The sequence below is a fragment of the Streptomyces sp. MCA2 genome, from assembly GCF_023544705.1.
GTDB lineage: Bacteria > Actinomycetota > Actinomycetes > Streptomycetales > Streptomycetaceae > Streptomyces > Streptomyces decoyicus.
In genome coordinates, this window is the sequence record NZ_JAMJFM010000062.1 from 1 (window position 1) to 53,006 (window position 53,006).

Here is a 53,006-nt window from a genome sequence, read left to right on the forward strand (position 1 = left end):
CTCGCCCCGGCCGCCCGCAAGGGAAGCCGCCGACCAGGCACGTGACCCATGTCACTTAGCCTCGCGCCACCTGGCCTCCCGCGAGACCCGAGTGACGGCACGTCATGAGGCGGCGCCCGAGCGAAGAATTCCCGGCCCGGCCTCTCACGACCCCCAAGAGCCCCGCACCCGGAAACGAATCAGGGGCCCGACCCGCTTTCGCGGATCAGGCCCCTGATCTCTGTTCCTTCAGTCGGGGTGGCGGGATTTGAACCCACGACCTCTTCGTCCCGAACGAAGCGCGCTGCCAAGCTGCGCTACACCCCGAAGCAACGAGCTCTACTTTAGCGGACTGATCCCCGTAGGTGAAATCCGGTTGTTGTGGAGCCGGGGAGCGGGCCTGACCTGGTCGATCCCGATGGCGGTCAAAGGGAGGGCGCAGATGGCGATGCCGATGGAGAGGGCGGTGGTGGCGGTGGGGGAAGGGGCGCCGGAAGTGGCGGGGAAGGCAAGGGCGAGAGCGAGGAAGAGAAGGGGATAGGCGGGCCACTGCCAGGCGTAGGGCAGGCGGAAGCCGCGGGGAGTGGTGAGCAGGAGCCAGTCGGCGAGAGCGGCGAGCGGGACGACTGTGTAGAGGAGCTGGTGGCAGAGGGCTTGGGTGACGCCCGGGGCGGTGGCGGCCGGCAGGGTGAAGGCGGTGGAGTCGGCGGCCGGGAAGGCGTGGTGGATGAGGGCGGGGAGCCAGAGGAACGGGAGGAGCGCGCCGGTGAGCCGGGGGCTTACGGGGCGGCGGCCGGTCCAGGCGCGGTGGGCGGCGCAGGCGGAGACCAACACGGAGGCGATATTGGCCTGCACGGTGAAGCGGGTGAGGAGCTGGGCCGGGCCGGTGGTGGCGAGGGCCGCGAGGAGCAGGCCGGTCAGGGTGGCCGTGGTGATGAGGACGCGGAAGGCGGCCGCCAGCGGGTGACGGCTCGTGGGGGCGACGGCGGCTGCCGGGGTGCGGGCGGCGGCGCCGGCCGGGCCGGTGGCATGGCGCGTGGACTGCGAGGTCCGGGTGGGTTCGGACATCCCCCCACGGTAGGGGGATGATCAACGACTGCGGGAGACCCCGTCCGGCAAAACCCCGGCCCGGGGCGAGCCGGGGCCCGGGGCGTTCGCGGACTCCAGAGGCCGGACTCCCGGAAGGCCGGATTCGAGGAGGCCGGATTCGGAGGAGGGGCGGGCTCGCGGAGGGCCGGACTCCGGAAAGCCCCACCCGCTCCTCACCCGCGGCCGCCTCTCACTCGCAGCCGCTCCCCGAACGCCGCTGCCGCCCCCCGAATACCGAGGCCCCCGAACGCTGGATCCCCCGTCTCCGCCCGGCTCGCCCGTCTCCGCCCCGCTCAGTCCCGTGCCGTCAGCGTCAGCAGCGTCGCTTCCGGGGGGCAGGCGAAGCGGACCGGGGTGTAGCGGTTGGTGCCGCAGCCGGCGGAGACGTGGAGGTAGGAGGTGTGGCCGGCGGCGGTGTGGGTGGACAGGCCCTTCACACGGTCGGTGTCGATGTCGCAGTTGGTGACGAGGGCCCCGTAGAAGGGGATGCAGAGCTGGCCGCCGTGGGTGTGGCCGGCCAGGATCAGGGGGTAGCCGTCGGCGGTGAACGCGTCCAGGGAGCGCAGGTAGGGGGCGTGGACGACGGCCAGGGAGAGGTCGGCGCCGGATTCCGGTCCGCCGGCGACCTCGGCGTAGCGGTCACGCTTGATGTGCGGGTCGTCCAGGCCGGTCAGGGCGATCTCGATGCCCTCCAGCTTGAGGCGGCCGCGCGAATTGGACAGGCCGACCCAGCCGGCCGCGTCGAAGGCGTCGCGCAGCTCCTCCCACGGGTTGTGGACGACGCCCACGGCGGGCGCGTTGCCGTTGAGGCCGTGCCGGCCCTGGGCCCGCTCGAGGAGGTAGCGGGCGGGGTTGCGCAGCTTGGGGCCGTAGTAGTCGTTGGAGCCGAAGACGTAGGCGCCCGGGAACTCCATCAGCGGGCCGAGCGCGTCCAGCGTCTCGGGGACGCCCTCGGGGTCGGAGAGGTTGTCGCCGGTGTTGATGACGAAGTCGGGGCGCAGCCCCGCGAGCGACTGCAACCAGCGCTGCTTCTTGCGCTGTCCGCTGACCATGTGGACGTCGGAGACCTGTAGGACGCGCAACGGCCGCATGCCGCGGGGCAGTACGGGCACGGTGACGCGCCGGAGGCGGAAGGAGCGGACTTCGAAGCCGGCGGCGTAGGCCAGGCCGGCCGCACCGACTGCGGTCAGGGTCAGGGGTACTCCGTATCGCGCGCGCATGCTCCCCATCGTCGCAGAGTGCGGGGGGTGGGTGCAGTGGGAGGGAGACGCCCCGCCGGGGCGGTGGGCGTGGCGGGGCGGGGGAAAAGGCGCGGCGGTTGTCGGTGGGTGGGGGCATACTCGACGGCATGACCACGCTCAAGTCCAAGCTGCACGACGACCTCACCATCGCGATCAAGGCGCGCGACGAGCTGCGTTCCTCCACCCTCCGTCTCACGCTGACCGCGATCCAGAAGGAAGAGGTCGCGGGCACCGAGGCGCGCGAGCTGTCCGACGGCGAGGTCGAGAAGATCATCGCGCGGGAGGCGAAGAAGCGCCGGGAGGCCGCGGACGCCTTCGAGAAGGGCGGCCGCGGGGAGTCGGCCGAGCGCGAGCGCGCCGAGGGCGAGATCCTCGCGGACTACCTGCCCAAGCAGCTGTCCGACGAGGAGCTGGAGCAGCTGGTCGCGGCTGCCGTGGCGGAGGCCAAGGGCGCCGGCGCCGAGGGGCCGCGGGCGATGGGCGCCGTCATGAAGATCGTCAACCCGCAGGTGGCGGGCCGGGCCGAGGGCGGCCGGGTGGCCGCGGTGGTGAAGAAGCTGCTGGCCGGCTGAGCCGCCGGACGGGTTTTTGAGGGAAGGACGAGGGGCGCCCCCATGGTGGGGCGCCCCTCGCCTTTCGTGATGTACCGGCATCTCCGCCGCCCGGGCCGGCCGGCCGTTCCTCCGGCCGTACGGCCCAACCGGCCGTTCCTCCGGCCGATCGGCCCAACCGGCCGTTCACCAGCCGCCGTTGCCGCCGCCCAGGATGTCGGGGAAGCCGGGGATGTGCCAGCCGCCGCCCGGCTTGTTGTGACCGCCGTGGCCGCCCCGGCCGGGCTTGGGCTTGCCGCGGCCCTTGTCGCCCTCGTCGCCCTGCTTCTTGTCCTTGGCGGGGTCGTCGATCGGGACGGTCGGCAGGGCGGGCGCGGGGCGTCCTTCCAGTGCGCCCGACATCGCGTCGCGCCAGATGGGGCCGGGGGTGTCGGCGCCGTAGACCTTGTCGTGGGGGACGCCGCCGATGGTGATGTTGAACATCTTGCGCTTGTGCTGCGGGTCGCCGACCCAGACCGCGCCGGCCGCGTTGGGGGTGTAGCCGACGAACCAGGCGGCGTAGCGGCTGTCGGTGGTACCGGTCTTGCCGGCGCTGTCGCGGCCCTGGAGCCCGGCCTCCTTGCCGGTGCCGTCCTCGACCACACCCTTGAGCAGCGTGTTGATGGTGTCCGCGGTCTTCTTGGACATGGCGGTACGGCAACTGGACTGCGGGACCTTCATCGCCCGGCCCCGCGCGTCGGTGATCGACTCGAGCGCCACCGGTGAGCAGTACTGGCCGCCACTGGCGAAGGTGGCGTAGCCGGCCGCCATCGTGAGCGGCGACATCTCCTGCGTGCCGAGCGTCATCGACGGCACCTGCTGGAGCGGCTTGCCGTCCGCCCGCTCGATGCCCATCTTCTGCGCCATCTTGACCGCGGGGCAGACACCCATATCGCTGATCAGCTGCACGAAGTAGGTGTTGACCGACTTCGCGGTCGCCTCCTTCATGCCGTACGGGCCGACCTCTTCCTTGTTCTCGTTCTCGACGTTCTCGGATCCGTTGCCCTGCCACTCGCCCTCGCAGGTCTGGACCGGGGTGGGATACGGCATCCGGTACGGCGACGGGTACTCCTGCTCCGGATTCGTCCCCTGCTCCAGCGCGGCCGCCGCGACCACCGGCTTGAAGGTCGACCCGGGCAGATAGCCGGCGCCCCCGCCCATGTCGTGGTTCACCGAGAGGTTGATCACGGTCTCGTTCTCGCGGAAGCCGTACGGGCGTGACTGGCCCATGCCGAGGATCTTGCCGGTCCCCGGTTCGACGATGGTGGCGGCGGTGGCGACCGGGTCGTCGTCGTAGACGTGCTCCTTTATCGACGCCTGTACAGACTTCTGGGCCTGCGGGTCGAGGGTGGTGCGGATGGTCATGCCGCCCTGGTTCCAGAGCTTGAGGCGGGTCTTGCGGCTCTTGCCGAAGGCCTTGTCGCTGAGGAAGACCGTGCGGATGTAGTCACAGAAGAAGCCGGCGCCGTCGGTGGCGGTGATACAGCCGTTCTTGGGGCGGCTGACCGCCAGCTTGATCGGCTTCTTGGCGGCCGCGTCGGCCTCCGCCTGGGTGACGTCCTTCATGTCGGCCATCCGCTGGAGGACGGTGTTGCGCCGCCGGGTGGCCTCCTGCGGGTCATTGACCGGGTCGTAGCGGCTGGGCGACTGGACGATGCCGGCCAGCAGCGCCGACTCCCCGAGGTTCAGGTCCTTGGCGTGCTTGCTGAAGTAGCGCTGGGCAGCCGCCTCGATGCCGTAGGCCTGCTGCCCGAAGAACGTGATGTTGAGGTAGTTCTGCAAGATCTTGCGCTTGCCGAGCTCCTTCTCCACCTGGATTGCGTACTTGAGCTCCTTGACCTTGCGGCCGAGGGTCTGCTGGGTGGCCTGCGCGACCTTGTCCGGGTTGTCGCCCGCCTCCTCGATGAAGACGTTCTTCACATACTGCTGGGTCAGCGTCGAGGCGCCCTGGGAGACGGCGCCCGACTGGGCGTTCTTGTTGAGCGCCCGCAGGATGCCCTTCAGGTCGATGGCGCCGTGCTGGTAGAAGCGCGCGTCCTCGATCGCGACGATCGCCTTCTGGATATACGGCGACATGTCCTTGAGGCCGATGACCGTGCGGTCACGGGAGTAGACCTTGGCGATCTCGCCGCCCTTGGAGTCCAGGATCCTGGTCCGCTGGCTGAGCGGCGGTGTCTTGAGGTTCGCCGGGATGTCGTCGAAGCCCTCGACCGATCCCTTGGCGGTGAGGCCGAGCGCCCCGGCCGCCGGGAGCGCGAGGCCGGCGAGCACCGCTCCGGCCAGGACGCTGACACCGAGGAACTTGGCGGCCTGCTGCGTCTTGGACAGACCCCCGCCATCGCGCTTCTTAGGCATGAGGGCAGCCTACGTTCTCAATCGCCGGACAGGGGCGCACCTGTTCGCCTAGCCTGTTCTCAGCTACCACAGCTGAACGGTTACGCCTCAGTTCGTCAACCCCTACTTTCGCGGGTCGCGCCCCCCACGCGCCTGTCCGTGTCGAGAGAAATCCCGTGTCAGGGCGGTGAACTGTCCCGTCTTGTGCGCAAAGTGACGTATGCCGTTCGGTCACTCCGTTGGGTGATCTGCCGCGTACGCATAGTCCGTTCGGGCCATTCAAGATTGGGCCCGAAGGGGGTGTTGCGCCCTGCCTGCCTTCCGTAACGTCCTCAACTGGCAACGGTGAATATGCCGATTGCCGCCGTGGGGGAGCCTCGATTCGGGAGAGGACGGCGCCAGCATGAGCTGGGTAACCGACTGGAGTGCACAGGCAGCCTGCCGCACTACCGATCCGGATGAACTGTTCGTACAAGGGGCGGCGCAGAACCGTGCCAAGGCAGTGTGCACCGGATGTCCGGTGCGTACGGAGTGCCTGGCCGATGCCCTGGACAACCGGGTGGAGTTCGGCGTGTGGGGCGGGATGACCGAGCGCGAGCGGAGGGCGCTGCTGCGCCGCCGCCCGACCGTGACGTCATGGCGTCGGCTGTTGGAGACAGCGCGTACGGAATACGAGCGCAGCACGGGCATCCTGCCGTTGGACTGCGAGGACGAGGCCTTCGATGTGTTGGCCGCGGTCGGGTAGCCGGGACCGGCCGGGAGATTTGGCCGAGAAGGTTCGGCTGGTGGCGCGTTCTGTCGAGTCGTGGCAGGGGCGCCAGTGCCGGTAACGCGCCTGGGAGTTGCGGCTCCAGGAGAGGCGGGGCGCGCTGTCCGGCGCGCCTCGTGAGGCGTGTGACACGGGAATGCGTGTGACACGTGAGATTCGCGTGGCACGTGAAATGTCGCGTAAGGAGTGCTTCGTGGGTGGTGAGGGGCGCTTCGTGGTGGGTGGCTGAGCCGGCCGTGGGTGCGGCTCAGTCGTCGGTGGCCGTGGGGTTCAGCGCCAGGCGGTCGCCGATGGCACGCAGTCCCGCGAGGTCATGGACGTCGCCGGGCAGCGCGGCGACCTCCGTCACCGGAACCTCGGGATGCAGCGTGGTGAAGCGGTCCCGGGTGCGACGTTCGCGCGCGAGGACCTGCATACGTTCCGCGTGCAGCCGTAGGAGGCCGGCGGCCAGTTGCGCCGCTGAGGCTGATGTGGGTGTCACATGCTCCGCCGCGGCAGCGGGGGAGGGGCTGCCGGCGGTACGTGAGCCAGCCTTCCCGTCGTCGAGATCCACAATGCCGGTGGCTTCAAGATTATTTTCTGCGCGGCCGGGGGGCGGGGCGGAGTCGGCGGCGGGGGCAGGGGCTGCGTCCGGGGCCGCACCGGCGTCGTCCGTACCGGGGTCCGCCTCCGTGTCCGGGTGGGTGTCCGCATGGGTGTCCTCCGCCATGCGGTCCGTCAGGGCTTCCGCGGCGGCCAGGGCGCGCTCGGCGCTCAGTTGGGCGGCGCCGCTGCCGTGCACCCGGTTCAGCACGAGGCCGGCCAGCGGCATCTGCTCGGCGGCCAGCCGCTCGACGAAGTACGCCGCCTCGCGCAGCGCGTCCCGCTCCGGAGCGGCCACCACGAGGAACGCCGTCCCGGGGGCCTGGAGGAGGCGGTAGGTGGCGTCCGCGCGGGTGCGGAAGCCGCCGAACATGGTGTCCATGGCGGCCACGAAGGTCTGTACATCGCGCAGCAGTTGACCGCCCATGAGCTTGCTGAGGGTGCCGGTCATCATCGACATGCCGACATTGAGGAACTTCATGCCGGCCCGGCCGCCCACCTTCGCCGGCGCCATCAGCACCCGGATGAACTTGCCGTCCAGGAAGGAGCCCAGGCGCTTGGGCGCGTCCAGGAAGTCCAGCGCCGAGCGGCTCGGCGGGGTGTCGACGATGATCAGGTCCCACTCGTCGTTCGCGCGGAGCTGGCCGAGCTTCTCCATGGCCATGTACTCCTGCGTGCCCGCGAAACCGGCCGACAGGGACTGGTAGAAGGGGTTCTCCAGGATGGCGCGGGCCCGGTCGGCATCCGCATGACCCTCGACGATCTCGTCGAAGGTGCGCTTCATGTCCAGCATCATCGCGTGCAGTTCGCCGCCCGCGCTCTCGTCGACGCCCTTGACCTGGCGCGGGACGTTGTCGAGCTCGGAGATGCCCATCGACTGGGCCAGCCGCCTGGCCGGGTCGATGGTGAGCACGACGACCTTGCGGCCGCGCTCGGCGGCGCGCACGCCCAGGGCCGCGGCCGTCGTGGTCTTGCCGACGCCGCCCGAGCCGCAGCACACCACGATGCGGGTGTGCGGGTCGTCGATCAGCGTGTCGACCTCGAGCCGCGGGGCCGAGGCGTCCAGCGTCGTGTTGTCCGAGGTCATATGGGCCCCTGTTTCCGCAGGTCTCTCGCCAGGTGGTAGAGCCCGGCGAGGTCCACTCCCTCGGGGAGCAGCTCCAACTCGTGGGTGGGCAGGCCGATGGCGGTGAGTTCGGCGTACTCGGCGCGCTCCAGCTCGACCCGCTCGGCGTGTTCGCGCGCCTGCTCCAGCAGGGGGTCGATCAGCCGGTCCGCCAGGCCGCCGCGGCGGGCGCCGCCCAGACCGGCCTGGGAGAGCGCCTTGGCGACGCCCGTACGCGCGCCGCGGGCGGCGCTGTCGAGGTCGCCGTTGTCCAGCAGCGCCGGGCGGGTCATGTTGATGACGATGCCGCCCACGGGGATGCCGGCGGCGCGCAGCTCGGCGACGCCGTCCGCGGTCTCCTGGACCGGCATCTCCTCCAGGAGCGTCACCAGATGCACCGCCGTCTCGGGCGACTTGAGGACCCGCATCACGGCTTGTGCCTGATTGTGGATCGGGCCGATCTTCGCGAGGCCGGCGACCTCGTCGTTGACGTTCAGGAAACGGGTGATGCGGCCGGTCGGCGGGGCGTCCATCACGACCGCGTCGTAGACGAACTTTCCGCTCTTGTCCTTGCGGCGCACCGCCTCGCACGCCTTGCCGGTCAGCAGGACGTCCCGCAGGCCCGGCGCGATGGTCGTGGCGAAGTCGATCGCGCCGAGCTTCTTCAGCGCCCGGCCGGCGCTGCCGAGCTTGTAGAACATCTGGAGGTAGTCCAGAAGGGCGCGTTCGGCGTCGATGGCCAGGGCGTGGACCTCACCGCCGGCCCGTCTCCCGCCACCGCCCCGAGAGGCCTCTCCCGCGGCCTCCGTCCGCGGGGATGCCCAGGGCGACGCGCCTTCCGACGCCGGGCCCACCGCGATCTTGCGTTCCTCGTAGGGAAGCGCTTCTGTTTCGAACAACTGGGCAATGCCCTGTCGGCCCTCGACCTCGACCAGGAGGGTACGGCGACCCTCGGTGGCCAGGGCGAGGGCGAGGGCAGCGGCGACCGTGGTCTTGCCGGTGCCACCCTTGCCGCTGACGACATGGAGCCTGCTCACGCCAAGGAGCCTAACCAGTCCGCGTCCCGGCTACGCACGGGATACGCCTGGGAAGCCCCGGAGAATCTGCCCGTGGTCCCTCCGGGAAGGCTCAGGGATGTCCCGTAGGGGCCCGGTGGCCGCGCTCGCGAACGCCGTGCGGGACGGGTGCGGGCTGCCTGTGGCGGACGGCGTCCACCGCTGTCGTGGACAGGCATTACGCTCGGCCCATGACCAAGTGGGAATACGCGACCGTGCCGCTGCTCGTGCACGCGACGAAGCAGATTCTGGACACCTGGGGCGAGGACGGCTGGGAGCTCGTCCAGGTCGTTCCGGGCCCGAACAACCCCGATCAGCTGGTGGCCTACCTGAAGCGGGAGAAGGCGTGAGCGCGGCGGAGGACAAGATCGCGGCGCTCGGCCTCAAGCTGCCGCAGGTCGTGCCGCCGCTGGCTACGTACCAGCCCGCGGTGCGCTCCGGCTCGTACGTCTTCACCTCCGGCCAGCTGCCGATGGTGGACGGCGCGCTGCCGGCCACCGGCAAGGTGGGCGCCGAGGTCAGCGCCGAGCAGGCCAAGGAGCTCGCCGCGACCTGTGCGCTCAACGCGCTGGCGGCCGTGAAGTCCCTCATCGGCGACCTGGACAAGATCCAGCGCGTCGTGAAGGTCGTCGGCTTCGTGGCCTCCGCACCGGACTTCACCGGCCAGCCGGGCGTCCTCAACGGCGCCAGCGAGCTGCTGGGCGAGATCCTCGGCGACAAGGGCGTGCACGCCCGGTCCGCGGTGGGCGTGGCGGTGCTGCCGCTCGACGCACCGGTCGAGGTCGAGATCCAGGTCGAGATCGCCGCATAGGCACCCCGTCAGGGCGCCGAAGCCCGGGGTGTGTGCCGTGCGCCCGGGGGCCCCTCGCCAGCAGGGGCCCTCCGGCGCGCAAGACACCCTCGAACATCCGCGCGTGAGCGCATAGCATCCGGCCATGTCGTCCACGACCAATGGCCAGTGGTACCCGCCCGAATGGCCGGACCGCATCCGGGCGCTCGCGAACGGCGAGCTGACCCCTCCCGAACCCCGGCGGGCCGCCACCGTCCTGCTGCTGCGGGACTCCGCTTCCGGCGGCCCCGCCGTCCACATGCTGCGCAGACGCACCTCCATGGCCTTTGCCGGGGGCGCGTACGCCTATCCGGGCGGCTCCGTCGATCCGCGCGACGAGCGCCCGGTGGCCTGGGCCGGCCCGTCGCGTGCCCAGTGGGCGGTCCGTATGGGCGTCGACCCGGCCACCGCCCAGACCATCATCTGCGCGGCGGTCCGCGAGACGTTCGAGGAGGCGGGCGTGCTGCTCGCGGGCGCCTCGGCCGACACGGTCGTCACGGACACCACCGGCGAGGACTGGGAGGTCGACCGCGCCGCCCTCGTCGCCCATGAGCTGTCCTTCGCCGACTTCCTGGGCCGTCGCGGGCTCGTCCTGCGCTCCGATCTGCTCGGTGCCTGGGCCCGCTGGATCACCCCGGAGTTCGAGCCGCGGCGCTACGACACCTGGTTCTTCGTGGCGGCGCTCCCCGAGGGCCAGCGCACCCGGAACGCTTCCACGGAGGCGGACCGTACGGCGTGGATCCGGCCGGAGGAGGCGGCCGCCGGCTACGACCGCGGTGAGCTGCTGATGATGCCGCCGACCATCGCCACGCTCCGCTCGCTCCAGCCGTACGCCACGGTCGAGGACACGCTGGCGGGCGCGGAGGCCCAGAACCTGACGCCGGTGCTGGCGCAGGCCCGCCTCGTGGGCGACGAGATCGAGCTGAGCTGGCCGGGACACGACGAGTTCACCAAGCACATCGCGCAGACCGACGCCGCCACCGGTGCTCCCGGGGACGCCGACGGCTCCTCGGACCGCCCCGGCCCCTCGGGAGGGACCCCCGCATGACCGAAGCATCCGCCCTCCCCGGACAGCCCCGTGGCGGAGTGATCTCGGGGCCCGCCACCGCGCGCGCCCATTGCGTCCTGGCCCCGAACCCGTCGCCGATGACGCTGGACGGCACCAACACCTGGATCGTCGCCGAGCCGGACTCCGATCTCGCCGTCGTCATCGACCCCGGGCCGCTCGACGAGGGCCACCTCCGGGCCGTCATCGACACCGCCGAGCGGGCCGGCAAGCGCATCGCGCTGACCCTGCTGACCCACGGTCACCCGGACCACTCCGACGGCGCCGCCCGCTTCGCCGAGCTGACCGGTTCGTCCGTACGCGCGCTGGACCCGGCGCTGCGGCTGGGCGACGAGGGGCTCGACGCGGGCGAGGTCATCACCACCGGAGGCCTGGAACTGCGCGTGGTGCCCACCCCGGGCCACACCGGGGACTCGCTCTCCTTCCACCTCCCGGCCGACCGCGCGGTGCTCACGGGCGACACGATCCTGGGGCGCGGCACCACCGTCGTCGCCCACCCCGACGGGCGGCTCGGCGACTACCTGGACTCGCTGCGCCGGCTGCGGTCCCTCACCGTCGACGAAGGGGTGGCGACGGTCCTGCCCGGCCACGGGCCGGTGCTGAACGACGCCCAGGGGGCGGTGGAGTTCTATCTGGCGCACCGGGCGCACCGGCTCGCCCAGGTGGAGACCGCGGTCGAGGCCGGCCACCGCACGCCCGCCGAGGTCGTCGCCGGCGTGTACGCCGATGTCGACCGTTCCCTGTGGCCGGCCGCCGAGCTGTCGGTGCGGGCACAGCTGGACTACCTGGGCGAGCACGGGCTGATCGAGGGCTGACGGGCGGGGCTGACGGGCAGGGGCCGGTGGCGGGGCTGTGCGTGCGGCCGATGGCGAAGAACGGCGGGTCGGCGGCCGGGGCTGACGGCCGTGACCGCGGGCCGGGCTGACGGCCAAGAACGGTCCTCCGTCGGCGAGAGACGCCGTCAGCTCGCCTACGGCCGGGGCGCCTTCGCCCCGTGGACGGCCAGATACTCGGCGGCCAGCCAGGGGGCGAGGCCGGTGAGCAGCTCGTCCAGCAGCTCCGGGTACGCGGCGGGCGTCCGGGCGGCGTGCACCGCGGCGCACATCTGCTCGGCGTACGCCGGGTAGTAGCGCCCGAACACCGCGGCGGACTCGGCGAGATCACTCGTCCAGCCGCCCCAGCGCGGCATGACCAGGGTCAAGCCGGTGCGTACGAGCCGGCGCGCCACACCCCGGGTCAGCCGGATGCGCTCGGCTTCCGTGGTGGCCGCCGCGGCCTTCTCGCGCAGACCGGGCAGGTTGTGGATCAGGTCGCCGTTGGTCTCGCGGGCGAGGAGCGACGTGGGGCGGTAGCGGGGCAGCTCGGCGGCGAGATCCGGGCCGCTGAGCGGGGTGCACAGACAGGCGACGAACCAGCCGTGGTCGTACCGCTCCCGCTCGCTGCGCAGGCGGTCCACGCCGAACAGCAGGATCCCCACGCCGTCGACCTGCGGGAAGGCGGCATCCAGGCCCTGCTCGACGGCGTGGACGGCGGCGCGGTCGGCGTCGGTGGGCTCGTCCCGCAGCGCGAGCAGCGCGTCGAGGTCGGAGACTCCGGGGACGGCGGTGCCGCGCGGGACGCTGCCGAAGAGATAGCTGCTGTGCAGGCGGCCGGGGCCGAAGCGCTCGCGGATCCGGGCGCCGAGCTCCGCCACGACGGGCGCGAACGGCGCGGAGACGCGGTCCAGGGCCCCTTCCCGTACGAAGCAGCCGTCCCGGTCCAGCCCCGTGCCGTTGGTCATGGCGCCACTATGGCGAGGGGGCGGGTGGTGGGGCGACCTGATTACGGGGGCAGCCAGCGGTCCTGGTTACCGGGGGAGCCAGTGGCCCCGATTGCCGAGGGAGCCAGTGGTCCTGCTTACGGGGCGAGCCGGTGGTCCCGCTCGGAGGGCGGTCCAGTGGTCGCGCGGCTCCATGGCGGAGCGGCCGGCGGGGCCATGACGAAGGGCCCCGCCGGAGCGGGGCCCTCGCCAGGCTGTGTACGAGCCGGATCAGCGCGAGCGCTTGGCCAGCCGCTCGACGTCCAGCAGGATCACGGCGCGCGCCTCCAGGCGCAGCCAGCCGCGGCCCGCGAAGTCCGCGAGCGCCTTGTTGACCGTCTCGCGCGAGGCACCGACCAGCTGCGCCAGCTCCTCCTGCGTCAGGTCGTGGACGACGTGGATACCTTCCTCGGACTGCACGCCGAAGCGGCGCGACAGGTCGAGCAGGGCGCGGGCCACACGGCCCGGCACGTCCGAGAAGACCAGGTCGGACATCTGGTCGTTGGTCTTGCGCAGTCGGCGGGCGACTGCACGCAGCAGGGCCGTGGCCACCTCCGGGCGGGCGTTCAGCCAGGGCTGAAGGTCGCCGTGTCCCAGGCCGAGGAGCTTGACCTCGGTGAGGGCGGAAGCCGTGGCCGTACGCGGGCCCGGGTCGAAGAGCGAGAGCTCACCGATCAGCTCGCCGGGACCGAGGACGGCGAGCATGTTCTCCCGGCCGTCCGGGGAAGTGCGGTGCAGCTTCACCTTGCCCTCGGTGACCACGTACAGGCGGTCGCCGGGGTCCCCTTCGTGGAACAGGGCGTCGCCGCGGGCGAGCGTGACCTCTCCCATTGAGGCGCGCAGCTCGGCCGCCTGCTCGTCATCGAGCGCCGCGAAGAGCGGTGCGCGCCGCAGAACGTCGTCCACGAGATCTCTCCTTGTCGACATGCTCCGGGGGACTGTGGTCCCCATCATGCCGGAATGCAAAACAGTGCGATCAATCACAAGTTTGCCGGACCGGTGCCGCGAGCCGTAAGGCAGGGGGCCGATTGGGGTCAGGAATCACAGTGATCAAGCCGGATGTCAGTGGCTGGCCTTAGTCTGGCCGAGTGTCCAATACGCCGGTGAGAGCAGAGGAGTGGGGGGCCGGAAGAGTGAGTGCAGGGCGTGATTCCGCTGTGGGCGAACAGCGGTCCGGCCGCACCTCGAATTCCGATAAAAGTAACAAATCGCCCTCCGGGGTGACGTCCGGCCGGAAGCCGGCCGTCCGCAAGCCCGGCGCGTCGCGACCGGCGGCGCAGGACACCACCGCGCAGACCTCCGTGAAGAAGACCTTGGTAGGCAGGACCTCGGCAGGGAAGAAGGCCGCCGTGAACGAAACTCCAGAGAAGCCGGCGGCGGCCACGAAGGCCGCAGCGAAGAAGGCCGTCACGAAGAAGGCCACCGCACAGAAGGCCGTCGCCAAGCAGGCGACCGCGAAGACCACCGCGAAGAAGGCCACCGCGAAGAAGACGACTGCGGCCGCCGAACAGGCACCCGCCAAGAAGCCGGCCGCCAAGAAGACCGCCACTGCCAAGACCGCCACTGCCAAGACGGCGACGGCCAAGACCGCCACCGCCAAGAAGACGACGGCGAAGAAGACGGCGGCCAAGACGGCCACCGCGAAGGCCCCCGCCAAGAAGGCCCCCGCGCGCAAGCCCGAGTCGCACGCCGCCATGGTCCGGCGGGCCCGCCGGATCAATCGTGAGCTGGCCGAGCTGTATCCGTACGCCCATCCCGAGCTGGACTTCACCAACCCCTTCGAGCTGCTGGTCGCGACGGTCCTGTCCGCGCAGACCACCGACCTGAGGGTCAACCAGACCACCCCGCGCCTCTTCGCGGTCTGCCCGACGCCCGAGGACATGGCCGCGATGGATCCGGAGCGGCTGGAGGAGCTGATCCGGCCGACCGGCTTCTTCCGGGCCAAGACGAAGTCGCTGCTCGGTCTGTCGGCCGCGCTGCGCGACCGCTTCGGCGGCGAGGTGCCGGGCCGCCTGGAGGACCTCGTCACTCTCCCCGGGGTCGGCCGCAAGACCGCCAATGTGGTGCTGGGCAACGCCTTCGGCGTTCCGGGCATCACCGTCGACACCCACTTCGGCCGTCTCGCCCGCCGCTTCGGCTGGACCACCGCGGAGGACGCCGAGAAGGTCGAGGCGGATGTCGCCGAGATCTTCCCCAAGAGCGAGTGGACGATGCTCTCGCACCGGGTCGTCTTCCACGGCCGCCGTGTCTGCCACTCCCGCAAACCCGCCTGCGGAGCGTGCCCCATCGCCCCCCTGTGCCCCGCGTACGGCGAGGGCGAGACGGACCCGGAGAAGGCGAAGAAGCTGCTGAAGTACGAGCTGGGCGGCCAGCCGGGGCAGCGGCTGAAGCCGCCGGCCGACTATCCGGGGCAGCCCGCTCCCCCGATGGCGCCCCCGGTGGCCGCTTCATGACGGCCGCCGTCCAGAACTGACCGACGATCGACGCCAGGCCTGAGGGGGCGCGTATGAGGAGTGCACGGGAGCAGCGGTACGGCGAGGAGGCGGACGCCCGCGGGGCGGCCTCCGGCCGGGATGCCATGGTCACGGCCGAGGGACTGCCCGAGTGGCTGTCCCCGGTGGCCCGCGCGGCCGCCACGATCGAGCCGCGCCAGCTCAGCCGCTTCCTGCCGCCGGAGGGCGGCGGCCGGCAGTCCGCGGTGCTGATCCTCTTCGGTCACGGTCCCCGCGGCCCCGAGCTGCTCCTGATGGAGCGCGCGGGCACTCTGCGCTCGCATGCCGGCCAGCCCTCGTTCCCCGGTGGCGCCCTCGACCCGGAGGACGGCGATCCGGACGGCCCCGGTCCGGTGCGGGCGGCGCTGCGCGAGGCCGAGGAGGAGACCGGTCTCGATCCGTCCGGTGTGCAGGTCTTCGGCGTGCTGCCGCGGCTCTACATCCCCGTCAGCGGCTTCGTGGTGACACCGGTTCTGGGGTGGTGGCGCCGGCCGAGCCCGGTCGGCGCGGTCGACCAGGCGGAGACCGCCCGGGTCTTCACGGTTCCCGTGGCGGATCTCACGGACCCGGCCCATCGGGTGACCACGCGTCATCCCAGTGGCCACACCGGGCCCGCCTTCCTTGTCGAGAACGCCCTGGTCTGGGGGTTTACGGCCGGAGTCATCGACCGGCTCCTGCATTACGCCGGCTGGGAGATTCCGTGGGACCGTGACAAGGCGGTCCCGCTGGACTGGCGCTCGTGAGACGGTGTCCGGCGTGAACGTCCTGGACATCTTGCTGCTGGTCGCGGCCGTGTGGTTCGCGATCATCGGCTATCGGCAAGGCTTTGTCGTCGGCATCCTGTCCGTGATCGGCTTCCTCGGGGGCGGTCTGATCGCGGTCTATCTGCTGCCCGTGATCTGGAACGAGATCACCGGAGACGCGACACCCGGCACCTTCGCGGCCATCGCGGCGGTGGCCATCGTGATCGTGTGCGCCTCCGTGGGCCAGGCGTTCACCACCCATCTGGGCAACAAGCTGCGCCGCCACATCACCTGGTCACCGGCGAGAGCGCTGGACGCGACCGGCGGCGCGCTGGTCAACGTCCTGGCGATGCTGCTGGTCGCCTGGCTGATCGGGTCGGCGCTGGCCGGTACGTCCCTGCCGACGCTCGGCAAGGAGGTCCGTAACTCCAAGGTGCTGCTCGGCGTGTCCCGGGTGATGCCCCAGCAGGCCGGCACCTGGTTCGCCGACTTCTCCTCGGTCCTCGCGCAGAACGGCTTCCCGCAGGTCTTCACGCCGTTCTCCAACGAGCCGATCAACGATGTGCCGGCGCCCGACCCCCGGCTGGCCACCAGCCCGGTGGCGGCGCAGGCCAGGCGCAGCATCGTCAAGGTCGTCGGCACCGCCCCCGGCTGCGGCAAGGTCCTCGAAGGCAGCGGCTTCGTCTTCGGCCGGCACCGCGTGATGACCAACGCCCACGTGGTCGGCGGTGTGCGCGAGCCGACCGTCCAGGTGGGCGGCGAGGGCCGTACGTACGACGCCAAGGTCGTGATCTACGACTGGCAGCGCGATATCGCGGTCCTGGAAGTGCCCTCACTGGAAGCGCCGGCGCTCCAGTTCACCAACGGGGACGCGAACAGCGGCAACAGCGCCATCGTCGCCGGCTTCCCGGAGAACGGCGGCTATGACGTGCGCTCCGCCCGTATCCGCGGCCGCATCCAGGCCAACGGCCCGGACATCTACCACCGCGGCACGGTCCGCCGCGATGTCTACTCCCTCTACGCCACGGTCCGGCAGGGCAACTCCGGCGGCCCGCTGCTCACCCCGCAGGGCAAGGTCTACGGGGTCGTCTTCGCGAAGTCGCTCGACGACTCCCACACCGGCTATGCGCTGACCGCCGACGAGGTCCGCCAGGACGTCCTCAAGGGGCGTACGGCCCGGCAGCAGGTCGACAGCCAGGGCTGCGCGATCTAGGACCTGTCCGCACTGCCCCCGGGGCGTGTCCGGTGATCACGGCCGGGCACGCGCCGCGGCGCGCGTCAGGCGCGGGGAGACGGGCTTCCCGCGCCCCGACGGCGGCGGCGTGGAGTTCAGGTACGGGGATGGCGTAGCCGTGCGCTCATCCAGCGCGCTCTGCGGCGCAGGATGAGGGGAATGCCCATGGGGTGCGCCGGATCAGGGGATTGGCCGGACCCGAGGTCCGGGGCTCCCCTGTCCTGAGTACCCACTGCAACAGCACTGTTGCGGCGGTTGCGTGCCACGTCACGGTAGTCGTGCGTCCAGCCCATACCCTCGACTCTGCCCGTGGCCCAAGGTCCGTAACCGCGTCGGGGACCGCCAATTGGCCTATGCGCGAGGCAAGTGGCTGTTCGTCATACGAGCGTTCGATCTCCCTGTGGACGTGCCCCGCTGAGCGGTCCGGCCCGCCCGCTCAGCGGTGCGCGGGCGGACCGGAAAAGGGGGTGCGTCCAGCGGCCCTCAACGGTCGGCCCAGACGGCCTTGTTGCCCCCTGGACCGGGCTGTCGCGGCTCGTCAGCGGTCCGGTTCCGGGTCCTTGAGCCAGTTGATCAGCTCCGTGGAGAACGCCACCGGGTCCTCCTCGTGCGGGAAGTGCCCCAGGCCGTCGAACAGCCGCCAGCGGTACGGCGCCTCGACGTACTCGCCGGAGCCGGCCGCGCTGCGGGTGCGCATCACCGGGTCGAGTGAGCCGTGCAGATGCAGGGTCGGGACCCGGACGGGCATCTTCATCCGGCGGTTGAACTGGATACCGTCGGGGCGCGCCATCGAGCGCACCATCCAGCGGTACGGCTCGATGGAGCAGTGCGCCGTCGAGGGGATGCTCATCGCCCGCCGGTAGACCGCGATCGCCTCGTCCTCGGGCGGCCGGGGCCCGGACCAGTCGCGGATCATCCGGCCCACCAGCGCCGCGTCGTCTGCCGTCAGCCGGCGCTCGGGCAGCCAGGGCCGCTGGAAGTTCCAGATGTGCGAACTCTGGGCGCTCTGCCGGACGTCGGCGAGCATCGCCGAGCGCCAGCGCCGCGGGTGCGGCATCGAGCTCACGGCCAGCCGGCGCACCAGCTTGGGCCGCATCACCGCCGCCGTCCAGGCGAGATAGCCGCCCAGGTCGTGTCCGACGAGCGCGGCGTCCGGCTCACCCAGGGACCGGATGACACCGGTGACGTCCAGGGCGAGATTCGCCGGGTCGTAGCCGCGAGGGGTGCGGTCGCTGCCGCCGACGCCCCGCAGATCCATGGCCACCGCGCGGAAGCCCGCCTCGGCCAGGGCCGGGAGCTGGTGCCGCCAGGTCCACCAGAACTGCGGAAAGCCGTGCAGGAGCAGCACCAGCGGGCCGTCGCCCATCTCCGCGATGTGGAAGCGGGCGCCGTTGGCCGCGACGTCGCGGTGCGACACCGCTTTCCCGCCGGGGACGTCGAGCCGCACGACCGAAGCGGTGCTGTCAGGGGCTGTCATACCGATGAGCGTGTCACAGACTCCAGCACCGGGTGCTCCACCGGCTCCAGGCGCGGGTGCGGCTTGGCGTTCTGGAGGACGGCCGCGGTCTCCTTGGCGGAGTTGATGGACTTCTCCGGCTTCTTGATCTTCTTGACCTTGACCACCGCGAGGAGGGCCAGCAGCCCGGCCAGGACCAGGAAGGCGCCGCCGACGATCAGGAAGGACCAGGCGAGGCCGAGGCCGAGGTTGTGGATGCCGTACGCCGCCGCGAAGCTCAGCACCGGCAGCGCGAACAGCGCCAGTGCGCCCGCGACCATGAACGCGGCACTGCCGATGCCGGCCCGCTTGGCGTCCTGGCGGAACTCCGCCTTGGCCAGCGCGATCTCGTCGTGCACCAGCGCGGACATTTCCGCCGTGGCCGTGGCCACCAGCTGTCCGAGGCTGCGGTCCGTGCCGTCGTGCACTGCGCTCATCGCCGTCTCCCTCATCTCTTCACCCGGATGCAAAGCCTCTCAGATCATGCCGGACCATCGTCTCCGGCATGCGTGCCGGAGGCCACTTCGGCAAGCCGCCGGTGCTCGGCGGCCTTGGCTTCGTGGATCGCCGCCATCCGCAGGTGGTACTCCGGCTTGTCGAGTTCGTAGATGTCGGGGATGCCGTCCTGGTCCTCGTCCCGCTCCTCCTCCTCGCACAGCTTCTTGTACTTGGCGTTGCGGAGTTTGAGGAGGATGCCGGCGAACACGGCCGCCAGCAGCGAGCCGATGAGCACCGCTGCCTTGATCTCGTCGGTCAGTACCGGGTTCTCGGAGAAGGCGAGTTCGCCGATGAGCAGGGAGACGGTGAAGCCGATGCCGGCCAGGGAGGCGAGGGCGAAGACATCCGGCCACTTGAGGTCGGGGTTGAGTTCGGCCCGGGTGAAGCGGGCGGTGAGCCAGGTGCCGCCGAAGATGCCGAGGGCCTTGCCCACCACCAGGCCGAGTACCACCCCCAGGGTCTCCGGCCGGGTGAAGACGTCATGGACCGCGCCGCCGGATATGGACACGCCCGCGGAGAAGAGGGCGAACAGCGGGACGGCGAGTCCTGCGGAGAGCGGGCGGACGAGATGCTCGATGTGCTCGCCCGGGGACCGGGTCTCGCTGTCGCGCCGGGTGCAGCGCAGCATCAGGCCCATGGCGACGCCGGCGATGGTGGCGTGCACCCCGCTGTTCTCCATCAGGCCCCAGATGACCAGGGCGAGCGGGAGGTAGACGTACCAGCCCCGCACGCCCTTGCGCAGCAGCAGGTAGAAGATCACCAGGCCGGCGACGGCGAGGCCGAGCGCCAGAAAGTTGATCTTCGAGGTGAAGAAGACCGCGATGATCAGGATCGCGAAGAGGTCGTCGACGACGGCGAGGGTGAGCAGGAAGGCGCGCAGCGCGGCGGGCAGGGAGGTGCCGATCACGGCGAGTACGGCGAGCGCGAAGGCGATGTCGGTGGCGGTGGGGACCGCCCAGCCCTGGAGGGAGCCGCCGCCGATGCCGTTCACGGCGACGTAGACGGCCGCCGGCATCGCCATCCCGCAGAGCGCGGCGATCACGGGGAGCGCGGCGGCCTTCGGGTCGCGCAGCTCACCGGCCACCAGTTCGCGCTTGAGCTCGATGCCGGCGACGAAGAAGAAGACCGCGAGCAGGCCGTTTGCGGCCCAGTGCTGGACGGACAGGTCCAGGCCCAGTGCGGCCGGTCCCAGGTGGAAGCCGCGGACCGCCTCGTAGCTCCCGCCGAGGGTGTTCGCCCAGATCAGGGCCGCTACGGCGGCGGCGAGCAGAAGGACACCGCCGACGGTTTCGGCGCGCAGCGCGTCCGCGATGAAGTTCCGCTCGGGCAGCGGCATCCGCCCCAGGAAGGGGGAACGACGGTTGGTGGGGGCGCTCACGCGGTGACCTCCGGGCCTCTCGGTAGCTGCGTACGGCTGTTGCAGTTGCCGACCAGACTTCCCGGCGCACCCTGAGTTTCTTGGCGTGTCATTGACGCGGCTCCCACTTTACCGGGCGGGTGCAAGCGGCTATCCGGGGGCCTCACTTTACGGGCAATTCGGGCTTCGGGCCGCTGGAGGGCGGGCAGTGGAGGGGGGGCGGGAGAGGGGCCGGGTGCGCTGCACAGAGCCGGGCCAGGCCGGGGGCACGGACCGCCGGAGACGAGGGAAGGGGCACCCGGCCGGGTCGGCCGGGTGCCCCTTCTGCCATCCGTGCTCGCTCAGTCCTCGCTGGCCGCGCTCGGCAGCTTCGTCTGGATCAGGTCCATGACCGAGGAATCGGTGAGGGTGCTGACATCACCGAGGTCGCGGTTCTCGGCGACATCGCGCAGCAGCCGTCGCATGATCTTGCCGGAGCGGGTCTTGGGCAGCTCCGCGACCGGCAGGATCCGCTTCGGCTTGGCGATCGGGCCGAGCTGCTGGGCGACATGGGCGCGCAGCTCCTCGACCAGGCCCTCGTCCTCCGCCGCACCGCCGCGCAGGATGACAAAGGCGCAGATGGCCTGGGTGGTCTGCGGGTCGGTGGCGCCGACGACCGCGGCCTCGGCCACCTTGGGGTGCGAGACCAGCGCCGACTCGACCTCGGTCGTGGAGATGTTGTGGCCGGAAACCAGCATCACGTCGTCCACCCGGCCGAGCAGCCAGATGTCGCCGTCGTCGTCCTTCTTGGCGCCGTCGCCGGCGAAGTACTTGCCCTCGAAGCGCGACCAGTACGTGTCGAGGTAGCGCTGGTCGTCGCCCCAGATCGTGCGGAGCATGGACGGCCAGGGCTCGGTCAGCACGAGGTAGCCGCCGGCGCCGTCGGGGACCTCGCGGGCGTCGTCGTCCACGACGGTCGCGGCGATACCGGGCAGCGCCAACTGGGCCGAGCCGGGCTTGGTGGCCGTGACGCCCGGCAGCGGGCTGAGCATCATCGCGCCGGTCTCTGTCTGCCACCAGGTGTCGACGATCGGCGTCGCGTCCGCCCCGATGTGCTTGCGGTACCACATCCATGCCTCGGGGTTGATGGGCTCGCCCACCGACCCGAGGATGCGCAGCGACGACAGGTCGAACTTCGCCGGGATGTCGTCGCCCCACTTCATGCAGGCGCGGATCGCGGTCGGCGCGGTGTAGAGGACCGTCACGCCGTACTTCTGCACGATCTCCCACCAGCGGCCCTGGTGCGGGGTGTCGGGCGTGCCTTCGTAGAGCACCTCCGTCGCGCCGTTGGAGAGCGGGCCGTAGGTGATGTACGAGTGGCCCGTCACCCAGCCGACGTCGGCGGTGCACCAGTAGACGTCGGTCTCCGGCTTGAGGTCGAAGACGGCGTGGTGGGTGTACGACACCTGGGTGAGGTAGCCGCCGGTGGTGTGCAGGATGCCCTTGGGCTTACCCGTCGTGCCGGAGGTGTAGAGGATGAACAGCGGGTGCTCGGCGTCGAAGGCCTCGGGCGTGTGCTGATCGCTCTGCCGCTCGACGATCTCGTGCCACCACACGTCACGGCCCTCGTGCCAGGCGACGTCCTCCTGCCCGGTGCGGCGGACGACCAGGACGCTGCGGACGTTCTCCGTCCCGGGCTTGGTCAGCGCCTCGTCGACGGCGGGCTTGAGCGCGGACGGCTTGCCGCGGCGGTAGCCGCCGTCGGCGGTGATCACCACGCGGGCGTCGGCGTCGTTGATGCGGGTGGCCAGTGCGTCCGCGGAGAAGCCGCCGAAGACGACGGAGTGCGGGGCGCCCAGGCGCGCGCAGGCCAGCATGGCGATGACCGTCTCCGGGATCATCGGCATGTAGATGGCGACCCGGTCGCCCGTTTGCACGCCCAGCTCGATCAGCGCATGGGCGGCCTTGGAGACCTCACGCTGGAGCTCGGCGTACGTGATCGCGCGGGTGTCACCCGGCTCGCCCTCGAAGTGGATGGCGACGCGGTCGCCCAGGCCGTTCTCCACATGCCGGTCCACGCAGTTGTAGGCGACGTTGAGCTTGCCGTCGGCGAACCATTTCGCGAAGGGCGCGTTGGACCAGTCGAGGGTCTGGGTGGGTGCGGTCTCCCACGACAGACGTCCGGCCTGCTCCGCCCAGAAGCCCAGCCGGTCCGCCGCGGCCTGTTCGTACGCGGCGGCCGTGACGTTGGCATTCGCGGCCAGATCGGCGGGCGGCGCGAACCGCCGCTCCTCCTTGAGCAGGTTGGCCAGGCTTTCGTTGCTCACAACATCTCCCATTCCCAGGGGCGGCCGAAGTGTCCCCAGGTCATAGCTCATCAGCCCACGCCTGGCCCTGACAAGGGCTGTGGAAAAATATTGGTGTAGACCTGTTCCGTTGCGGTCCGTTCCAAGGGTGTTGAGGGGCCTTCGTGCAGGTCAGCCCGTCACCGGTGCCGGTTCGCCGCGGACCGCGCAGAACCGCCGGTGGGCCTCGTCGAGCACGTATGCCTGGGCCTCGCCGACATGGAAATACATGCCGTGCAGAGTGAGCGCGCCCTCGGCCACCCGGCGGGCCACACAGGCATGTGCCCTGAGGTGGTCGAGCTGTTGCATGATGTTGACGAGTGCCAGCCGTTCCTGGTCATCGCTCACCGGCCGTCCGCTCAACGCGACTTCGCCCCGCCCCAGCCGTCCGATGCGCTGCATACGGGCCAGGCTCGGACGGCCGTGCCGCAGCCAGCGGGTGAGCGGGGTCGGCTCGGCCTCTTCGGGCGCGGCGGAGCCGAGCAGCGCCGCCATGGCACCGCACCCCGAATGGCCGCACACCGTGATCGAACCGACCCGCAGCACCTCCACGGCGTACTCGATCGCCGCGCCCACGGAGTCGCAGGAGGCGTCCGAGCCGGGCGGTGGCATCAGGTTGCCGACATTGCGCACGGTGAACAGATCGCCCGGCCCACTGGATGTGATCATGCTCGTGACCAGCCGGGAGTCGGCGCAGGTCAGAAACAGCTGGGTGGGCCGCTGGCCCTCGCGCGCCAGCCGGGCCAGCTCCTCGCGCACGAGCGGAGCCGTATGGCGCTGAAAGGCGCTGACCCCGCCCAGCAGTTGGCTGCCGCTGCTCTCCGGGTCCGCTGCCCGGTCGGGGCCGGGCCGGGTGCAGTGGTGGTTGCGCCATGGCGTCCACGGCCGGCAGGAGTGCGCGCTGGCCGGCTCGGCGATCGGCCGGCCCGAACGGCCGCCGAGCGTCACCCAGCCGCCGTGCGCCTGATGGGCGGTGGACCAGGACTGAAGCGCCTCGTAGGCGGCATGGTCCATGAACGAGCCGCACAGCTCGACGACGACGTCCGTATGGGCAGGCACCTGCGCCAGCGCCCGGGTCAGCCGCGGCACCGCCAGGAACGTCAACTGCCCGCTGACGCACACCCGGTGGCCGTCCGTCTCCTCGGTCACCGTGATCCGGGTGTGGGTCAGCCGGCGCAGCGCCAGGAAGACCGCGACCGCGATGCCCGTCCCCACGCCCTGGAGCACGCCGAAGAGGACGACGCCGCCCAAGGTGGCGGCGTACACCGGGAATTCGCGGTGCCGCTGTACGTGCCGGATGTGCGCGAAGCTCACCATCCGTACGCCGACGGCCATGACCAGCGCGGCGAGCGCGGCCAGCGGGATCAGCTCCAGCGCCGCGGCCAGCAGTCCGGCGCACAGCAGCACCCATACGCCGTGCAGCACCGTGGCGCGGCGGGTGGCCGCGCCGGCCCGCACATTGGCCGAGCCGCGCATCGCGCCCCCGGAGACCGGCAGTCCGCCCAGCAGACCGGAGACGACATTGGCCGCGCCCTGGCCGGCCAGCTCGCGGTTGAGCCGCGCACGCCCGGTGGGGGTGTCCGGCCGCTCGGCCGCCAGCCGGTCCACGGCCACCGCCGACAGCAGCGACTCCATACTGGCGACGAGGGTGACGGTCAGCACCGCGGCGGCGAGCGCCGGAAGGGAGGCGTCCGGCAGCGCGGGCAGCTCGGGCAGCCGCCAGGAGGGCAGCTCCACGCGCGCCACCGCCGTCCCCGTACTGAGGGCCGTCGCGGCGAGCACGGCGGCCAGCGGGGCCGGCAGCATCCGTGCCCACCGCCCGGCCCGGCCCGGCAGCCGTCCCCAGCCGACGAGCACGGCGACGGTGACCGCGCCGATCAGCAGCGCGACGGCGTGCGGATGCGCCAACTGGCCGGGAAGCGCGGTGGCGTTGGCGATCGCAGAGCTTTCGGGGCTGCCGCCGAGCACCACATGGAGCTGCCCGAGGGCGATGGTGACCCCGATGCCGGCCAGCATGCCGTGCACGATCGCGGGGCTCACCGCCAGCGTCGCACGGGCCACACGCAGTGCGCCCAGGGCGAGTTGGGCGAGGCCCGCCAGGACCGTGATGGCGCAGGTGGCGCGCCAGCCGTAGCGCTGGACCAGGTCGGCGGTGACCACCAGGAGGCCGGTTGCCGCGCCGCTCACCTGGAGCGGGGCGCCGCCGAGCAGACCGGCGACGAGACCGCCGACGACCGCGGCGACCAGACCGGCCTGGAGCGGGGCGCCGGTGGCCAGGGCGATGCCCAGCGACAGCGGAACGGCGAGCAGGAAGACGACGGCCGAGGCGGAGAGGTCCCGGCGGAAGGCCGCCCGGCCGGTCTTCTTCGTGCGGGGGCCGGGCCCGGAGGGCGGGCGGGAAGCGGGAGGGGTCTCGGTGTGGTGCGGGGCGCGCGGCGGCTGCGGCGGCGACTTCTCGATCTGCGGCATTCCCGTCTCCTCCGGGGCGACGCGGTCGCGCGGGGCGCGATCGTGGGGCGGCGGTGTATTGCGGCGGGACGTGAGCCGGCCGGCGGCTGTCGCTGTGGAGCGAAGGTCCGGTGACTCTCAAGCATCGGTAAACGGATCGTAATGACAGGTAAAGGGCGAGAGAAGTCTTTTCGGTCATATGCCGCCATCCTTCCCCTTATCGGATGAATGCGATGGCTTTTGGTTTGTGGTGTGCCTCTTCTCGAAGTGGTGAGCCCTGTGCGCAGGCCTTCCGGTTCGTCGCTCGGAGGTGTGCACAGGCGGCGGGAGGGAGGGGGCGGGCCCGCGGGCGCCGGAGGGCGGCTCACCTCTCCAGCGCCTCTCCGGGCCCGTCCGCGGCGCCTGGCAGGTCAAGCGGGCTGTGGGGCGGCCGTCCCCTCGGAGAGCACGAACGAGGGGTCGACCTGGGCCGCCAGGTCGACCCCGGTCTTCGCATTGCCCCAGCTCTCCGCGTTCTTCAGGTGGAAGTGCACCATCTGGCGCGTGTAGCGCTCCCAGTCGCGGCGCCCGTATGCGGCGTCGGCCGTGTGGTGCAGCGTCTCCAGGGCGCGGCGGTTGGCCTCCTCCAGGTACGCGAAGGGGGTCGGGCGGCCCTTCTCCATGGCGCGCACCCAGTCGGAGTGGCCGACGGTCACCAGCAGGTCGTCGCCCACCTCGTCGCGCAGGAACGCAAGATCCTCGGGGCCCTGCACCTTGTTGCCCACGACCTTCAGGGGGACGCCGAAGTCCCGTGCGTACTCCTTGTACTGGCGGTAGACGGCGATGCCCTTACGGGTCGGCTCGGCGACCAGGAAGGTCATGTCGAAGCGGGTGAACATCCCGGAGGCGAAGGAGTCGGAGCCGGCCGTCATGTCGACGACGACATACTCCTCGCGGCCGTCCACGAGGTGATTCAGGCACAGCTCCACCGCGCCGACCTTGGAGTGGTAGCAGGCCACGCCCAGATCGGACTCGGTGAACGGCCCGGTCGCCATCAGCCGCACGGCGGAGTTGTCGAGGTCCACCGTCCTGGCGCAGGCGTCGTAGACGGGGTTGTCCTCGCCGACCCGCAGCAGCCGTGAGCCCTCGCCGGGCGGGGTGGTCTTGATCATTGACTCGGAGGACGGGATCCGTGGATTGCTGCCGCGCAGATAGTCCTTGATCAGCGGGAGCTGGGCGCCCATCGCGGGGAGCGCGGCGGCCTCCGTCTCGCCGAGGCCGAGGGCGGCGCCCAGATGCTGGTTGATGTCGGCATCCACGGCGATCACGGGGAGCCGGGCCGTGGCGAGATGGCGGACGAACAGGGAGGACAGGGTGGTCTTGCCGCTGCCGCCCTTGCCTACGAAAGCGATCTTCATGTTCACCAAGGGTAAATGTGAGATAGCTCTGAGTGACAGTCCTGCGTGAGGAAGACCACTCCTTCGAGGGGTCGGCCCTGGTGGTGCGTAGGGTCGTACCCATGGCTGGAAACTCCCGGGGGACGTCCCCCGCACCCCCCAAAGCGAGCGACGACCCGCTCGTGACCCTGGCCTCGCTCCCGGGGGTCGCCGACTCCGTGGACTCCGTACGCAAGGGCGTCGACCGGGTCTACGGGCACCGCGTCATGCGACGCCGCAGCAACGAGGTGACCTCCGAGGCGGCGCTGCGCGGAGCGCGCGGTTCCGCGGCGCTTTCGGGGGCCGACTGGGCGCTCGAAGAGGTCCGGCGCCGCACCGACTTCGGCGTCGAGGGCGAACCGCGGACGGTCGGCGCGGCCCTGCGGCTGTCGGCCGAGGCCGGGCAACTGCTCAGTGTGTGGCGGCAGTCACCGCTGCGGGTGCTGGCGCGCCTCCATCTGGTGGCGGCATCAGGGGGAGGCCGAAGCTCCGAGGCGGCCGAGGGGCGGCACCCGGGGGAGCCGGCGGACGAGACGGTGGGACGGCCCCGGCTGGCCGGTGAGCCGGTGGACGAACCACTCATCGAGCTGGCGCTGCCGGATGCCGACGAGGTTGCCGGGCGGCTGGACGGGCTGTCGCGGCTGCTGCTCGCCGGTACCGAGGCGCCGGCCCTGGTGACCGCGGCGGTGGTGCACGGCGAACTGCTCGCCCTGCGGCCGTTCGCCACATGCAACGGGCTGGTCGCGCGGGCGGCGGAGCGGATCGTGCTGGTCGGCAGCGGACTGGACCCGAAGTCGATCTGCCCCGCCGAGGTCGGGCACGCCGAACAGGGGCGCGCGGCCTACGTCGCGGCGCTGGAAGGCTATGTCTCGGGCACCCCGGAGGGTGTCGCGGCGTGGATCGCGCACTGCGGCCGCGCGGTGGAACTCGGCGTACGGGAGAGCACTGCGGTCTGTGAGGCGCTCCAGCGCGGCGCGGCATAAGAAGGAGCCGAGGCGAAAGCTTCGGGTTTTCATGAATTCCTGAAGCATTGCTCATTCGCCCCTGAACAGGGTTGCGGCGGTACCAATGAGTGGTACCGCCGCTGGCATGTCCGCCGAGTTACCATGCGTGCTCGAATATGTGCCCATCAGGTCGGAATCTTCGTCCGGTTACCTGGTGCGGCTGGCCCGCAATCGACGGGTCGACGTCGCGTGGGTGCTTGGCATTCATGCATCGGTCCGTGGGCCACTTCCTGCGTTAAAGGTGTTCCTCTCGGATGTCCTTGGTCTCGCGGGCCGTTAAGTCCTTTGTACTACTCGGGCGGGGCAAGCGGAACCCCGTGCCGCAGATCTTTACGTTTGACTTCAAACGCGGGCATTACGGGTGTGAGTGCTCCGGCCAATAAGGCCAAGATGTGGCTTTGTGGTTTTCCGTCGGCTCGCGTACCAGACCAGCGTCGCGGTGGCCATGGCCGCACCCGCGGCGGCCATGACGGCGAGCGCCGGCCGCGAGGGCATCGACAATGCGGGGAGCCGCTGCTTGAGCGGTACCGGACGATTGAAGGAGAGAACCGGCCAACCACGCGCGACCGCCTCGCGGCGCAGCGCCCGGTCCGGATTGACCGCGTGCGGGTGACCGACCGCCGAGAGCATCGGGACGTCGGTCGCCGAATCGCTGTACGCATAGCAGCGCTCGAGGTCGTACCCCTCGGAGACGGCGAGCTCCTGGACGGCGTCCGCCTTGGTCGGGCCGTAGGCGTAATACTCCACCTCGCCGGTGAAGCGGCCGTCCTCGCCGACGACCATACGGGTGGCCACCACCCGGTCCGCGCCCAGGAGTTCGCCGATCGGTTCGACGACCTCGGCGCCCGAAGTGGAGACGATGACGACGTCCCGTCCCGCGGCGTGATGCTCCTCGATGAGCGAGGCCGCCTCGTCGTAAATGATGGGGTCGATCAGATCGTGCAGCGTCTCGGCGACGATCTCCCGTACCTGGGCCACGTCCCAGCCGCGGCACAGGGAGGAGAGATATTCCCGCATACGCTCCATCTGATCGTGGTCGGCGCGGCCCGCCAGGAACACGAACTGGGCGTACGCAGTGCGCAGTACGGCCCGCCGATTGATCAGGCCGCCTTGGTAGAACGACTTGCTGAAGGTCAGCGTGCTCGACTTTGCAATGACAGTCTTGTCCAAGTCGAAGAACGCGGCAGTACGGGGAGTCGAGTGAGGCACGGAGTGGTTTTCCACGGGGCGAGCATAGGCGCCCACCATTCGGCGTAAGGTCCGGCGCGTGGGTTTGCCTGAGAAGGCTCTCGGGTACACCATGGAAGTCACGGATCGTTCGCGACCGTGCTAACCCGGTCCGGCTCCTCCCCCCCCGAGTCGGCCGTGGGGACGACCCCCGCTCTCCCCCCCGGCGGGGGTCGTCGCATGTCCGGACGCATTTTCCACCGCCGGACGCTGATCCACTCCACTCCTTGCCGCTGCGGCGTCCGCGCCCTCGCTGCACAGCGCCCCATTACGCACCGTAGTCGTCGCGCTGCTCTGAGGAAGGCTCTCTCGAGCCCCGGAAGGTGCCCTTCGTCGCTGGAATAGGTGACAGGGATATTCACAGGCGCGACGTTGTCCACAATTTTGGTTCAAGATCCACAAGATTTCCCCGATCGCTGCACGGTGAAAGTCCGCGAGTTCGCGGAGGTGCGAGTTGTGTAGCGACAGGGGGACAGAACGTGGCCGAAACCACGCCATCGGAACGGGCGGTCCGAACGGGTGAAGAGCCGGGTGGCCCGCTGATCATCACCGAGGACGAACGGCTCCTCGACGATCTTCTGCGGTTGTGTGCGGCGGCCGGTGCGCTGCCCGAAGTGGCGCACGGCCTGCCGGCCCGCAAAGGGGACTGGGAAGCTCCGCCCCTGGTGATCGTCGGCGACGACTGCGCGCCCCGGTTACGCGGCGCCGGACGGCGGCCGGGCGTCATCCTCACGGGCGGGGACGCGGACGACCCCGAGCTCTGGCGCCAGGCCGTCGCCCTCGGGGCCGAGAGCGTCCTCGCCCTTCCCGACGGCGAGCGCTGGCTGACCGACCGGATCGCCGACGCGATCGAGGGCGTTGGACCCCCGGCCCTGACGGTCGGTGTCCTCGGCGGCCGCGGGGGCGCCGGAGCGAGCACCCTGGCCGGCGCGCTGGCCGTCACCGCGGCCCGTACGGGACGGCGCACCCTGCTGGTCGACGGAGATCCCCTGGGCGGTGGGCTGGACGTCCTGCTGGGCGGGGAGAAGGAAAAGGGCCTGCGCTGGCCCGCCTTCGCCGAATCGCGCGGCCGGGTGGCCTGCGGCGCCCTCGCGGAGTCGCTGCCACGGTTGCACTCGCTGCGGGTCCTCAGCTGGGACCGGGGCTCCGACGTCACCATCCCGCCCCCGGCCATGCGCGCGGTGCTGGCCGCGGCGCGCCGGCGTGGCGGCGTCGTGGTGGTGGACCTTCCGCGCCGGGTCGACGAGGCGGTGGCGGAGGCTCTGGCGCAGGTGGACATGGGCCTGCTGATCGTCCCGACGGAACTGCGCGCGGTCGCCGCGGCCCAGCGGGTGGCCTCAGGGGTGCAGAAGGTGCTCGGCGACCTGCGGGTGGTGGCGCGCGGGGCTCCCGGACGCCACGGGCACGGACTGCCGCCGGACGATATCGCCCGCCTCATGGAGCTGCCCTTGGCCGGGGAAGTGCCCTGGGAGGCGGGGCTGTTGGCGGACCTCGCGCGTGGCGTGCCGCCGGGGGCGCAGGTGCGCGGGCCGCTGGCTCGGTTCTGCGCGGGGTTCTGGGGGCGGTTGGCGGACTGCGGGGGCGAGGGCGGCGGGCCGGGATCCGCTGCGCCGGCGGGGCCCGGGCCGGGCAGCGGTGCGGGGGCGGCTCCGGGCGGCGGGCCGCGACCGGGGGCCGGACCGAGAGGCAGTGCGGTGCCGTGGCCGGCGGCCGGTTCCCTGGCTCCCCGGGCGGCCGTCCGGAAGGGAGGCCGTTCATGAGCCAGGGCCAGGACTTGCTGGAGGTGGTGCGCAGGCGGCTCGCCGAGGCCGGGGCGGAGCCCACGCCGGCCCGGGTGGCGGTGGCGCTGCGCGAGCAGGGGCGGCTTCTGGGGGATGCCGAAGTGCTGGGTGTGGTGGCCTCCTTGCGGTCGGAGATGGTGGGCAGCGGCCCGCTGGAACCGCTGCTGGCCGCGCCCGATGTCACGGACGTCCTGGTCACCGCGCCGGACGAGGTCTGGGTGGACCGCGGTGGCGGGCTGGAACGCACCGAGGTCCGCTTCCGGGACGCGGCGGAGGTGCGCAGACTCGCCCAGCGGCTGGCGGCGGTGGCCGGCCGGCGGCTGGACGATGCCCGGCCATGGGTGGACGCCCGGCTTCCGGACGGCACCCGGCTGCATGCGGTGCTGCCCCCGGTGGCGGTCGCCGGGACCTGTCTGTCGTTACGGGTGCTGCGGCCGCGGGCCTTCGGCCTTGCGGAGCTGGTGGCGGCCGGCACGGTCCCGCCGGGCGGCGACCGGCTGCTCCGGGCGCTGCTGGCGGCCCGGCTCTCGTTCCTGATCAGCGGCGGTACGGGCTCAGGGAAGACCACTTTGCTCAGCACTCTGCTCGGACTGGTCGGTCCGGCCGAGCGGATCGTCCTGGCCGAGGACTCTGCGGAGCTGCGTCCGGACCACCCCCATGTGGTGCGGCTGGAGACCCGGCCCGCCAACCAGGAGGGCGTCGGCCGGGTGACGCTACGGGATCTCGTACGGCAGGCGCTGCGGATGCGGCCGGACCGGCTGGTGGTCGGGGAGGTGCGCGGCGCCGAGGTCACGGACCTGCTGGCGGCGCTGAATACGGGTCATGAGGGCGGCTGTGGAACGGTCCATGCCAACGCCGCATGTGATGTCCCCGCGCGTCTGGAGGCCCTCGGTTCCACGGCGGGCCTGGATCGCGCCGCCCTGCACAGCCAGCTGGCGGCCGCGCTCTCGGTCGTGCTGCATCTCGTGCGGGACCGGTCCGGCCGGCGCCGGATCGCCGAACTCCATGTGCTGGAGCGGGACCGTGCGGGCTTCGTGGTGACCGTGCTGCCGTCTGGAGCCCGGGCGGCTTTCAAGAGGCGCGGGGCTGGGGGCGGTTGATGCGGCTGTGCGAACGGGGCGGGGGCCGATGAGCGCGGTCGGCGTGGCCCTGGTGGCCACGGCGCTCTGTGCTGCGGCCGCGGTCCGGCTGGCCGGTGGCCGACGGGACGACGTACGGCGGCGGGCCCGGGCGCTGTTCGGGGGCGCCGGAGGGGCGGACCCGGCGGTGGGGTGGCGGGGCGAGAGGGTGCGGAAGTGGTGCGCGGGGCGGGTGGTCGAGGGGGAAGCGGGGCGGCGCTGGAGCTTCGGGCGCTGGGGAGGCGTCGGGCGGGAGATCTGGTGTCTGCCGGCGGGGCTGGTGCTGGGAGTGCTGGGCGGGTCCGTGCTCCCGCTGCTCGCCTCCGTGGTGGGCCTCCTTCTCGTCCGGCGGTGGCTGGCCTCCCGTGGAGCGGTGCGTGCGCGCGACCGGCGGGCGGCCGCGGTGATCGGGCTGTGTGCGGCGGTGGCGGGGGAGCTGCGGGCCGGGCGGCAGCCCGCCCAGGCCCTGCTCGCCGCGGGCGCCCCGGGGCTGGGAGCGGCCGGCTCGGCGGTGGTGGCGGCCGCGCGGTACGGCGGGGACGTGGCCCGGGCGCTGCGGGAGGCGGCGCGGCTGCCGGGCGCCGCGGGGCTGACCGGGATGGCCGCGTGCTGGCAGGTGGCGGTGGAGGGCGGCGCAGGGCTGGCCTCGGGGCTGGAACGGATCGCGGCCGGGCTCCGGGCCCAACGGGACCAACGCGACGAGTTACGCGCCCAGTTGGCGGGCCCCCGGGCCACCGCGCTGATGCTCGCCCTGCTGCCGGTGGGCGGGCTCCTGATGGGCAGCGCACTGGGCGCCGACCCCCTGCGGGTGCTGCTGCACACCCCGGCCGGGTGGGGCTGCCTGGCGGTCGGCGGGCTCCTGGAGTGGTGCGGGGTGGCCTGGACGGTCCGGATCGTCCAGGCCGCGGAAGACCGGTAGGGAGGGATCGGTGTGAGCGCAGAAGTTGTCCACAGGGTGGGGATAGTGGTTGCGGCCGTGGCGGCGGCGCTGTGCGCGGTGGCGCTGGTGCGGGAGGCGCGTCGCGTGCGCGCCGTGCGGAGACGGGTGCCGGGGGTGTGGGGCGGTGGGGCCGAACGGTACGGCGCGGGCGGCGCCCGCCCCGGGGCGTTCGTCCGGCTCCGGTGGCGCGGGCGAGCGGCGACGACGAAGAGCGGTGCGCCACGGAGCGGTCGGGCGATGGAGTGGGCCGGGCCCCTGGGAGCGGCCGGTTTCATGGTCATTCTCGTCGGTGGCGTGGCGGGTGTCCTGGCGGGACTCGCCGTGGGATACGCCGCGCATCGCCGGCTGGCGCACCAACGGGGCGCGGACGCGGTGCGGTTGGCCGACGCGGAGGTACGGGCGGAACTGGCACCGGCCGGTGATCTGCTGGCCGCCTGCCTCGCGGCGGGGGCCGGGCCGAGGGAAGCGGCCGAGGCGGTGGGCCGGTCGCTCGACGGAACGGTTGCCGAGCGGCTGCGCCAGGTGGCGGCGGAACTGCGTCTGGGCGGTGAACCCGCCGTCGTATGGCTGCGGCTGGCCGCTCTCCCCGGGGCCGAAGGGCTGGCGCGCTGTATGGAGCGCGCCGGAATATCCGGGGTCCCGGCCGTCGAATCGGCCTCCCGGATCGCCGCCGAACTCCGCGCGGAGCAGGCCCGAGCCGCGACCGCGCGTGCGCGACGGGCCGGGGTGCTGGTCACGCTGCCGCTGTCGGCGTGCTTTCTGCCGGCGTTCCTGGCGCTCGGAGTGGCGCCGGTGCTGATCGGTCTGGCCGGCGGCCTGCTGGGGCGTAACTGAGCGGGCGGTGAAGCGAGTTCGAGGGCCGGGGGGAGGAAACGGTGCGGGGCGGGTGGACGCCGGCGGCGGAGGAGTCCGGCTGACCGGTTGTGTCACTGGTGGAGGAGTCCGGCTGACCGGCTGTGTCGCCGGTGGGTGGACGCGCCCACCCACCGGCCGCATGACCGGTGGCCGAGCGAGACCCGCCACCGGTCATGCCAGAGGCCCTTCATCCGAGGCTGTTCATCCGAGGCCGTTCAAAAGAGGTCACACACAGAGGTCACACAAAGGGGGATGCAATGTTTCGGGGTGGAATGTTCCGGCGGTGGTGGGCGGAGCTGCGTGCGCTCGGGGCCGACGACCGGGGGATGACCACGGCGGAGTACGCCGTGGGGACGCTCGCGGCCTGCGCCTTGGCGGCCGTGCTCTACAAGGTCGTGACGAGCGGACCGGTGAAGGCGCTGCTCCAGTCGGTGCTCGAGAGGGCGATCAATGTCCAGTTCTGATCGCGGGGTCCCGCGTCCCCGGGCCCCCGGGCCCAGGACCCGGGGCGTCCCGCGGGGCGCGCGGGACGCCGGATTTGTGACGGCGGAGGCCGCCGTGGTCCTGCCCGTGCTGGTGGCGGTGGTGGCGGCGCTCATCTGGGGGCTGATGGCGGTCTGTGCCCGTATCGAGTGTGTGGACGCGGCGCGGGCCGGCGCGCGTGCCGCGGCACGGTCGGAACCACGGGCGGCGGCGCTCTCGGCGGCGCGGGGGGCGGCTCCACGGGGCGCGCGGATCGCGCTGACGCGGGAGGGCGACCTGGTGCGCGTACGGGTCGACGCCGAACTGCCCGGTGTGGGGCAGCTGACGGTCCGGGTCGGAGGGGAGGCGGTGGCTCTTGCAGAGGAGACGGTGCGTCGATGAGGGCTCGGCGACGGTCTGGACGGTCTTCGCGGCGGCGGCGCTGTGCGCGGTCTTCGTGGCCCTGATCGTCGTCGGACAGGCCGTCACGGCACGGCACCGGGCGGGCGGCGCCGCGGACCTGGCGGCGCTGGCCGCCGCGGATCACACACTTCAGGGCCCGGTCGCCGCCTGTGCGGCGGCCCGCCGGGTGGCGGCCGCGCAGCACACCCGCCTGGTGCGCTGTGCGGTGGCCGGGCCGGTCGCCGATGTCTCGGCCGAAGCGGGCCGCAGCCCGTTCACCTCGCGGGTACGGGCCCGTGCGGGGCCGGCGGGGCACGGCGACCCGGTGCGGGCCCGGCCCGCCACGGCTGCCGAGGTCAGGGCCCCGCCCGTGGCGGCACCCCTGTCACGTCCCCCGTGGCGCCCCGCGCAACAGCTCGCCCAGCAACCGGATGGCTCCCCGCTTGTGGAGCGGGTCGTTGCCGTTGCCGCACTTGGGCGACTGGATGCAGGAAGGGCAGCCGGCCTCGCATTCGCAGGAGGCGATGGCGTCGCGGGTGGCGGTGAGCCAGGCGGCGGCCGTGTGGAAGGCGCGCTCGGCGAATCCGGCGCCGCCCGGATGGCCGTCGTAGACGAAGACGGTCGGCAGCAGAGTGTCCGGGTGGAGGGGAATCGAGACGCCGCCGATGTCCCAGCGGTCGCAGGTGGCGAAGAGCGGCAGCATGCCGATGGAGGCGTGTTCCGCGGCGTGCAGGGCGCCGCCCAGTTGCTCGGGGTTGACGCAGGCGGCGTCGAGTTGGTCCTCGGTGACCGTCCACCACACCGCACGGGTGCGCAGCGTACGGGGCGGCAGATCGAGCTTGGTCTCGCCCAGGATCTCGCCGGTGATCAGTTTGCGGCGCAGGAAGGAGACGACCTGATTGGTGACCTCGACGGACCCGAAGCACAGCCGGCCATCGCCCCACGGGATCTCCGTGTCGGTCTCGAGGACGGCGATGGCGGTGGTGTCGCGGGCAGTCGTGGAATAGGGCGGACTGGCCTCCTCGACGAGCGCCACGTTGTCGGCCAGGTCGAGGTGTTGGACGACATGGGTACGGCCCTGGTGGAGGTGGACCGCGCCGTCGTGGACGGTGGTGTGCGCGGCGGCGGCGTCCACGGTGCCGAGCAGCCGCCCGGTGCCGGCCTCCACGATCTGCACCGGCGGGCCGCCCTGGCCACGGATGTCGGTGAGGTCGGCGGCCCGCTCACGGCGCGTCCAGTGCCAGGCCCTGGCGCGCCGCCGCAGCAGGTTCGCGGTCTCCAGCTGCGGCATCAGACCGCCGGCCGCGGGCCCGAAGAGCACGAAGTCGGATTCCGTGAGCGGGAGTTCGGCGGCGGCCGCGCACAGGTGCGGGGCGAGCACGTAGGGGTTGTCGGGGTCGAGGACGGTGGACTCGACGGGCTGGTCGAAGAGCGCCTCGGGGTGGTGGACGAGATAGGTGTCCAGCGGGTCGTCGCGGGCCACGAGCACGGCGAGCGCCCCCTGCCCCGAACGGCCCGCCCGGCCGGCCTGCTGCCACAGGGACGCCCGGGTCCCCGGATATCCGGCGATCACCACGGCATCCAGACCGGAGACGTCCACGCCCAGTTCGAGCGCGGTGGTGGCGGCCAGGCCGAGCAGATCGCCGTTGTGCAGGGCGCGTTCCAGGGCGCGGCGTTCCTCGGGCAGATATCCGCCCCGGTAAGCGGCGACCCGCCCGGGCAGCGAGCGGTCCACCTCCGCGAGCCGCTCCTGCGCGATCAGGGCGATCAGCTCGGCGCCGCGCCGGGAGCGGACGAAGGCGACGGTGCGTACGCCCTGGACGGCCAGGTCGGTGAGCAGATCCGCGGTCTCGGCGGTCGCGGTCCGGCGGACCGGGGCGCCCTGCTCGCCGTGGAGTTCGGTCAGCGGCGGCTCCCAGAGCGCGAAGACCAACTCGCCGCGCGGCGAGGTGTCCTCCGTGATCTCCACCACGGGCAGACCGGTGAGCCGGGTCGCGGCCTGCGCCGGCTTCGCGGCCGTGGCGGAGGCGAGCAGAAACACCGGCTCGGAGCCGTACCGGGCGCAGATGCGGCGCAGCCGGCGGATGACCTGCGCGACATGGGAGCCGAAGACGCCGCGGTAGCTGTGGCATTCATCGATGACGACATAGCGCAGCGCGCGCAGGAAGGAGGACCAGCGGGCGTGCGCCGGCAGGATGCCCCGATGCAGCATGTCGGGGTTGGTCAGGACGTAGTTGCCGTACTGGCGGACCCACTCGCGCTCCTCGACGGGGGTGTCGCCGTCGTAGACCGCGGGCCGCACCGCGGTGCCCAGCGGGGCGGCCAGTTCGCGTACGGCACGCCGCTGATCGGCTGCCAGCGCCTTCGTGGGGGCCAGATACAGGGCCGTGGCGCCCCGCCCGTTCGGGGCCTCGGAACCGTCCAGGAGCGTGGAGAGGACCGGCGCGAGATACGCCAGGGACTTCCCCGAGGCGGTGCCGGTGGCGACGACGACCGACTCGCCGCGCAGCGCGTGTTCGGATGTCCGTGCCTGGTGGGCCCAGGGACGCTCGATTCCGGCCGAACGGATGGCATCGATCACTTCCGGCCGGATCTGTTCCGGCCAGTCGGCATGGCGGCCGATGCGCGGGGGCAAGTGCTCCGTATGAGTGATGCGCGCAGCGCGGGTCGCGCCCCGGGCGAGACGTTCGAGAATCATGCCTGGGGAAGGGCGCGCGCCCGCATCCGGCGGGACTGGATTGGAGGCCATCGGCACCGAGTGTGTCACCGGAGTGACGGACAATGCTCAAAGGGCGTCGTGCACGCCTGCCGGTAAGTGATTGAATGCCATCGCGGCTGCCAGATCCGCCCCTACCTTCGGTGGGGAGGCCCCAGGGGGGCGACCGCTCGATAGCAAGGTGCTGGAGGATCCGTGGACCTGTCCCTGTCGACCCGGACCGTTGGCGACCGTACGGTCGTCGAGGTCGGTGGCGAGATTGATGTATACACCGCGCCCAAGCTGCGGGAGCAGCTGGTCGAGCTTGTGAACGACGGAAGCTACCACCTCGTGGTGGACATGGAACGTGTCGACTTCCTCGACTCCACTGGGCTCGGCGTGCTGGTCGGCGGACTCAAGCGGGTGCGTGCCCATGAGGGCTCGCTGCGCCTGGTCTGCAACCAGGAGCGCATTCTCAAGATCTTCCGTATCACCGGACTGACCAAGGTGTTCCCGATTCACACCTCGGTCGACGAAGCCGTCGCAGCTACTGACTGACGACTTCGCCGGTCCCCCGTGCCATCAGGTGCGGGGGGAGGAAGCAGTGGGGGGTTCCGGACACGGTGTCCGGCCCCCTGCGCCGCACGCCCGCATAACGAGGGGGATGGCATGGCCACCGTCGAACTTCGCTTCAGCGCCCTTCCCGAGCACGTCCGCACCGCACGTCTGGTCGCGGCTGCCGTGGCACGGCGCGCGGGGGTGGACGAGGCCGTGCTGGACGAGGTACGGCTCGCCGTCGGTGAGGCGTGCAGCCGGGCTGTGGGGCTGCACGAGAGCCATGACATCGCGGAGCCCGTCCGTGTCCTGCTGATCGAGGACGAGAAGAAGTTCTCGATCGAGGTGGGCGACGGGGTGTCCGGCGACTCCGGCACGTCCGGGGGCGCCGACGAGACCGGGGGCGCCGCGGAGAGCGACGCCGAGGGCGAGGACGAAATGGGCCTCGCCGTGATCAGCGGACTGGTCGACGATGTCGAGGTGACCGCGGGCAAGGACGGCGGACTGATCCGCATGACCTGGCCCACCGCTACGGCTGCTGTCCTGCCGTAGCGCTCCGGCGGAGCGCCTTGTGGGATGCCCTGGAAGCCGCGGCGTACGGTCCGTGGCCGGCGGGGCACACGTCGTTGCGCCTGCTGCCCTCATGGACCGGTCGGCAGCGTCCCGGTCGAGCGCATTCCGACCGCTCGCATTCCGACCGCTCGCATTCCGACCGCTCGCATCCCGGCCGCTCGCATCCCGGCCGCTCGCGTGAGCTGATCGGGCTCGCGCCCCCATCCGGCGTCCGGCACCCGGACCGCCGGTTTTTCTCGATCTTGCCCGTCGGCTCCCTCATGCTGCCCGACGGGGCCGGCCGACGCGATGGTGAGCTGAGCGACGTCGCCCCCGGGGCGGCCCGCGGCAGGGCTCGCCCCTCCTCACTGTCCCCACCGTGCCACGAGCGGGCCGCCGCTGCCCGACGCGGCCTTCGCTGTCCGACGGCCTCTGCTGACCGCAGCACGCGCGGCACCGTAGGCCGACCCCGGACAACCCGCGGCGGCCGACCGTCGCCGCCCCCTGCCTCGGCCCCGCCCACCATCGCCCCTGTCCCGGCCCCAGCCCCTGCTCCCGCCCATCGCCCCTGCGCCTGTCCCGGCCCCCGCCCCGCCCCCGCCCACCAACCCTCATGGGTTGCGATCCGGACTCGATCTGACGGTCTCTCATCGGGTGCGGAGGAGCGGTCCGCGCGCTGCGGGGCACCCGTTCGGTCGTATACGGGTGGATCAATTCTCTCCGGCGTCACGCAAGCCCCCATCGCCGCAGGCTCCGAGGCGATGTCCTTGAGCAGCGACGATCAGTTTGCGATCAATGGGCGATCAGTACGACAGAGAGATCATCAGGCGGTGGTCAGCGAATTCGTCGCATTCCTTCGTCCGGGCGAATTCCGTGTGGCGTCGACCTTTTGATCTTCGCTGCTCACGGCGAATTCCCTTTGACGCGTACTGTTTTGATCAACCGTGGCTCCCTACAATCCGTCCACATCTTGCTCAGGACGCCTGAGCGTGCTTCCGCGCGCCCATGTGCCAAACGTCAAGGAGGACGAATGGCGGGGCCTTACACCCCTCAGTTGCTTGACACCCCCACTTTTCTGGCGGGGCCCTCACTTACGGCGGGCAACCGCGGCATCGTGCTGGTGATCGCCGTGGTCGCCCTGGCGGCGCTGGCCGTCGCGGCGGTGCTGGTCCGCCAAGTGCTCGCGGCCGGTGAGGGAACCGACAGTATGAAGAAGATCGCGGCGGCCGTGCAGGAAGGCGCAAATGCCTACCTGGCACGGCAGTTGCGGACCCTCGGCGTATTCGCCGTCGCGGTGTTCTTCCTGCTCATGCTGCTGCCCGCGGACAATTGGACGCAGCGCGCCGGACGCAGCGCCTTCTTCTTGATCGGCGCCGGATTCTCCGCGGCCACCGGCTATATCGGCATGTGGCTCGCCGTGCGCAGCAATGTGCGTGTGGCGGCGGCCGCCCGGGAAGCCACTCCGGCCGCGGGGGACACCGGGAAAAAGGATCTTACGGCCGTCTCGCACAAGGCAATGAAGATCGCATTCCGTACCGGTGGCGTCGTCGGCATGTTCACCGTGGGGCTGGGCCTGCTCGGCGCGTCCTGCGTGGTGCTCGTGTACGCGGTCGACGCGCCCAAGGTGCTGGAGGGATTCGGTCTCGGCGCCGCGCTGATCGCGATGTTCATGAGGGTCGGCGGTGGCATCTTCACCAAGGCCGCGGATGTCGGCGCCGACCTCGTCGGCAAGGTCGAGCAGGGCATCCCCGAGGACGACCCGCGCAACGCCGCGACCATCGCGGACAACGTGGGCGACAACGTCGGTGACTGCGCCGGTATGGCGGCCGACCTCTTCGAGTCGTACGCGGTGACCCTGGTCGCCGCCCTCATCCTGGGCATGGCGGCCTTCGGCGACGCCGGGCTCGCCTTCCCGCTGCTGGTCCCGGCCATCGGGGTGCTCACCGCGATGGTCGGCATCTTCGTCGTCGCGCCCCGGCGCAGCGACCGCAGCGGCATGACGGCGATCAACCGCGGTTTCTTCATCTCCGCGGGCATCTCGCTGGTGCTGGTGGCCATCGCGGTGTTCACCTACCTGCCGTCCAGCTACGCCGACCTGACCGGTGTCACCGACACCGAGGTGCTGGGCCACAGCGGCGACCCGCGCATGCTGGCGCTGGTGGCGGTCGCCATCGGCATCGTGCTGGCCGCGCTGATCCAGCAGCTGACCGGCTACTTCACCGAGACCAGCCGGCGGCCCGTCAGGGACATCGGGAAGACCTCGCTGACCGGCCCGGCCACGGTCGTGCTCGCCGGTATCTCGATCGGCCTGGAGTCGGCCGTCTACTCGGCGGTGCTGATCGGCCTGGCCGTGTACGGGGCGTATCTGCTGGGCGGTGCCTCCATCATCCTGGCGCTGTTCGCGGTGGCCCTGGCCGGCACCGGCCTGCTGACCACCGTCGGCGTGATCGTGGCGATGGACACCTTCGGTCCGGTCTCCGACAACGCGCAGGGCATCGCGGAGATGTCCGGTGACGTCACCGGCGACGGCGCGCAGGTGCTGACCGACCTGGACGCGGTCGGCAACACCACCAAGGCCATCACCAAGGGCATCGCCATCGCGACCGCCGTACTGGCCGCGGCCGCGCTCTTCGGCTCGTACCGGGACGCGATCGCCACCGCCGTACGGGAGGTCGGCAACGCCGCCGGCGGGATGGGGCTGAGCCTGGACATCTCGCAGCCCAACAACCTGGTCGGGCTGATCCTCGGCGCCTCGGTCGTCTTCCTGTTCTCCGGGCTGGCGATCAACGCGGTGTCGCGGTCGGCGGGAGCGGTGGTCTTCGAGGTGCGCCGGCAGTTCCGCGAGCACCCCGGGATCATGGACTACACCGAACAGCCCGAGTACGGGCGGGTCGTCGACATCTGCACCAAGGACGCGTTGCGTGAGCTGGCCACCCCCGGGCTGCTGGCGGTGCTCACCCCGATCGCGGTCGGCTTCTCGCTCGGCGTCGGCGCGCTCGGTTCGTTCCTGGCGGGCGCGATCGGCACCGGCACGCTGATGGCGGTCTTCCTCGCCAACTCCGGTGGCGCGTGGGACAACGCCAAGAAGCTCGTCGAGGACGGCCACCACGGCGGCAAGGGCAGCGAGGCACATGCCGCGACGATCATCGGTGACACCGTGGGTGACCCGTTCAAGGACACCGCGGGACCGGCGATCAACCCGCTGCTGAAGGTCATGAACCTGGTGGCGCTGCTGATCGCGCCCGCTGTGGTGAAGTTCTCGTACGGCCAGGACAAGAGCGTCGGCGTACGGATCGTGGTCTCGGTGCTGGCGATCGCCGTCATCGTCGGTTCGGTCTACGTCTCCAAGCGGCGGGGAATCGCCGTAGGTGACGAAGACAACTCCGAAGATCCGGAAAGCATCGCCAAGTCGGCCGAGACGGCGGTGGCGTCCTAGCCGGAAAGGACCTCCCGAAGGCCTCGCGGACCGCTCAACTGGGCGGGTGGACGGCGTATTTTGCAGCTGCCGGCCACCCGCCTTCCGCATGCCCGGGTGGCCCTGCGGTCCTTGGTGCAAATGGCTGCAATGAGGGCCGGAGGGGATGCCCGACCGGTGGCCCAGGCCCTTTGGACGTGTATGTTCCGGGGCCGAGAGCCATGGAAGGGACCAATCCGGTGAACAAGAAGCTTGTGGCTGCACTGTCCGGCGGTGCGGCACTGGTGCTCGCGCTGACCGGCTGCAGCGACGACAGCAACAAGAAGCTCAATGACTGGGCGAAGACTTTCTGCGACCCTGCGCAGGCTCAGTTCAAGCAGATCCAGGACGCCAACGGCGCCATGCAGACGGCCGATGACGGCAGCACGGACTCCAAGAAGGTCCAGCAGACGGACTCGGCGGCCTTCCAGAAGATTTCCAGCGCCTACTCCTCGCTGGCCAAGTCCCTGGAGAAGGCCGGGCCGCCGCCGACCGAACAGGGCAAGCAGGCCCAGCAGAACGCCGTCAAGGAGCTCAACTCACTGTCCAAGGGCTACGCGGACCTCCAGAAGCAGGTCAACAAACTCGACACCTCGGACAAGCTCAAGTTCGCGGACGGTCTGCGCGATCTCTCCAGCGGCATCAACAAACTCAACAAGCAGAGCGAGGCAGCCTTCAAGAACCTGGAGGCCGGCGACGTCGGCAAGGCGATGGCCGCCCAGAAGGGCTGCCAGAACCCGGCCGCGTCCGGCGCCCCGGCTCCCACGCAGTCCAAGAAGTCGTAACGGCAGGAGCGTCCGCACCCGCGGGGAGAGCCCGCGGCGCACGCGAACGGCAACGGCTCCGTACGGCCCGGCGACGCGCCCGAGAAGGGTGTGGCGCCGGGCCGTCGCCGATTGTCGGTGGCAGGGCCGACAATGGTGGGTGTGAGTACGCACCTCCCCACCGCTGATGTCCAGGACCCCGAGAGCAACGCCCGCACCGCCCGGCTGCGCGAGGCGTTGCTGGCCGCCGCCTTCACCGCCGACGGGCTGCTGGATCTGCTCGGCGCGCCGGCCTATGCCGCGCTGGCGCGCAGCGAGACCGTCCCCGCCCTGCGGGCGACTCGCGGCGACAGCCCGTTGGAGACCCTGGTGCGGCTGTTCCTGTTGCAGCGCCCGGTGGAGCTGCGGCGGGCGCAGGCCGCGCTGCCGGTCGCGGACTGCCTCGCCGACGGCTGGCTGGTGCAGGACGGCGAGGAGCTGCGTGCGAGCGTGGACGTGCGCCCGTACAGCGGCCCCGAGGAGCAGGACTGGTGGATCGTCTCCGACCTGGGCTGTGCGGTCGGCGGCGCCGGCGGCATCCGGGGCGTCGGGGAACGGGGCCGCGCGGAACTGGTGCTCGGCGTCGGCGGAGCGTCCACGACCCTCGCCGGGCTCACGGTCCGCAGGCCGGTCACCAAAGCGCTCGATCTCGGCACGGGCTCCGGCATCCAGGCGCTGCATGCCGCGCAGCACGCCACCCATGTCACGGGCACGGACCTCAACCCCCGGGCGCTGCGGATCGCCGCGCTGACCCTGGCGCTCTCCGGGGCGGGGCCGGCCGACCTGCGGGAGGGCTCGCTGTTCGAGCCCGTCGGTGACGAGACGTACGACCTGATCGTGTCCAACCCGCCGTTCGTGATCTCGCCCGGCGCCCGCCTCACCTACCGCGACGGCGGCATGGGCGGTGACGACCTGTGCCGGACGCTCGTCCAGCAGTCCGCCGCGCATCTCAACGACGGCGGATACTGCCAGCTGCTGGCCAATTGGCAGCATGTGGCGGGCGAGGACTGGCACGACCGGCTGCGTTCCTGGGTGCCGCGCGGCTGCGACGCCTGGATCGTGCAGCGCGAGGTGCAGGACATCACCCAGTACGCCGAGCTGTGGCTGCGTGACGCCGGTGACCACCGCACCGGCGACGAGGAGTATGCCGCGCGGTACGACGCCTGGCTCGACGAATTCGAGGCACGCGGAACCAAGGCCATCGGCTTCGGCTGGATCACCCTGCGCAAGTCCGGATCGGACGCCCCGTCCGTCACGGTCGAGGAATGGCCGCATCCGGTGGAACAGCCGCTGGGGGAGTCGGTCGTACGGCACTTCGCCCGCCAGGACTATCTGCGGGCCACGGACGACGCGGCGCTGCTGGCCGGCCACTTCCGGCTCGCCGACGAAGTGGTGCAGGAGCAGGTCGGGCTGCCCGGGGCGGAGGACCCCGAGCATGTGGTGCTGCGGCAGAACCGCGGTATGCGGCGGGCGACGAAGGTGGACACGGTCGCCGCGGGCTTCGCGGGGGTGAGTGACGGCTCGCTCCCGGCCGGGCGGATTCTGGACGCCATCGCCCAACTCGTCGGCGAGGACCCGGTGCTGCTGCGGGACCGTACGCCGGCCTCGATCCGGACGCTGGTCGAGCAGGGGTTCCTGGAGCCGGTTGCCGCGGGCGGCTGACGGAGGCCGGGGGAGCGGTGCGGAGCGAGCGGACGTCGTTCATCCGGCGTTCGCCGGGATGCCGTCGTGGGGTGCCACGCTGCCCGCATGGAGAGTGGACCCGAGGTATTTGCCGGTGCGGCGTTCGCGCTGTTCGGCGCCGGACTGCTGGTGTGGACGGGCGTCTGCGCACGGACCGGAGCGCCGGTCGCCGAGGGCGTCAGCCGCCCGGTGGCCACCGTGACGGCGCTGCTGTCCGGGGTGGTGTTCCTGGCCACGGGCGGCTGGTTGCTGGCAGCGTTGTAGCCGGGAGCCGGGAGCCGGGAGCCGGGAGCCGGGAGCCGGGAGCCGGGAGCCGGGAGCCGGGAGCCGGGTAGCCCTGGCTGCTGAGCCGGGGCCGGGGAGCTGTGGTGCCCGAGCCGCTGTGTGCCGTCGGGCCCGTACCGCCGGTACGGGGCGCCGCCCACAACTCCCGTTGCGAGTCGCTACGTTCACTTCCGGCCAGTTCTGTGACGGATGGCCGATGTGTGGCGGTACGCGGGAACTATTCCGGGCCGACGGACATGTTCCTCAGTGAAGGTCAGCAACGACCGGCAGGCTCACGACCCTTCAGTGAGGAACCCACATGAACCGTGCATTCCGCTACGTCGCCGTCGGCACCATCGCCGTCTCCCTCCTCGCCGGAGGCTCGGCCGCCGCCTTCGCCGCGCCGCAGGACCTCCACTCGCCCACGCCCGTCGTGGCCACCGCCCCGGCCGCCGCGGCCCTGACGGCCAAGGCCAGCGCGACCACCGTCAACGCCTGGCAGGAGTTCCGGATCTCCGGCACCGCCAAGGGCATCAAGGCCGGCACCAAGGTCACCGTCCAGCAGAAGCAGGGCACGAAGTGGGTCTCGCTGCCCGCTCAGACGCCGGTCAACGCCAGCGGCACGTACTCGGTACGGGTCAAGCTCGGCATCAAGGGCGTCAACCAGCTGCGTATGGGCGCCGGCAGCACCGTCTCGCCGGTGGTCAAGGTCACCGTCCGCTGACGCACGAGGGTCCGGGACAGCGGCCGGACCCTCCGGGACGTCTCGTAGGGGGTGTCGCCCCCTACGAGACCAGGTTGCGGGTGACCATCCACACCGCGGCAATGCCGAGCACCACGGCATTGCCGCGGGCCGAGAGCCGTGGCCGGTGGACGCGTCCGCCGAGCCCCGCGACCAGCCAGCGCCCGACGGCGTACGCGACGGCCGGCCCGGCCGGCACGAGCAGCACGGCGTTGTCATGGAAGGCCGTCACGACGTCGCCGTGCATCAGGTCGTACGCCATCCGCGTCCCGCCGCACAGCGGGCACAACAGCCCGGTGGCCCATTTGAACGGGCACGGGATCAGCAACTGCCCCGGTTGGTGCGGATCGGTGTGCCAGAGATAGACGGCGGCCGACGCCCCGACGCCGAGAGCGATCGATGCCCGGCGGACGGTACGGGTCCGGATCGACGCCCCCGTGGGCTCCACGGGCATCGCCCTCGTGGGCTCCACGGGCGCGGCGGGGCCCCAGGACTCCCCGGGACCCCAGGACTCCCCGGGACCCCGGGATTCCCCGGGGCTCACACGCTCAGCGACCGGGCGTAGTTGACCTGGTTGAGCACGAACAGCACCTGCTCGCGTGACTGCACCGGGATCATCGTGGAGTGGTGCCGGCCACCGCTGTTGACCGTGACCTGCACGAAGCCCGTGGTCACCCGCTCCTTCATCAGCAGGAAGAGCAGACCGAGCAGACAGAAGAAAAAGAAGACGATGGCGAGCACGACCGCGTGCGCCGGCGTCTTCTCCTCCGTCCGCGACATGTCGGTCGCCGTCCATATCGCGCCCTTGAGCGGCATCGGCCCGGCGGGTGTGACGACCGTGTCCCCGGTCACCGCTATATCGCCCAGCGCCAGCGCCATCCCGCCGGGCTGGGCCCCGCCCTGGAATCCCCCGGGGCCGCTCTGGAACCCGCCGGGGACGCCCTGGAACCCACCGGGCGCCGGCTGCGGCGCGGTGCTCGGCGGGAAACCGGGCGCGGGCGGCGGCTGCGGGACATCGTTCGGGTAGCCGTATCCGGGCTGGGGCTGGGGCTGCGAGCCGGCCTGCGGATAGCCGTACCCGGGGTCCCCGGGGCGGCCGCCCTGCGGGTAGCCGTATCCGGCATCGGCGGGCCGGCCGTCGTCCGGGGCGGCGTAGGGGTTCTGGCCGGGCTGACCGGGCGGCTGATCCGGCGGCGGTCCGGGGTACTGGTTCGCCATGGGTGAGGTCCCCCCGAGGGTGCGTGATGACGGCAGTACTCGACTCGAACGGCGAGCCGTGCCGTATCCATCCTGCCAGCCCGCTTACGTGCTGTATCAAGGCAATGACGGCATCCGGCCGCCGCCTTGTGACGGTCGTCGGCCCGCGGACGGTGCGGTGTGCGGCTCCGGGGCGAGGGGCGATGCGCCGGGGATCCGTCACTGTGTGACATCACCGACGGCGCCCGAGCCGCGGTGCGCGGGGAACGGCCGAGGTGGGCGCCGGGGTGCAGCGCGGCCCCGCCATGATCCACAAGGTGCGTCCCGGGCCCGTGGCGAGCGCCTGATGCGGTCCGGGCGGCATGAAGGCATGTAGTCGGGTTACCGTTCGAGTGGCGTTGCGGGGTTTTTCCGTTTGACACGGGGCCGGGAGGTACCGTCACACTCCGCAGCGTCAAGCGTCACCGCAGTGCACCCCGGCGTCCGGCCGGGGGGCATTTCCAGCGTCGACCGGAGAGAAGAGCGAAGTTGTCCCCGACCAGCGAGACCGCAGACGGCGGCGGCCGCCGACTCGTCATCGTCGAGTCGCCTGCCAAGGCGAAGACGATCAAGGGCTACCTCGGCCCTGGCTACGTGGTCGAGGCCAGCGTCGGGCACATCCGTGACCTGCCCAACGGCGCCGCAGAGGTCCCGGCGAAGTACAAGGGCGAGCCCTGGGCCCGCCTCGGCGTGAACGTCGACGCCGACTTCCAGCCGATCTATGTCGTCAACAGTGACAAGAAGGACCAGGTCAAGAAGCTCAAGGAGCTGCTGGCCGAGTCCGACGAGCTCTACCTCGCCACAGATGAGGACCGGGAGGGCGAGGCCATCGCCTGGCACCTCCAGGAGATCCTCAAGCCCAAGGTCCCCGTCCACCGGATGGTCTTCCACGAGATCACCAAGGACGCGATCCGCGAGGCCGTCGCCAATCCGCGCGACCTGAACCAGAAGCTGGTCGACGCCCAGGAGACCCGCCGTATCCTCGACCGCCTCTACGGCTACGAGGTCTCGCCGGTCCTGTGGAAGAAGGTCATGCCCCGGCTGTCGGCCGGCCGCGTGCAGTCCGTCGCGACCCGTCTCGTCGTCGAGCGGGAGCGCGAGCGCATCGCGTTCCGCTCCGCCGAGTACTGGGACCTGACCGGCACCTTCTCGACGGGGCGCGCCGGCGACGCCAGCGACCCGTCGGTGCTGACCGCCCGCCTGAACTCCGTCGACGGCCGCCGTATTGCGCAGGGCCGTGACTTCGGTGCCAACGGGCAGCTCAAGAACGACGTCCTCCATCTGGACGAGGCGAACGCCCGCGCGCTCGCCGCCGCCCTGGAGAACACCGACTTCGCGGTGCGCTCGGTCGAGTCCAAGCCCTACCGCCGCTCGCCGTACGCGCCGTTCCGTACGACCACCCTCCAGCAGGAGGCCAGCCGCAAGCTCGGCTTCGGCGCCAAGTCCACGATGCAGGTCGCGCAGAAGCTGTACGAGAACGGCTTCATCACCTATATGCGTACGGACTCCACCACGCTCTCGGACACCGCGGTCGCCGCGGCCCGGGCGCAGGTGACGCACCTGTACGGCGCGAACTACCTGCCGGACAAGCCGCGCACCTACGCCGGCAAGGTCAAGAACGCCCAGGAGGCGCACGAGGCGATCCGCCCCTCCGGCGACCGCTTCCGCACCCCGGCCGAGACCGGCCTGACCGGCGACCAGTTCAGGCTCTACGAGCTGATCTGGAAGCGGACCGTCGCCTCCCAGATGAAGGACGCGACCGGTAACTCCGTCACCGTCAAGATCGGTGGCCGTGCCGCCGACGGCCGGGACGCCGAGTTCAGTGCGTCCGGCAAGACCATCACCTTCCACGGCTTCCTCAAGGCCTACGTGGAAGGCGCCGACGACCCCAACGCGGAGCTCGACGACCGCGAGCGTCGGCTGCCGCAGGTCGCCGAGGGCGATGCGCTGGCCGCGCAGGAGATCACCGCCGACGGGCACGCCACCAAGCCGCCCGCCCGCTACACCGAGGCCACGCTGGTCAAGGAGCTGGAAGAGCGCGAGATCGGCCGTCCGTCGACCTATGCGTCGATCATCGGCACGATCCTCGACCGCGGCTATGTCTTCAAGAAGGGCACCGCGCTCGTCCCGTCCTTCCTCTCCTTCGCGGTGGTCAACCTCCTGGAGAAGCACTTCGGCCGGCTGGTCGACTACGACTTCACCGCCCGGATGGAGGACGACCTCGACCGCATCGCGCGCGGTGAGGCGCAGTCCGTGCCGTGGCTGCGGCGCTTCTACTACGGCGAGGGACACGGCGAGGGCGGTGCCGCGGACGCCGGCAACGGCGACGGCGACCACCTCGGCGGTCTGAAGGAGCTGGTCGAGGACCTGGGCGCGATCGACGCCCGGGAGATCTCGTCCTTCCCGGTCAGCGAGGACATCAAGCTGCGGGTCGGCCGCTACGGCCCGTACGTCGAGCGTGGGGAGAAGGACGCCGAGGGCCATCAGCGCGCCGATGTCCCCGACGACCTGGCGCCCGACGAGCTGACCGTGGAGTACGCGGAGGAGCTGCTCGCCAAGCCGAGCGGTGACTTCGAGCTGGGCATGGACCCGGAGAGCGGCCACCAGATCGTCGCCAAGGACGGCCGCTACGGCCCGTACGTCACCGAGATCCTGCCCGAGGGCACCCCGAAGACCGGCAAGAACGCGGTCAAGCCGCGCACCGCCTCGCTCTTCAAGTCGATGTCCCTGGACACCGTGACCCTGGCGGACGCGCTCAAGCTGATGTCGCTGCCGCGCGTCGTCGGCAAGGACCCCGAGGGCGTGGAGATCACCGCGCAGAACGGCCGCTACGGCCCGTACCTCAAGAAGGGCACCGACTCGCGCTCCCTGGAGACCGAGGACCAGCTCTTCACGATCACGACCGACGAGGCGCTGGCGATCTACGCACAGCCCAAGCAGCGCGGGCGGGCCGCCGCCAAGCCGCCGCTGAAGGAGCTGGGCACGGACCCGGTGAGCGGCAAGCCGGTGGTGGTCAAGGACGGCCGGTTCGGTGCGTATGTCACCGACGGCGAGACCAACGCGACGCTGCGGCGGGACGACGAGGTCGAGACGGTCACCGCCGAGCGGGGTTACGAGCTGCTGGCGGAGAAGCGCGCCAAGGGGCCGGCGAAGAAGACCGCGAAGAAGGCGGCCAAGAAGGCGCCGGCCAAGAAGACGGCCGCGAAGAAGACGACCGCCAAGAAGACCGCGGCGAAGAAGACCACCACGGCGAAGAAGACGACCGCCAAGAAGGCCACCGCCAAGACGGCGGCGGCCAAGAAGACGGCGGCGCCGGCGGAGGACTGAGGCCTGCGCTCACACCGGCGGCGCCGGTAAAAGCGCAGGACATGGGCGGGCACAGCGGATGAGTTCCGGTGTGCCCGCCCGTTTGTTCGGGTGGGCGCTCGACGGCGCGCACCGTCCCGCTAGGCTGGCGGGATGACGCGTGCCGAGCAGCCAACGGTCGTGACCCCCACTTCTGGCGCCCTAGCGGCGGATTCCCGCGAGCGCGCCGTGCGAGCCCTGCTCCGCTTCCCCCCACTGAAGCGACTGTGGAGCGCCCAATTTGTCGGGGGCATCGGCGATGCCCTGTCCATGCTTGTCCTCGTACTGCTCGCCCTTCAGGCGGCGCTATACGTACCGCTGGGCGGCGAACCCGTCTTCGGCGGTGGTTATCGGGGTGCAGCCCTCGCGGTCACCACGGTCTTCGCGGCCCGGATGCTGGCGACGTTGCTCTTCGGGGCCGTCCTGCTGGGCCCGCTGTCGGCGCTGACGGCGCCTTCGGGGCCGCTGGACCGGCGCTGGACGATGATCGGCGCGGATGTGCTGCGGCTCGCGCTGCTGGTCATCGCGCCCCTGTGGATCGACTGGACGCCGGACGACGCGCTGGCGTGGCTGCTGGTCACGGTCTTCGTCACCGGCGTCGCCGAACGCTTGTGGACCGTCGCGCGGGAGAGTGCCGCCCCCGGGCTGCTGCCCGCGCCGCCCCCTGAGGGCGCCTCCGTACGGCCCCTCCCCGACAACATGGACGCCCTGCGCCGCCTCTCGCTGCGCACCGCTTTCCTCTCGCTGCCGATCGCGGCCGCCGCCCTGGTGGTCGTCACGCTCATCAGCAAGCTGCTGGGCACCGGCATCGACTGGTTCCAGCTCCACCAGGCCGCGCTCGGCTCGTATGTCGCCGCCGGTCTGTTCGCCGCCTCCGTATCGATCCTCTACTTCATCGAGCTCCCCGGTGTGCAGACGCCGCGGCCGCGCTCCCCTCTGGAGGGGCTGCGCCGCCCGAAGACCACCGGAGCGAAAGCCGGACAGCCGGGACAGGGCGAGAAGCCGGAGAGCGGCACGGCCCGGCCGGGCGCCGACAAGGGCCGTACGGGCGCCCTCCCGCTGCTGGTGACGGCCTGCGCCGCGGTGGCCGCCGCGATCGCCGCGGCCGTCGCGCTCGCCGTCCTGCACGGTTACGACCTGGCCGGCGGCCCGGCCGCCTTCGCCCTGCTGGTGCTGGCGCTGACCGGCGGCACGGCCGTCGGCATCCGTTGCGCCCAGCGGGTACTGCCCGCGCTCTCCCGGCGCCGGCTGCTCGCCCTCGCGGTGGCCGCCACCGGTGTCGGGCTGCTGGCCATGGGGCTGGTCCCGGACCCGACGACGGTGCTGGTGCTCGCGCTGCTGTCCGGCATCAGCGCCGGTATCGCCGCCAATACGGGGCATGTGCTGCTGGAGCAGGAGTCCGAGGAGTCCCGCACCGCCCGTACGACCGAGCATCTGCACGCCGTCGTACGACTCTCGGTCGCGCTGGCCGCCATCGCCGCGCCGCTGCTCGCGGCCCTCATCGGCCCGCACGACCTCGGCAGCGGCACCTTCAACTTCGCCTACGGCGGCGCCGCCTACACCCTGATGCTGGTCGGCGCGCTGCTGCTGCCGGTCGCCGCGCTGGTGCTGGGCAAGGTCGACGACCGGCAGGGCGTACCGCTGCGGCGTGATCTGCGCGAGGCGCTGCGCGGCGGCGACCCGGCCCAGGCGCCCGCCGCCACCGGCTTCTTCATCGCCCTGGAAGGCGGCGACGGCGCCGGGAAATCCACCCAGGTCGAGGCGCTCGCGGAGTGGATCCGCGGCAAGGGCCACGAGGTCGTGGTGACCCGTGAGCCGGGCGCCACCGCCATTGGCAAGCGACTGCGCTCGATCATCCTCGACGTCTCGACGTCCGGGCTCTCGGACCGTGCGGAGGCGCTGATGTTCGCCGCCGACCGGGCCGAACACGTCGACAGCGTCATCCGCCCCGCCCTGGAGCGCGGCGCGGTCGTCATCACCGACCGGTACATCGACTCCTCGGTCGCCTACCAGGGCGCCGGGCGCAACCTCGCGCCCACGGAGATCGCCCGGATCTCCCGTTGGGCCACCGACGGGCTCGTCCCCCATCTGACGGTGCTGCTCGACATCTCCCCGGAGACCGCACGGGAACGCTTCACCGAGGCACCCGACCGGCTGGAGTCCGAGCCCGCCGAGTTCCACCAGCGGGTCCGGGCCGGTTTCCTGACACTGGCCGCCGCCGACCCCGCGCGCTATCTGGTCGTCGACGCCGGGCAGGAGCCCGCGGCCGTCACCACCGTCGTACGGCACCGCCTCGACCAGGTGCTCCCGTTGTCCGAGGCCGAGCTCAAGGCGCAGGCCGACGCCCGTAAGGCCGCCGAGGAAGAGGCCCGCCGCAAGGCCGAGGAAGAGGCCGCGCGCAAGGTGGAGGAGGAGCGCCTGGAGCGCGAGCGCCAGGAGCAGCTCGCCAAGCTGCGTGCCGAGGAAGAGGAGCGCAAGCGCCGCGAGGCCGAGGAGGCCAGGGCGCGCGAGGAGGCCCGCCAGGCGGAGGAGGCCCGCAAGCGCGCCGAGGAGGCCCGTCAGGCCGCCGAGGCGGAGCGGCAGCGGCGCGAGGCCGAGGAGCGGGCCCGCGAGGCCGAGCAGGAGCGGCTGCGCAAGCAGCACGAGGAGGAGGCGCGGCTGCGCAAGGAGGCCGAGGAGCGCCGCCTGGAGAAGCAGCGCAAGGCCGAAACGGCCCTGCTGCGCGCCGAGGAGGCCCGGGTGGCGGCAGCCGAAGCGGCGGCCGCGGCGGAGGCCAAGGCGGCTGCCGAGGCCGAGGAAGCGGCCGAGGCGCCCACTGCGGAGACGTACGTCGCGGATCTGCGGAAGCGGCTGGGAGAGGACACGCCCGACGCCTCCGCCCCGTCCGGTCCCGCCGAGGACAGCGACCGGACGGAGTACCTGCCCCGGCCCGGTACGGGGGAGGGCGAGGTGTCCGGTGCGGTGGACGAGACGGCGGTGCTGCCGCCGGTACGGGATGCGCAGGACGCCTGGGACGGCCCCGGGGCCGGCTCCGACGCGGCGGAGACCGCCGTGCTGCCGCCCGTACGGGACGATGCCCCGGCCGACCGGGTGCCGCCGTGGATGTTCCGCAAGGAGGGACCGGAGGCCGCCAACGGCGCGGCGTCGGACCGGCCCACCGGCTCCGCCGCCGAGTCGCGTGTCGAGCGCACCCGCGAACTCCCGCAGATCGACCCGCTGACGGGCCGCCCCGTGGAGAACGCGCAGCGCAGCCGCCCGCGCCCCGAATGGGCGGAGGAGACTCCGCTGGACGATCTGCCGACGCTCGCCGACGAGCTGCTCGGCCCGCGCGCCGACGAGGATGCGGACGACGGCGCGGGTGACGACGGCCGCCGCGGTGGCCGGGGCCGGCGCAACTAGGGCGCGCATTCCGGATCGCCCTGGGATCACCCAGGGCGATCCGGAT

42 protein-coding genes, 1 tRNA gene and 2 pseudogenes are annotated in these 53,006 nt (G+C 71.7%); 26 read left to right on the forward strand and 19 right to left on the reverse strand.

Annotated elements, in window-relative coordinates; translation table 11 throughout:
- Positions 1–232: 232 nt before the first annotated feature.
- The 3 genes from M8I34_RS35210 to M8I34_RS35220 all read right to left on the reverse strand — a co-directional run bounded on the left by M8I34_RS35210 (position 233) and on the right by M8I34_RS35220 (position 2,288).
- Positions 233–306: transfer RNA gene (locus M8I34_RS35210), tRNA-Pro, on the reverse strand.
- A 12-nt stretch (positions 307–318) separates the two neighbouring features.
- Complete coding sequence (locus M8I34_RS35215) at positions 319–1,047, reverse strand: integral membrane regulator (protein ID WP_250056754.1); 729 nt, start codon at positions 1,045–1,047, stop codon at positions 319–321.
- 314 nt (positions 1,048–1,361) lie between these two features.
- Complete coding sequence (locus M8I34_RS35220; RefSeq protein WP_250056756.1) at positions 1,362–2,288, reverse strand: metallophosphoesterase; 927 nt, start codon at positions 2,286–2,288, stop codon at positions 1,362–1,364.
- A gap of 128 nt (positions 2,289–2,416) precedes the next feature.
- Between M8I34_RS35220 and M8I34_RS35225 the strand changes: the two genes are divergently transcribed.
- Positions 2,417–2,881: a GatB/YqeY domain-containing protein gene (locus M8I34_RS35225; protein ID WP_250056758.1), complete on the forward strand. Its 465-nt coding sequence runs from the start codon at positions 2,417–2,419 to the stop codon at positions 2,879–2,881.
- A gap of 165 nt (positions 2,882–3,046) precedes the next feature.
- Here the strand turns inward: M8I34_RS35225 and M8I34_RS35230 are convergent, their stop codons facing one another.
- Positions 3,047–5,254, reverse strand: a complete 2,208-nt coding sequence (locus M8I34_RS35230; RefSeq protein WP_250056760.1) for a transglycosylase domain-containing protein — start codon at positions 5,252–5,254, stop codon at positions 3,047–3,049.
- 382 nt (positions 5,255–5,636) lie between these two features.
- On the opposite strand from M8I34_RS35230, the gene M8I34_RS35235 reads away from it, so the two are divergent.
- Positions 5,637–5,978: a WhiB family transcriptional regulator gene (locus tag M8I34_RS35235; protein WP_030074909.1), complete on the forward strand. Its 342-nt coding sequence runs from the start codon at positions 5,637–5,639 to the stop codon at positions 5,976–5,978.
- A 271-nt stretch (positions 5,979–6,249) separates the two neighbouring features.
- Here M8I34_RS35235 and M8I34_RS35240 read toward each other — a convergent pair whose 3' ends face one another.
- Together M8I34_RS35240 and M8I34_RS35245 are read right to left on the reverse strand one after the other, a co-directional pair.
- Positions 6,250–7,671: an ArsA family ATPase gene (locus tag M8I34_RS35240; protein ID WP_250056762.1), complete on the reverse strand. Its 1,422-nt coding sequence runs from the start codon at positions 7,669–7,671 to the stop codon at positions 6,250–6,252.
- Positions 7,668–8,726: an ArsA-related P-loop ATPase gene (locus tag M8I34_RS35245; protein ID WP_030989795.1), complete on the reverse strand. Its 1,059-nt coding sequence runs from the start codon at positions 8,724–8,726 to the stop codon at positions 7,668–7,670. Before M8I34_RS35245 ends, M8I34_RS35240 begins: the two co-directional genes overlap by 4 nt.
- A 209-nt stretch (positions 8,727–8,935) precedes the next feature.
- Between M8I34_RS35245 and M8I34_RS35250 the strand changes: the two genes are divergently transcribed.
- From M8I34_RS35250 to M8I34_RS35265, 4 genes are all read left to right on the forward strand, one after another.
- Positions 8,936–9,094: a DUF4177 domain-containing protein gene (locus M8I34_RS35250; protein ID WP_107050307.1), complete on the forward strand. Its 159-nt coding sequence runs from the start codon at positions 8,936–8,938 to the stop codon at positions 9,092–9,094.
- Positions 9,091–9,555, forward strand: coding sequence for a RidA family protein (locus M8I34_RS35255; protein WP_244419591.1), 465 nt, complete (start codon positions 9,091–9,093; stop codon positions 9,553–9,555). The genes M8I34_RS35250 and M8I34_RS35255 overlap by 4 nt, the downstream gene beginning before the upstream one ends.
- A 124-nt stretch (positions 9,556–9,679) precedes the next feature.
- Positions 9,680–10,621: an NUDIX domain-containing protein gene (locus M8I34_RS35260; protein ID WP_250056764.1), complete on the forward strand. Its 942-nt coding sequence runs from the start codon at positions 9,680–9,682 to the stop codon at positions 10,619–10,621.
- A complete protein-coding gene (locus M8I34_RS35265) occupies positions 10,618–11,454 on the forward strand; it encodes an MBL fold metallo-hydrolase (protein WP_250056766.1) in 837 nt (278 codons plus the stop codon). Before M8I34_RS35260 ends, M8I34_RS35265 begins: the two co-directional genes overlap by 4 nt.
- A gap of 155 nt (positions 11,455–11,609) precedes the next feature.
- Here M8I34_RS35265 and M8I34_RS35270 read toward each other — a convergent pair whose 3' ends face one another.
- Both M8I34_RS35270 and M8I34_RS35275 read right to left on the reverse strand, forming a co-directional pair.
- Positions 11,610–12,419, reverse strand: coding sequence for a nucleotidyltransferase (locus M8I34_RS35270; protein ID WP_250056768.1), 810 nt, complete (start codon positions 12,417–12,419; stop codon positions 11,610–11,612).
- A 249-nt stretch (positions 12,420–12,668) separates the two neighbouring features.
- The gene (locus M8I34_RS35275) at positions 12,669–13,343 is read right to left on the reverse strand and encodes a Crp/Fnr family transcriptional regulator (RefSeq protein ID WP_006604164.1); all 675 of its coding nucleotides are present in this window, start codon (positions 13,341–13,343) and stop codon (positions 12,669–12,671) included.
- A gap of 443 nt (positions 13,344–13,786) precedes the next feature.
- On the opposite strand from M8I34_RS35275, the gene nth reads away from it, so the two are divergent.
- From nth to M8I34_RS35290, 3 genes are read left to right on the forward strand one after another with little or no spacing between them, the layout of a single operon-like run.
- Complete coding sequence (gene nth / locus M8I34_RS35280; RefSeq protein ID WP_250056770.1) at positions 13,787–14,890, forward strand: endonuclease III; 1,104 nt, start codon at positions 13,787–13,789, stop codon at positions 14,888–14,890.
- 53 nt (positions 14,891–14,943) lie between these two features.
- Positions 14,944–15,672 carry a CoA pyrophosphatase gene (locus M8I34_RS35285; protein WP_250056772.1) on the forward strand — a complete coding sequence of 243 codons (729 nt, stop codon included), beginning with the start codon at positions 14,944–14,946 and terminating at the stop codon, positions 15,670–15,672.
- Positions 15,673–15,685: 13 nt separating this feature from the next.
- Positions 15,686–16,885, forward strand: a complete 1,200-nt coding sequence (locus M8I34_RS35290) for a MarP family serine protease (protein WP_250056773.1) — start codon at positions 15,686–15,688, stop codon at positions 16,883–16,885.
- A 116-nt stretch (positions 16,886–17,001) separates the two neighbouring features.
- Here M8I34_RS35290 and M8I34_RS35295 read toward each other — a convergent pair whose 3' ends face one another.
- From M8I34_RS35295 to M8I34_RS35325, 7 genes are all read right to left on the reverse strand, one after another.
- Positions 17,002–17,199, reverse strand: coding sequence for a hypothetical protein (locus M8I34_RS35295; protein WP_078889645.1), 198 nt, complete (start codon positions 17,197–17,199; stop codon positions 17,002–17,004).
- 245 nt (positions 17,200–17,444) lie between these two features.
- Positions 17,445–18,383: an alpha/beta fold hydrolase gene (locus M8I34_RS35300; RefSeq protein WP_244419584.1), complete on the reverse strand. Its 939-nt coding sequence runs from the start codon at positions 18,381–18,383 to the stop codon at positions 17,445–17,447.
- Entirely contained in the window at positions 18,380–18,838 is a 459-nt protein-coding gene (locus M8I34_RS35305; protein WP_030989811.1) for a phage holin family protein, read from the reverse strand. Before M8I34_RS35305 ends, M8I34_RS35300 begins: the two co-directional genes overlap by 4 nt.
- A gap of 44 nt (positions 18,839–18,882) precedes the next feature.
- Positions 18,883–20,235 (reverse strand): Na+/H+ antiporter NhaA, encoded by a 1,353-nt coding sequence (nhaA, locus tag M8I34_RS35310; RefSeq protein ID WP_284051171.1) that lies wholly within the window; start codon positions 20,233–20,235, stop codon positions 18,883–18,885.
- 362 nt (positions 20,236–20,597) lie between these two features.
- Complete coding sequence (acs, locus tag M8I34_RS35315) at positions 20,598–22,562, reverse strand: acetate--CoA ligase (protein WP_244419582.1); 1,965 nt, start codon at positions 22,560–22,562, stop codon at positions 20,598–20,600.
- A gap of 150 nt (positions 22,563–22,712) precedes the next feature.
- Positions 22,713–25,049: a SulP family inorganic anion transporter gene (locus tag M8I34_RS35320; RefSeq protein WP_250056778.1), complete on the reverse strand. Its 2,337-nt coding sequence runs from the start codon at positions 25,047–25,049 to the stop codon at positions 22,713–22,715.
- A 389-nt stretch (positions 25,050–25,438) separates the two neighbouring features.
- On the reverse strand, positions 25,439–26,425 hold the full coding sequence (locus M8I34_RS35325) for an ATP-binding protein (protein ID WP_250056780.1): 987 nt from the start codon (positions 26,423–26,425) through the stop codon (positions 25,439–25,441).
- 101 nt (positions 26,426–26,526) lie between these two features.
- Here M8I34_RS35325 and M8I34_RS35330 point away from each other — a divergent pair, with 101 nt between their 5' ends.
- Positions 26,527–27,426, forward strand: a complete 900-nt coding sequence (locus M8I34_RS35330) for an oxidoreductase (RefSeq protein WP_244419579.1) — start codon at positions 26,527–26,529, stop codon at positions 27,424–27,426.
- Between the two features lie 363 nt (positions 27,427–27,789).
- Here M8I34_RS35330 and M8I34_RS35335 read toward each other — a convergent pair whose 3' ends face one another.
- Positions 27,790–28,695 carry an HAD family phosphatase gene (locus tag M8I34_RS35335; protein ID WP_250056782.1) on the reverse strand — a complete coding sequence of 302 codons (906 nt, stop codon included), beginning with the start codon at positions 28,693–28,695 and terminating at the stop codon, positions 27,790–27,792.
- A 458-nt stretch (positions 28,696–29,153) separates the two neighbouring features.
- On the opposite strand from M8I34_RS35335, the gene ssd reads away from it, so the two are divergent.
- The 7 genes and pseudogenes from ssd to M8I34_RS35370 form a co-directional block, all read left to right on the forward strand.
- Positions 29,154–30,434: a septum site-determining protein Ssd gene (ssd, locus tag M8I34_RS35340; RefSeq protein WP_250056784.1), complete on the forward strand. Its 1,281-nt coding sequence runs from the start codon at positions 29,154–29,156 to the stop codon at positions 30,432–30,434.
- A pseudogene (locus M8I34_RS35345) lies at positions 30,431–31,587 on the forward strand (TadA family conjugal transfer-associated ATPase). Before ssd ends, M8I34_RS35345 begins: the two are co-directional and overlap by 4 nt.
- Positions 31,584–32,492 (forward strand): type II secretion system F family protein, encoded by a 909-nt coding sequence (locus M8I34_RS35350; RefSeq protein WP_250056788.1) that lies wholly within the window; start codon positions 31,584–31,586, stop codon positions 32,490–32,492. The pseudogene M8I34_RS35345 and the gene M8I34_RS35350 overlap by 4 nt, the downstream one beginning before the upstream one ends.
- A gap of 12 nt (positions 32,493–32,504) precedes the next feature.
- Positions 32,505–33,347, forward strand: coding sequence for a type II secretion system F family protein (locus M8I34_RS35355; RefSeq protein ID WP_250056790.1), 843 nt, complete (start codon positions 32,505–32,507; stop codon positions 33,345–33,347).
- A 278-nt stretch (positions 33,348–33,625) separates the two neighbouring features.
- Positions 33,626–33,832, forward strand: a complete 207-nt coding sequence (locus M8I34_RS35360) for a DUF4244 domain-containing protein (RefSeq protein WP_051818636.1) — start codon at positions 33,626–33,628, stop codon at positions 33,830–33,832.
- A complete protein-coding gene (locus M8I34_RS35365) occupies positions 33,819–34,232 on the forward strand; it encodes a TadE family type IV pilus minor pilin (RefSeq protein ID WP_250056791.1) in 414 nt (137 codons plus the stop codon). Before M8I34_RS35360 ends, M8I34_RS35365 begins: the two co-directional genes overlap by 14 nt.
- Positions 34,207–34,479: pseudogene (locus M8I34_RS35370) on the forward strand (Rv3654c family TadE-like protein); the annotation flags it as partial. The gene M8I34_RS35365 and the pseudogene M8I34_RS35370, both read left to right, overlap by 26 nt.
- A 138-nt stretch (positions 34,480–34,617) precedes the next feature.
- Here M8I34_RS35370 and M8I34_RS35375 read toward each other — a convergent pair.
- Complete coding sequence (locus tag M8I34_RS35375) at positions 34,618–36,981, reverse strand: DEAD/DEAH box helicase (protein ID WP_250056797.1); 2,364 nt, start codon at positions 36,979–36,981, stop codon at positions 34,618–34,620.
- Positions 36,982–37,143: 162 nt separating this feature from the next.
- On the opposite strand from M8I34_RS35375, the gene bldG reads away from it, so the two are divergent.
- The 7 genes from bldG to M8I34_RS35410 all read left to right on the forward strand — a co-directional run bounded on the left by bldG (position 37,144) and on the right by M8I34_RS35410 (position 44,962).
- On the forward strand, positions 37,144–37,485 hold the full coding sequence (gene bldG / locus M8I34_RS35380) for an anti-sigma factor antagonist BldG (protein ID WP_004571875.1): 342 nt from the start codon (positions 37,144–37,146) through the stop codon (positions 37,483–37,485).
- A gap of 111 nt (positions 37,486–37,596) precedes the next feature.
- The gene (locus tag M8I34_RS35385; RefSeq protein WP_250056799.1) at positions 37,597–38,034 is read left to right on the forward strand and encodes an ATP-binding protein; all 438 of its coding nucleotides are present in this window, start codon (positions 37,597–37,599) and stop codon (positions 38,032–38,034) included.
- A 1,030-nt stretch (positions 38,035–39,064) separates the two neighbouring features.
- Positions 39,065–41,470 carry a sodium-translocating pyrophosphatase gene (locus M8I34_RS35390; RefSeq protein WP_250056801.1) on the forward strand — a complete coding sequence of 802 codons (2,406 nt, stop codon included), beginning with the start codon at positions 39,065–39,067 and terminating at the stop codon, positions 41,468–41,470.
- 218 nt (positions 41,471–41,688) lie between these two features.
- Positions 41,689–42,273 (forward strand): small secreted protein, encoded by a 585-nt coding sequence (locus M8I34_RS35395; protein ID WP_250056803.1) that lies wholly within the window; start codon positions 41,689–41,691, stop codon positions 42,271–42,273.
- Positions 42,274–42,414: 141 nt separating this feature from the next.
- Entirely contained in the window at positions 42,415–43,953 is a 1,539-nt protein-coding gene (locus M8I34_RS35400) for a class I SAM-dependent methyltransferase (RefSeq protein ID WP_250056805.1), read from the forward strand.
- An 87-nt stretch (positions 43,954–44,040) separates the two neighbouring features.
- Entirely contained in the window at positions 44,041–44,238 is a 198-nt protein-coding gene (locus tag M8I34_RS35405; RefSeq protein WP_030989844.1) for a hypothetical protein, read from the forward strand.
- A gap of 319 nt (positions 44,239–44,557) precedes the next feature.
- Positions 44,558–44,962: a hypothetical protein gene (locus tag M8I34_RS35410; RefSeq protein ID WP_244419568.1), complete on the forward strand. Its 405-nt coding sequence runs from the start codon at positions 44,558–44,560 to the stop codon at positions 44,960–44,962.
- Between the two features lie 61 nt (positions 44,963–45,023).
- On the opposite strand, the gene M8I34_RS35415 is transcribed toward M8I34_RS35410, so the two are convergent.
- Positions 45,024–45,434 carry a DUF2752 domain-containing protein gene (locus tag M8I34_RS35415; RefSeq protein ID WP_250056807.1) on the reverse strand — a complete coding sequence of 137 codons (411 nt, stop codon included), beginning with the start codon at positions 45,432–45,434 and terminating at the stop codon, positions 45,024–45,026.
- A gap of 86 nt (positions 45,435–45,520) precedes the next feature.
- A complete protein-coding gene (locus M8I34_RS35420) occupies positions 45,521–46,198 on the reverse strand; it encodes a hypothetical protein (RefSeq protein WP_250056809.1) in 678 nt (225 codons plus the stop codon).
- A gap of 507 nt (positions 46,199–46,705) precedes the next feature.
- Here M8I34_RS35420 and topA point away from each other — a divergent pair.
- Together topA and tmk are read left to right on the forward strand one after the other, a co-directional pair.
- On the forward strand, positions 46,706–49,543 hold the full coding sequence (gene topA, locus M8I34_RS35425; protein ID WP_250056811.1) for a type I DNA topoisomerase: 2,838 nt from the start codon (positions 46,706–46,708) through the stop codon (positions 49,541–49,543).
- A gap of 132 nt (positions 49,544–49,675) precedes the next feature.
- A complete protein-coding gene (gene tmk, locus M8I34_RS35430; protein WP_250056813.1) occupies positions 49,676–52,960 on the forward strand; it encodes a dTMP kinase in 3,285 nt (1,094 codons plus the stop codon).
- Positions 52,961–53,006 lie beyond the last annotated feature (46 nt).

Coding starts and splice junctions, on each gene's coding strand:
- M8I34_RS35215 (WP_250056754.1), bottom strand. CDS start 1,047: ATGTCCGAACCCACCCGGACCTCGCAGTCCACGCGCCATGCCACCGGC.
- M8I34_RS35220 (WP_250056756.1), bottom strand. CDS start 2,288: ATGCGCGCGCGATACGGAGTACCCCTGACCCTGACCGCAGTCGGTGCG.
- M8I34_RS35225 (WP_250056758.1), top strand. CDS start 2,417: ATGACCACGCTCAAGTCCAAGCTGCACGACGACCTCACCATCGCGATC.
- M8I34_RS35230 (WP_250056760.1), bottom strand. CDS start 5,254: ATGCCTAAGAAGCGCGATGGCGGGGGTCTGTCCAAGACGCAGCAGGCC.
- M8I34_RS35235 (WP_030074909.1), top strand. CDS start 5,637: ATGAGCTGGGTAACCGACTGGAGTGCACAGGCAGCCTGCCGCACTACC.
- M8I34_RS35240 (WP_250056762.1), bottom strand. CDS start 7,671: ATGACCTCGGACAACACGACGCTGGACGCCTCGGCCCCGCGGCTCGAG.
- M8I34_RS35250 (WP_107050307.1), top strand. CDS start 8,936: ATGACCAAGTGGGAATACGCGACCGTGCCGCTGCTCGTGCACGCGACG.
- M8I34_RS35260 (WP_250056764.1), top strand. CDS start 9,680: ATGTCGTCCACGACCAATGGCCAGTGGTACCCGCCCGAATGGCCGGAC.
- M8I34_RS35265 (WP_250056766.1), top strand. CDS start 10,618: ATGACCGAAGCATCCGCCCTCCCCGGACAGCCCCGTGGCGGAGTGATC.
- M8I34_RS35270 (WP_250056768.1), bottom strand. CDS start 12,419: ATGACCAACGGCACGGGGCTGGACCGGGACGGCTGCTTCGTACGGGAA.
- M8I34_RS35285 (WP_250056772.1), top strand. CDS start 14,944: ATGAGGAGTGCACGGGAGCAGCGGTACGGCGAGGAGGCGGACGCCCGC.
- M8I34_RS35295 (WP_078889645.1), bottom strand. CDS start 17,199: ATGGGCTGGACGCACGACTACCGTGACGTGGCACGCAACCGCCGCAAC.
- M8I34_RS35300 (WP_244419584.1), bottom strand. CDS start 18,383: ATGACAGCCCCTGACAGCACCGCTTCGGTCGTGCGGCTCGACGTCCCC.
- M8I34_RS35305 (WP_030989811.1), bottom strand. CDS start 18,838: ATGAGCGCAGTGCACGACGGCACGGACCGCAGCCTCGGACAGCTGGTG.
- nhaA (WP_284051171.1), bottom strand. CDS start 20,235: ATGCCGCTGCCCGAGCGGAACTTCATCGCGGACGCGCTGCGCGCCGAA.
- M8I34_RS35320 (WP_250056778.1), bottom strand. CDS start 25,049: ATGCCGCAGATCGAGAAGTCGCCGCCGCAGCCGCCGCGCGCCCCGCAC.
- M8I34_RS35325 (WP_250056780.1), bottom strand. CDS start 26,425: ATGAAGATCGCTTTCGTAGGCAAGGGCGGCAGCGGCAAGACCACCCTG.
- M8I34_RS35330 (WP_244419579.1), top strand. CDS start 26,527: ATGGCTGGAAACTCCCGGGGGACGTCCCCCGCACCCCCCAAAGCGAGC.
- M8I34_RS35335 (WP_250056782.1), bottom strand. CDS start 28,695: ATGGTGGGCGCCTATGCTCGCCCCGTGGAAAACCACTCCGTGCCTCAC.
- M8I34_RS35350 (WP_250056788.1), top strand. CDS start 31,584: ATGAGCGCGGTCGGCGTGGCCCTGGTGGCCACGGCGCTCTGTGCTGCG.
- M8I34_RS35360 (WP_051818636.1), top strand. CDS start 33,626: ATGTTTCGGGGTGGAATGTTCCGGCGGTGGTGGGCGGAGCTGCGTGCG.
- M8I34_RS35365 (WP_250056791.1), top strand. CDS start 33,819: ATGTCCAGTTCTGATCGCGGGGTCCCGCGTCCCCGGGCCCCCGGGCCC.
- M8I34_RS35375 (WP_250056797.1), bottom strand. CDS start 36,981: ATGGCCTCCAATCCAGTCCCGCCGGATGCGGGCGCGCGCCCTTCCCCA.
- M8I34_RS35385 (WP_250056799.1), top strand. CDS start 37,597: ATGGCCACCGTCGAACTTCGCTTCAGCGCCCTTCCCGAGCACGTCCGC.
- M8I34_RS35390 (WP_250056801.1), top strand. CDS start 39,065: ATGGCGGGGCCTTACACCCCTCAGTTGCTTGACACCCCCACTTTTCTG.
- M8I34_RS35405 (WP_030989844.1), top strand. CDS start 44,041: ATGGAGAGTGGACCCGAGGTATTTGCCGGTGCGGCGTTCGCGCTGTTC.
- M8I34_RS35410 (WP_244419568.1), top strand. CDS start 44,558: ATGAACCGTGCATTCCGCTACGTCGCCGTCGGCACCATCGCCGTCTCC.
- M8I34_RS35415 (WP_250056807.1), bottom strand. CDS start 45,434: ATGCCCGTGGAGCCCACGGGGGCGTCGATCCGGACCCGTACCGTCCGC.
- M8I34_RS35420 (WP_250056809.1), bottom strand. CDS start 46,198: ATGGCGAACCAGTACCCCGGACCGCCGCCGGATCAGCCGCCCGGTCAG.
- tmk (WP_250056813.1), top strand. CDS start 49,676: ATGACGCGTGCCGAGCAGCCAACGGTCGTGACCCCCACTTCTGGCGCC.